General features: G+C 72.7%; 43 protein-coding genes and 2 pseudogenes (1 of these 45 only partly in view). 14 read left to right on the top strand and 31 right to left on the bottom strand.

All coding sequences use genetic code 11. From position 1 onward, the window contains the following. Positions 1-472: 472 nt before the first annotated feature. On the top strand, positions 473-922 hold the full coding sequence (locus ACZ4WQ_RS35830) for a PTS sugar transporter subunit IIA (protein WP_311726764.1): 450 nt from the start codon (positions 473-475) through the stop codon (positions 920-922). Between the two features lie 98 nt (positions 923-1020). Then, positions 1021-2691, top strand: a complete 1671-nt coding sequence (gene ptsP, locus ACZ4WQ_RS35825) for a phosphoenolpyruvate--protein phosphotransferase (RefSeq protein ID WP_385344433.1) — start codon at positions 1021-1023, stop codon at positions 2689-2691. Positions 2692-2771: 80 nt separating this feature from the next. On the opposite strand, the gene ACZ4WQ_RS35820 is transcribed toward ptsP, so the two are convergent. Further along, positions 2772-3674 (bottom strand): hypothetical protein, encoded by a 903-nt coding sequence (locus ACZ4WQ_RS35820; RefSeq protein ID WP_398376464.1) that lies wholly within the window; start codon positions 3672-3674, stop codon positions 2772-2774. Positions 3675-3744: 70 nt separating this feature from the next. Then, on the bottom strand, positions 3745-5784 hold the full coding sequence (locus tag ACZ4WQ_RS35815; protein ID WP_398376462.1) for an acetoacetate--CoA ligase: 2040 nt from the start codon (positions 5782-5784) through the stop codon (positions 3745-3747). A gap of 192 nt (positions 5785-5976) precedes the next feature. Here ACZ4WQ_RS35815 and ACZ4WQ_RS35810 point away from each other — a divergent pair, with 192 nt between their 5' ends. Together ACZ4WQ_RS35810 and ACZ4WQ_RS35805 are read left to right on the top strand one after the other, a co-directional pair. Continuing rightward, complete coding sequence (locus tag ACZ4WQ_RS35810; RefSeq protein ID WP_398376461.1) at positions 5977-8433, top strand: glycoside hydrolase family 31 protein; 2457 nt, start codon at positions 5977-5979, stop codon at positions 8431-8433. A 96-nt stretch (positions 8434-8529) separates the two neighbouring features. Beyond that, positions 8530-9333 (top strand): M15 family metallopeptidase, encoded by an 804-nt coding sequence (locus ACZ4WQ_RS35805; protein ID WP_311726769.1) that lies wholly within the window; start codon positions 8530-8532, stop codon positions 9331-9333. 39 nt (positions 9334-9372) lie between these two features. On the opposite strand, the gene ACZ4WQ_RS35800 is transcribed toward ACZ4WQ_RS35805, so the two are convergent. The 4 genes and pseudogenes from ACZ4WQ_RS35800 to ACZ4WQ_RS35785 all read right to left on the bottom strand — a co-directional run bounded on the left by ACZ4WQ_RS35800 (position 9373) and on the right by ACZ4WQ_RS35785 (position 13066). After that, positions 9373-10185, bottom strand: coding sequence for an ABC transporter permease (locus ACZ4WQ_RS35800; protein WP_398376458.1), 813 nt, complete (start codon positions 10183-10185; stop codon positions 9373-9375). 38 nt (positions 10186-10223) lie between these two features. Next, positions 10224-10406 (bottom strand): annotated as a pseudogene (locus tag ACZ4WQ_RS35795) (ABC transporter permease); the annotation flags it as partial. Between the two features lie 658 nt (positions 10407-11064). Further along, positions 11065-11784 (bottom strand): annotated as a pseudogene (locus ACZ4WQ_RS35790) (extracellular solute-binding protein); the annotation flags it as partial. Between the two features lie 253 nt (positions 11785-12037). Beyond that, complete coding sequence (locus ACZ4WQ_RS35785; protein ID WP_398376456.1) at positions 12038-13066, bottom strand: ABC transporter ATP-binding protein; 1029 nt, start codon at positions 13064-13066, stop codon at positions 12038-12040. Between the two features lie 116 nt (positions 13067-13182). Here ACZ4WQ_RS35785 and ACZ4WQ_RS35780 point away from each other — a divergent pair, with 116 nt between their 5' ends. After that, positions 13183-13650 (top strand): Zn-ribbon domain-containing OB-fold protein, encoded by a 468-nt coding sequence (locus ACZ4WQ_RS35780; protein WP_361185138.1) that lies wholly within the window; start codon positions 13183-13185, stop codon positions 13648-13650. Beyond that, positions 13647-14849, top strand: a complete 1203-nt coding sequence (locus tag ACZ4WQ_RS35775) for a lipid-transfer protein (RefSeq protein ID WP_398376453.1) — start codon at positions 13647-13649, stop codon at positions 14847-14849. The genes ACZ4WQ_RS35780 and ACZ4WQ_RS35775 overlap by 4 nt, the downstream gene beginning before the upstream one ends. Positions 14850-14919: 70 nt before the next feature. Here ACZ4WQ_RS35775 and ACZ4WQ_RS35770 read toward each other — a convergent pair whose 3' ends face one another. The 5 genes from ACZ4WQ_RS35770 to ACZ4WQ_RS35750 form a co-directional block, all read right to left on the bottom strand. Next, positions 14920-15201 (bottom strand): metal-sensitive transcriptional regulator, encoded by a 282-nt coding sequence (locus ACZ4WQ_RS35770; protein ID WP_311726974.1) that lies wholly within the window; start codon positions 15199-15201, stop codon positions 14920-14922. Between the two features lie 154 nt (positions 15202-15355). Beyond that, positions 15356-15949 (bottom strand): GTP-binding protein, encoded by a 594-nt coding sequence (locus tag ACZ4WQ_RS35765; RefSeq protein ID WP_311726774.1) that lies wholly within the window; start codon positions 15947-15949, stop codon positions 15356-15358. Further along, on the bottom strand, positions 15930-16325 hold the full coding sequence (locus ACZ4WQ_RS35760) for a DUF742 domain-containing protein (protein WP_311726775.1): 396 nt from the start codon (positions 16323-16325) through the stop codon (positions 15930-15932). The genes ACZ4WQ_RS35765 and ACZ4WQ_RS35760 overlap by 20 nt, the downstream gene beginning before the upstream one ends. Positions 16326-16340: 15 nt before the next feature. Then, complete coding sequence (locus tag ACZ4WQ_RS35755) at positions 16341-16766, bottom strand: roadblock/LC7 domain-containing protein (protein ID WP_311726776.1); 426 nt, start codon at positions 16764-16766, stop codon at positions 16341-16343. After that, a complete protein-coding gene (locus ACZ4WQ_RS35750) occupies positions 16763-19678 on the bottom strand; it encodes a sensor histidine kinase (protein ID WP_398376450.1) in 2916 nt (971 codons plus the stop codon). Before ACZ4WQ_RS35750 ends, ACZ4WQ_RS35755 begins: the two co-directional genes overlap by 4 nt. A gap of 303 nt (positions 19679-19981) precedes the next feature. Between ACZ4WQ_RS35750 and ACZ4WQ_RS35745 the strand changes: the two genes are divergently transcribed. Next, positions 19982-20473, top strand: a complete 492-nt coding sequence (locus ACZ4WQ_RS35745; RefSeq protein WP_385344454.1) for a hypothetical protein — start codon at positions 19982-19984, stop codon at positions 20471-20473. Positions 20474-20660: 187 nt separating this feature from the next. On the opposite strand, the gene ACZ4WQ_RS35740 is transcribed toward ACZ4WQ_RS35745, so the two are convergent. The 7 genes from ACZ4WQ_RS35740 to ACZ4WQ_RS35710 all read right to left on the bottom strand — a co-directional run bounded on the left by ACZ4WQ_RS35740 (position 20661) and on the right by ACZ4WQ_RS35710 (position 32257). Next, positions 20661-26270: a hypothetical protein gene (locus ACZ4WQ_RS35740; RefSeq protein ID WP_398376449.1), complete on the bottom strand. Its 5610-nt coding sequence runs from the start codon at positions 26268-26270 to the stop codon at positions 20661-20663. A 77-nt stretch (positions 26271-26347) separates the two neighbouring features. After that, the gene (locus ACZ4WQ_RS35735) at positions 26348-27286 is read right to left on the bottom strand and encodes a hypothetical protein (RefSeq protein WP_311726780.1); all 939 of its coding nucleotides are present in this window, start codon (positions 27284-27286) and stop codon (positions 26348-26350) included. Between the two features lie 124 nt (positions 27287-27410). Further along, positions 27411-28943: a hypothetical protein gene (locus ACZ4WQ_RS35730; protein WP_398376447.1), complete on the bottom strand. Its 1533-nt coding sequence runs from the start codon at positions 28941-28943 to the stop codon at positions 27411-27413. Between the two features lie 113 nt (positions 28944-29056). Beyond that, complete coding sequence (pcp, locus tag ACZ4WQ_RS35725) at positions 29057-29701, bottom strand: pyroglutamyl-peptidase I (RefSeq protein WP_311726782.1); 645 nt, start codon at positions 29699-29701, stop codon at positions 29057-29059. 12 nt (positions 29702-29713) lie between these two features. Continuing rightward, entirely contained in the window at positions 29714-30682 is a 969-nt protein-coding gene (locus ACZ4WQ_RS35720) for a DUF979 domain-containing protein (RefSeq protein ID WP_385344462.1), read from the bottom strand. After that, a complete protein-coding gene (locus ACZ4WQ_RS35715; RefSeq protein WP_311726784.1) occupies positions 30679-31401 on the bottom strand; it encodes a DUF969 domain-containing protein in 723 nt (240 codons plus the stop codon). The genes ACZ4WQ_RS35720 and ACZ4WQ_RS35715 overlap by 4 nt, the downstream gene beginning before the upstream one ends. A gap of 124 nt (positions 31402-31525) precedes the next feature. Continuing rightward, positions 31526-32257 carry a GntR family transcriptional regulator gene (locus ACZ4WQ_RS35710; RefSeq protein ID WP_398376444.1) on the bottom strand — a complete coding sequence of 244 codons (732 nt, stop codon included), beginning with the start codon at positions 32255-32257 and terminating at the stop codon, positions 31526-31528. Positions 32258-32373: 116 nt separating this feature from the next. Here ACZ4WQ_RS35710 and ACZ4WQ_RS35705 point away from each other — a divergent pair, with 116 nt between their 5' ends. The 3 genes from ACZ4WQ_RS35705 to ACZ4WQ_RS35695 are packed head-to-tail and all read left to right on the top strand — an operon-like array spanning position 32374 to position 34669. Further along, positions 32374-33141 (top strand): LamB/YcsF family protein, encoded by a 768-nt coding sequence (locus ACZ4WQ_RS35705; RefSeq protein ID WP_311726785.1) that lies wholly within the window; start codon positions 32374-32376, stop codon positions 33139-33141. Then, positions 33138-33803, top strand: a complete 666-nt coding sequence (pxpB, locus tag ACZ4WQ_RS35700) for a 5-oxoprolinase subunit PxpB (RefSeq protein ID WP_385344474.1) — start codon at positions 33138-33140, stop codon at positions 33801-33803. The genes ACZ4WQ_RS35705 and pxpB overlap by 4 nt, the downstream gene beginning before the upstream one ends. Next, the gene (locus ACZ4WQ_RS35695) at positions 33800-34669 is read left to right on the top strand and encodes a biotin-dependent carboxyltransferase family protein (RefSeq protein WP_398376439.1); all 870 of its coding nucleotides are present in this window, start codon (positions 33800-33802) and stop codon (positions 34667-34669) included. The genes pxpB and ACZ4WQ_RS35695 overlap by 4 nt, the downstream gene beginning before the upstream one ends. 42 nt (positions 34670-34711) lie before the next feature. On the opposite strand, the gene ACZ4WQ_RS35690 is transcribed toward ACZ4WQ_RS35695, so the two are convergent. The 7 genes from ACZ4WQ_RS35690 to ACZ4WQ_RS35660 all read right to left on the bottom strand — a co-directional run bounded on the left by ACZ4WQ_RS35690 (position 34712) and on the right by ACZ4WQ_RS35660 (position 44585). After that, positions 34712-35938, bottom strand: a complete 1227-nt coding sequence (locus ACZ4WQ_RS35690) for an SGNH/GDSL hydrolase family protein (protein WP_398376435.1) — start codon at positions 35936-35938, stop codon at positions 34712-34714. Beyond that, positions 35935-38271, bottom strand: a complete 2337-nt coding sequence (locus ACZ4WQ_RS35685; RefSeq protein ID WP_398376434.1) for a glycosyl hydrolase family 95 catalytic domain-containing protein — start codon at positions 38269-38271, stop codon at positions 35935-35937. The genes ACZ4WQ_RS35690 and ACZ4WQ_RS35685 overlap by 4 nt, the downstream gene beginning before the upstream one ends. An 89-nt stretch (positions 38272-38360) precedes the next feature. Beyond that, the gene (locus ACZ4WQ_RS35680; RefSeq protein WP_398376432.1) at positions 38361-40157 is read right to left on the bottom strand and encodes an alpha-galactosidase D; all 1797 of its coding nucleotides are present in this window, start codon (positions 40155-40157) and stop codon (positions 38361-38363) included. Positions 40158-40210: 53 nt separating this feature from the next. Further along, positions 40211-41134 carry a carbohydrate ABC transporter permease gene (locus ACZ4WQ_RS35675; protein ID WP_311726791.1) on the bottom strand — a complete coding sequence of 308 codons (924 nt, stop codon included), beginning with the start codon at positions 41132-41134 and terminating at the stop codon, positions 40211-40213. After that, complete coding sequence (locus tag ACZ4WQ_RS35670; RefSeq protein ID WP_311726792.1) at positions 41131-42054, bottom strand: carbohydrate ABC transporter permease; 924 nt, start codon at positions 42052-42054, stop codon at positions 41131-41133. Before ACZ4WQ_RS35670 ends, ACZ4WQ_RS35675 begins: the two co-directional genes overlap by 4 nt. Before the next feature lie 23 nt (positions 42055-42077). Beyond that, the gene (locus ACZ4WQ_RS35665; RefSeq protein ID WP_398376428.1) at positions 42078-43391 is read right to left on the bottom strand and encodes an ABC transporter substrate-binding protein; all 1314 of its coding nucleotides are present in this window, start codon (positions 43389-43391) and stop codon (positions 42078-42080) included. Between the two features lie 18 nt (positions 43392-43409). Continuing rightward, on the bottom strand, positions 43410-44585 hold the full coding sequence (locus ACZ4WQ_RS35660; protein ID WP_311726794.1) for an ROK family transcriptional regulator: 1176 nt from the start codon (positions 44583-44585) through the stop codon (positions 43410-43412). Positions 44586-44764: 179 nt separating this feature from the next. On the opposite strand from ACZ4WQ_RS35660, the gene ACZ4WQ_RS35655 reads away from it, so the two are divergent. Continuing rightward, positions 44765-46906, top strand: coding sequence for an alpha-galactosidase (locus tag ACZ4WQ_RS35655; RefSeq protein WP_398376426.1), 2142 nt, complete (start codon positions 44765-44767; stop codon positions 46904-46906). On the opposite strand, the gene ACZ4WQ_RS35650 is transcribed toward ACZ4WQ_RS35655, so the two are convergent. Further along, positions 46903-47598, bottom strand: coding sequence for a TetR/AcrR family transcriptional regulator (locus ACZ4WQ_RS35650; RefSeq protein WP_398376422.1), 696 nt, complete (start codon positions 47596-47598; stop codon positions 46903-46905). The genes ACZ4WQ_RS35655 and ACZ4WQ_RS35650 overlap by 4 nt on opposite strands. A gap of 130 nt (positions 47599-47728) precedes the next feature. On the opposite strand from ACZ4WQ_RS35650, the gene ACZ4WQ_RS35645 reads away from it, so the two are divergent. Continuing rightward, positions 47729-48247 (top strand): nitroreductase family deazaflavin-dependent oxidoreductase, encoded by a 519-nt coding sequence (locus tag ACZ4WQ_RS35645; protein WP_398376420.1) that lies wholly within the window; start codon positions 47729-47731, stop codon positions 48245-48247. Positions 48248-48274: 27 nt separating this feature from the next. Here the strand turns inward: ACZ4WQ_RS35645 and ACZ4WQ_RS35640 are convergent, their stop codons facing one another. Beyond that, positions 48275-49504, bottom strand: coding sequence for a geranylgeranyl reductase family protein (locus ACZ4WQ_RS35640; protein ID WP_311726798.1), 1230 nt, complete (start codon positions 49502-49504; stop codon positions 48275-48277). A 179-nt stretch (positions 49505-49683) separates the two neighbouring features. On the opposite strand from ACZ4WQ_RS35640, the gene ACZ4WQ_RS35635 reads away from it, so the two are divergent. Beyond that, the gene (locus ACZ4WQ_RS35635) at positions 49684-51102 is read left to right on the top strand and encodes a dipeptidase (RefSeq protein WP_398376418.1); all 1419 of its coding nucleotides are present in this window, start codon (positions 49684-49686) and stop codon (positions 51100-51102) included. 280 nt (positions 51103-51382) lie between these two features. Here ACZ4WQ_RS35635 and ACZ4WQ_RS35630 read toward each other — a convergent pair whose 3' ends face one another. From ACZ4WQ_RS35630 to ACZ4WQ_RS35615, 4 genes are all read right to left on the bottom strand, one after another. Further along, the gene (locus tag ACZ4WQ_RS35630; RefSeq protein ID WP_398376416.1) at positions 51383-52417 is read right to left on the bottom strand and encodes an NUDIX hydrolase; all 1035 of its coding nucleotides are present in this window, start codon (positions 52415-52417) and stop codon (positions 51383-51385) included. Positions 52418-52587: 170 nt separating this feature from the next. Next, positions 52588-53526, bottom strand: a complete 939-nt coding sequence (locus tag ACZ4WQ_RS35625; RefSeq protein WP_385344505.1) for a carbohydrate ABC transporter permease — start codon at positions 53524-53526, stop codon at positions 52588-52590. Beyond that, positions 53523-54437: a carbohydrate ABC transporter permease gene (locus ACZ4WQ_RS35620; protein WP_311726801.1), complete on the bottom strand. Its 915-nt coding sequence runs from the start codon at positions 54435-54437 to the stop codon at positions 53523-53525. Before ACZ4WQ_RS35620 ends, ACZ4WQ_RS35625 begins: the two co-directional genes overlap by 4 nt. Positions 54438-54448: 11 nt before the next feature. Next, entirely contained in the window at positions 54449-55735 is a 1287-nt protein-coding gene (locus ACZ4WQ_RS35615) for an ABC transporter substrate-binding protein (RefSeq protein WP_398376413.1), read from the bottom strand. Between the two features lie 210 nt (positions 55736-55945). On the opposite strand from ACZ4WQ_RS35615, the gene ACZ4WQ_RS35610 reads away from it, so the two are divergent. After that, a protein-coding gene (locus ACZ4WQ_RS35610; RefSeq protein WP_398376411.1) for an NPCBM/NEW2 domain-containing protein crosses the window boundary here: on the top strand, positions 55946-56685 show its beginning. Its footprint extends 1306 nt past the window's final position; only the first 740 of its 2046 coding nucleotides appear in the window; its start codon is at positions 55946-55948; its stop codon lies beyond the right edge, outside the window.

Genomic DNA, 56685 nt, shown 5'->3' with positions numbered 1-56685 from the left:
CGATCAACCGGAACCGGCCGACCGTACGGGGTATCAACATATCTGGCGTTGACTTTTGGCACGCTGTTGAGTTCTCAAGGAACGGACGCTTCCTTCGAAACCGTTTCACCGGTTTCTCCGGGCGCTTCCCTTCGGTGTTTCACACGCTATCAGACCGATTTCGTTTCTCCGAATCCGTGCTTTTCGCAGACATGCGAAAGCTGATCCGAAGATCTGTCGTCAGGTGACTGATGGCGCTGCCTCGACCTGGATGTGCCCGCAGTGGACTGCGGCGCTTCATCCGGGGCAGGGATACGACAGTACAACCCTCGCGCAGCCGTGGCAAATCGATTCGGTCCCCCAGGGGTGCCCTTCGGCCTGCACAGCTTGTGCGGAATCCGCAGTTCCTATGACTTACGCTTCTGGGCAGTGCGCTGCCTGGGACGGGCAGTGACAGTGCGTAACGAATTCTCCACCCCTGGGAGGCTTCCCAATGACCACCGTGACCTCCCCGCTCGCCGGGCGTGTGATCGGACTCGAGGCCGTGCCCGATCCGGTGTTCTCCGGGGCGATGGTCGGCCCCGGCACCGCGATCGATCCCGTGCTCGAGCCTTCCGTGGCGGTGGCGCCGATCGACGGCGTTGTCGTGTCACTCCATGCCCATGCGTTCGTCGTCGTCGACGGGGAGGGGCACGGTGTGCTCATCCACCTCGGCATCGACACCGTTCAGCTGGGCGGCGAGGGATTCGAGTTGCTCATCAACAAGGGCGACACCGTGCGGCGCGGCGACGCCGTGGTGCGGTGGGACCCCGCGGCCGTGGTGGCCGCCGGGAAGTCGCCGGTCTGCCCGGTCGTGGCGCTTGAGGCCACCGCGGAGTCCCTGGCCGACGTCAGTGCGGACGTCGATGTGAAGTCCGGCGACGTTCTGTTCAGCTGGACATGAGCTCAGTGCCGGTCGGAGCCGGTCTGATCGGCCATTACGGCGAGTAGACAACCACCACGGCGGGTGATCCCCGCCGTATCGAACCGGAGACGTGTGCAATGGAGACAACGCTGCGAGGCGTCGGCGTGAGCCACGGAGTGGCGATCGGCGAGGTGCGGCACATGGGGACCGCGGTCCTGGAGCCGCCGGCGAAGCAGATTCCGTCGGACGAGGCGCCGCGCGAGCAAGGGCGCGCTCGCCAGGCGGTGGAGGCCGTGGCCGCCGATCTGCTGGCGCGCGGCAATCTGGCGGGCGGCGAGGCGCAGGCCGTGCTCGAGGCACAGGCCATGATGGCGCAGGACCCGGAGCTGATGGCCGATGTCGAGCGGCGCATCGCCGTGGGCAGCACGGCCGAGCGCGCGGTGTACGACGCCTTCGCCGCGTACCGGGCGCTGCTGGCCGGGGCCGGTGAGTACCTCGCCGGGCGGGTGGCCGACCTGGACGATGTGCGGAACCGGATCGTGGCCCGGCTGCTGGGGGTGCCCATGCCGGGTGTGCCCGACAGCGACGAGCCGTATGTGCTGATCGCGCGGGACCTGGCCCCCGCCGACACCGCGCTGCTCGACCCCACCCTGGTCCTCGGGTTCGTGACCGAGGAGGGCGGGCCGACGAGTCACAGCGCGATCCTCGCGCGCGCCCTTGGTGTGCCGGCGGTGGTGGCGCTGCCCGGCGCCGGTGAGCTCGCCGAGGGGATCCTGATCGCTGTGGACGGCAGCACGGGAGAGATCTTCGTGGCCCCGAGCGAGGAGAAGCAGGCCGAGTTGGCCCTGGCCGCGGAGGAGCGGAAGGCCGCGCTGGCCGCGTCCTCCGGGCCGGGTGCGACGTCGGACGGGCACAAAGTGCCGCTGCTCGCGAACATCGGCGGCCCGGCGGATGTGCCGGCGGCCGTGGAGGCCGGTGCCGAGGGCGTAGGGCTGTTCCGCACCGAGTTCCTCTTCCTCGACGACAGCACCAAGGCGCCGTCGGAGGAGAAGCAGTTCGAGGCGTACCGCCAGGTGCTGGAGGCCTTCCCCGAGGGCCGGGTGGTGGTGCGGGTCCTGGACGCGGGCGCGGACAAGCCGCTGGAGTTCCTCACCCCGGCCGACGAGCCGAACCCGGCGCTGGGTGTGCGCGGGCTGCGGACGCTGCTCGACCACCCGGATGTGCTGCGGACCCAGCTGACGGCGCTGGCCAAGGCCGCGGCGGGGCTGCCGGTCTACCTGGAGGTCATGGCCCCGATGGTGGCCGACCGGACCGACGCCAAGGCGTTTGCCGACGCGTGCCGGGAGGCGGGGCTGCGGGCCAAGTTCGGCGCCATGGTGGAGATCCCGTCCGCCGCGCTGCGGGCGCGCTCGATCCTCCAGGAGGTGGAGTTCCTGTCGCTGGGCACCAATGACCTGGCGCAGTACACCTTCGCCGCGGACCGTCAGGTCGGCGCGGTGTCCCGGCTTCAGGACCCGTGGCAGCCGGCGCTGCTCGATCTGGTGGCCCTTTCCGCCGAGGCCGCGCAGGCCGAGGGCAAGAGCTGTGGCGTGTGCGGGGAGGCCGCGTCGGATCCGCTGCTCGCGTGCGTGCTGACCGGCCTGGGCGTCACCAGCCTCTCCATGGGCGCCGCGGCGATTCCCTACGTGCGTGCCACGCTGGCCAAGCACACGCTCGCCCAGTGCGAGCGGGCAGCCGCCGCGGCCCGCGCGGCGGACACCGCCGAGGATGCCCGCGTCGCCGCGCAGGCGGTGCTGTCCGGCGAGTGAGCCGGTGATGTGAGGTGTGGTCCGGGAGGCGTCCCGTCGCGGTGGGTGCGGCGGGGCGCCTCCCGTCTACGTCGGTCTCCTTACGAGCCGTCCGGGCCGTCGGGGTCGTCCGGGCCCGGTAGCGGGATGCCCGGCCGGTACTCGACGCCGTGCTCGGGCGGGACGGGCTCGCCGGTCTCCGCGTCGGTGCAGTACGCGCTGAAGACCTCGGCCTCGCTCAGCGGCCGCAGCCAGCCCTGGTGCAGCGACCAGCCGCGGACCGTGTCCGGGGCGCCGGGCGTGGTGGTGCGCAGCACGACGCCGCCTGGGCTGTTGGTGGCGATCCCGCAGGCCAGCACGGTGCTGAAGATCAGGGCCTCGGTGCCCTCCACGACCTCCGTGGCTTCCGCGTGGACCACTGCCACGAGCGGGGCGCCGTTCGCCGGGACGCTGCACACCACATGGTGGCAGCCGGGCCCGGCCGCCGCGAGCAGTCGCCGCAGCGCGGCTTGGGCGCGGCGGAACGCGGCGTGGCCCGGGTCGTCGCCGCACCCGCAGCCTCCCGCGCGGGACAGCAGGGCCGTGGCGTACTCCCAGGTGGCCTGCTGCTCGGCGGCGCCGACGAGCCGCTGGACGAGTTGGTCGAGCGGCTGGCCCTCGTATGTCACGGTCGGGCCCGCGGCGGCCACGTCGGCCGTGTAGCGGGTGCGGGCGACGGAGGTGTCGGGGTCCATGCCGGAGTCCGCGCAGAACTCCTCGTACTCGGCCGGGTCGAAGAGGGCGATGGATGTGTGCACGCCCTGTGCCGCGAGCATCCGCAGCAGCCCCTCCGTCTGCCGCAGATACGCGGCGTGGTCGTCGAAGGCGAACGACGCGTAGCGCCGCATGGCCGCGAAGTCCTCCTCGCCGGCCAGCAGCGCCACGGTGCTGGGCGCTTCTCTGCGCAGCGCGCGCCGCGCGGCGCGGTCCCTCCGGTCCGTGCCGCCGTGTGTGGTGTGCGCCATGACTCCCCCTCTGCGCGGTCGATCAGTGCTCACTCACCGTAACCGGGGGCACTGACAACGCGCTGTGCCGCTACGCGGCGGGCGGGGTCGGCGGGGCGGACTTGTCGCGGGCCAGGCGCTCGTAGAAGCGCAGCAGCTCCACGTTGTCGACCGAGCCCGGGTTGACCGCCTTGTCCAGGGTGGTGCCCTGGAGCAGCCGCTTGACCGGCACCTCGATCCGCTTGCCGGTGAGGGTGTGCGGCACGCCGGGCACTTCGATGATCTCGTCGGGCACATGGCGCGGGGAGAGCTGTTCGCGGATGGTGCGCTTGATGCGGTCGCGCAGCGCCTCGTCGAGGGCGGCGCCCGGAGCCAGGTGGACGAACAGCGGCATCCAGTAGCCGCCGTCGGGCTGTTCGACGCCGATGACGAGGGATTCGCGGATCTCGGGGAGGCGCTCCACGGCTTCGTAGATGTCGGCGGAGCCCATCCGTACGCCCTGCCGGTTGAGCGTGGAGTCGGAGCGGCCGTGGATGACGACCGTGCCGCGCTCGGTGAGGGTGATCCAGTCGCCGTGCCGCCAGACCCCGGGGAACATGTCGAAGTAGCTGTCGCGGTAGCGGCTGCCGTCCGGGTCGTTCCAGAAGCGGACGGGCATGGACGGCATGGGGCGGGTGATGACCAGTTCGCCGACCTCGTCGAGCACCGGTTCGCCGCTCGGGTTCCACGCCTGTAGGTCCGTGCCGAGCCCGGGGGCCTGGAGTTCGCCGATGTGGACCGGGAGGGTGGGGACGGCCCCCGCGAAGCAGCTGCACACGTCCGTGCCGCCGCTGACCGAGGCGATCCACATGTCGCCCGAGTCGGCGGCGAACTCGTCGTGGATCCAGCGGAAGCCGTCGGGCGGCAGCGGGGAGCCGGTCGTGGCCACGCAGGCGACGCGCGAGAGCTCGAAGTCGCGGGCCGGGTGGACCCCGGCCTTGCGGCAGGCCATGACATAGGCCGCCGAGGTGCCGTAGAGCGTGGTCCCGGTGCGCTCGGCGACGCGCCACTGGGCGGCGGTGTCGGGGTAGCCGGGGCTGCCGTCGTAGAGGACCACGGTGGTGCCGACGAGCAGGCCCGACACCAGGAAGTTCCACATCATCCAGCCGGTGGAGGTGTACCAGAAGAACCGGTCCCCGGGGCCCAGGTCGCAGTGCAGGCCCAGCTGTTTGAGGTGCTCGATCAGGATGCCGCCCTGGGACTGGACGATCGCCTTGGGCAGTCCGGTGGTGCCCGAGGAGTAGAGCACCCACAGCGGGTGGTCGAAGGGCACCTGCTCGAAGACCGGTTCCGCCGGCTCGCGCACCACGGTGTCCCATTCGATCGCGCCCTCGGGGGCCGGGGTGCCCAGCAGCGGGATGTGGACGACGGCGCGCAGGGTCGGCAGTTCGCGGCGCAGCTCGGCGACGGTCTCGGTGCGGTCGTGTTCCTTGCCGCCGTAGCGGTAGCCGTCCACGGTGAACAGGACCACCGGCTCGACCTGCTGGAAGCGGTCCAGCACGCTGCGCGCGCCGAAGTCGGGGGCGCAGGAGGTCCATACGGCGCCGACGGCGGCGGTGGCCAGGAGCGCGACGGCCGCCTGCGGGATGTTCGGGAGGTAGCCGCTGATCCGGTCCCCGGGGCGTACGCCCAGGCGGCGCAGCTCGGCGGCGGCCGCGCCGACCTGGCCGCGCAGCTCGGCCCAGCTGACGGGCCGCGGCTCTTGGCTCTCGTCGACGTGGAGCAGGGCGGGTTCGGTGGCGCGGGCGGGGTCCTCGGCGGCGCGCAGCGCGTGTTCGGCGTAGTTGAGGGTGGCTCCGGGGAACCACTGGGCGCCGGGCATGGCGGCGTCGGCGAGCACGGTGTCGTACGGGGTGGCGAAGCGCACCTCGAACCACTCGGCGACCGCCTGCCAGAAGCGCTCCAGCTCCGTCACGGACCAGCGGTGCAGCGCGGCGTAGCTCGCCGCCGGGTCGGCGGGGTCGGGCGCGGGGGCGCCGTGGCGCTCGGCCGCCCAGGTGTGGAAGCGGGTGAGCTGGGCCCGGGCGATCCGCTCAGGCCCCGGCTGCCAGAGGGGGCGCGGCAGGTGGTCTGGGTGCGCTGCGGTGGTCATCTGTCGGCTCCCGGCTCCTCGCGGTGCGCGGATACGCGCGGTGTGTGTCCCGTGCAGGACGATGCCATGTGATCGACTTGTGCACCAGGGCCGCCACTCCATATCGGGGGCGGTGGGGATGTGTCGGGACCACGGGTGAACGGCAGTTGAACGCCGCGCGCACGGGGCTCCGTCAATGGCAGGGTGATCAACATGGATGCGCGTGACCTGGTGCGGTCGGTGAAGGTGGTCGGTACGGCGCAGGGGCTCAGGTCGCTGCGCTCGGCGTGGCGGCGTCGGCGTTCCGACGCGGTCGGGCTGCCGCCGCGGGGGCCTGAGCGCGCGCGGGTGCCGGGCGAGGTCCTGGGGGCGGATCCGCAGCCGGGCGGCGGGGTGGTGCGGTTCGCGCGGTCCTCGCTGCTGGTGCGGGTGACCGCGGGCGGCGCGGTGTTCTGCGGGTGGGACGGCGCCGAGCCGGCGCCTTCGTACGCGCTGGACGGGCCCTGCCCGGACGCGGACGAGCGGGTGCGTCTCGAGCCGGACACGGACGGCGGCTGGCGGGTGGTCTCCGAGCGGGTGACGGTGACGGTCTCGCGGACCGGGGCGGTGGAGATGCGGACGCCGGGCGGGGTGGTGCTGCGGCGGGATCTGCCGCCGCGCTGGTGGGAGCCGGCCGGGGCCGATCCGGAGGGGCGGGGCGTGGATGCCGGCGGGCCGGGCGCGGTCGGCGACGAGCCGCTTACGGACGGGGAGAGGCCGGGAGCGGGGCGGGCCGTGGCGCGGTGGGAGCACCGGTCGCAGGTCGCTGCGGACGCGCGGTTCTTCGGGCTGGGCGGGCGGGCGTCCGGGCCGCGGCTGCGGGACGGCTCGTACCGGCTGTGGAACACCGATCCGGGCGGCAGCTTCGGGCCGGGGGACGACCCGCTGTATCTGACCATGCCGGTGCAGCTGGTGGTGGCGGACGCGGGCACCCATCTGGTGTTCCATGACAACTCGTGGGACGGCACGGTCACGCTGCGGGAGGGCGAGGAGGGCGAGGGTTCCGGGCACGACCGGCCGGGCGGCTGCCGGATCCGGATGGAGGGCGGCCCGCTGCGCTACTGGGTGATCGTGGGCACGCCGGCGCGGGCGCTTCAGGGCTGGGCGGCGCTCACGGGCGCTCCCGCGGTGCCGCCGAGCTGGGCGCTGGGCCACCACCACGCGCGCTGGGGGTTCGGCGGCCAGGAGGAGGTGCGGCGGGTGGTGGCGGGCTACCGGGAGCGGGAGCTGCCGCTGTCGGCGCTGCATCTGGACATCGACCACCTCGCCGGGCACCGGGTGTTCACGGTGGACGCCGGCCGCTACCCCGATCTGCCGGGGCTGGCGGCGGAGTTGCGGGAGGGCGGGACGCGCCTGGTGTCGATCGTCGATCCGGCGGTCAAGGCGGAGCCGGGCACCGCGGCGTACGACAGCGGCTCGGCCGAGGAGGTGTTCGTACGCGATGCGCGCGGGCGCGAGGTGCGCGGGGTGGTGTGGCCGGGCGAGGCGGTGTTCCCGGACTTCACCGATCCGCGGGTGCGCAAGTGGTGGGGCGGGCTGTACGCGGAGCGGCTGGCGCAGGGGTTCTCCGGGGTGTGGCACGACATGAACGAGCCGGTGTCGTTCGCGGCCTTCGGCGATCCGACGCTGCCGCGCTCGGCGCGGCACGCCCTGGAGGGCCGGGGCGGCGACCACCGCGAGGCGCACAACGTCTACGGTCTGGCGATGGCGCGGGCCGGCTACGAGGGGCTGCTGGAGCTGCGGCCCGAGGAGCGCCCGTTTCTGTTCTCCCGGTCGGGGTGGGCGGGGCTCCAGCGGTACGGGGGCAGCTGGTCCGGGGATGTGGCGACCGGGTGGCCGGGGCTGCGCGCCTCACTGTCCCTGGTGCTGGGTCTTGGCCTGTCGGGGGTGCCGTACTCCGGCCCGGACGTCGGCGGGTTCACCGGCAGCCCGTCCCCCGAGCTGTATCTGCGCTGGTTCCAGCTGGCGTCGTATCTGCCGCTGTTCCGCACGCATTCGGCGATCTGGGCGGGACGGCGGGAGCCGTGGGAGTTCGGGGAGTCGGTCCTCACGCACGCGGCGGCCGCGCTGCACGAGCGGCAGCGGCTGCTGCCGTACTTCGTCACGCTGGCGCACGAGGCCCGGCGCACGGGGGCGCCGTACGCGCGTCCGGTGTGGTGGCGGTGGCCCAAGGACCGGGCGCTGCGCGACTGCGAGGACGCCTTTCTGCTGGGGGACGCGCTGCTGGTGGCGCCGGTGCTGGAGGAGGGCGCCGAGCGGCGGGCGGTGCGGCTGCCGCGCGGCCGCTGGTACGACACGGCGACCGGCCGGGCGTACGAGGGCCCGGGGCAGGTGGTGCTGGACGCCCCGCTGTCGCGTGTGCCGGTGCTGGCGCGGGCGGGCGCGGTGGTGCCGGTGGCGGGCGCGGACGGCGGGGTGGAGTTGGAGGCGTGGACTCCGGTGCGGGGCCGTCCGGGCCGCGGGACGCTGGTCGTGGACCCGGGCGACGGGTGGGACAGGCCGGAGGTGGTGCGGTTCGTCTCGCGGCTGCGGGACGGCGAGGTGGCGGTCGAGCGGGAGGGCGCGGCGGAGCCCGGGTACCCGGTGCGGGTGCGCGGCGAGGCTCCGAAGGAGCGGCCGCGCCGGCAGTGAGCGGGGCCGGATGGGCCACTTGGAGGCCCGCGGATGGGCGTGTCGGTTCCGGTGGGGCTTGTTCCGGACCCGGCCGCCCTGATATCTGAGGTGGGCATGCCGAGATTCACTGTCGCGCTGCGCGCGCTCGCCCTGCCCTTCGCCGCCCTGCTGGCCCTCTCCGCCCCCGCCCCGGCGCAGGCCCGGGCCGAACCCAAAGCGCCGAAGGAGTTCGTGGCGCTGAGCGCTGTGGACCCGACGATCCTCCAGGAGATCCGCTACGACACCCCGCACAACTTCACCGGCCACCGCGTGGACGGCTACCTCGAGCCGCTGTGCATCCTCACCCGCCCGGCCGCCGAGGCCCTGCACCGGGCGCAGGGCTCGCTGCTGCGCCAGGGCTACACGCTCAAGGTGTACGACTGCTATCGGCCGCAGCGCGCGGTCAACGACTTCGTGGAGTGGGCGAAGGACCTCGACGACCAGTCGATGAAGGGGGAGTTCTACCCGGATGTCGACAAGACGCGGCTGTTCGAGGACGGTTACATAGCCGAGAAGTCGGGGCACAGCCGGGGCAGCACCCTGGACCTGACGATCGTCAAGCTGCCCGCCGTGCCCACCCGTCCGTATGAGCCGGGCGAGAAGCTGGTGCCGTGTTACGCGCCGAAGGGCGAGCGGTTCCCGGACAACTCCGTGGACATGGGCACCGGTTACGACTGCTTCGACACGCTCTCGCACACGCTGGACCCGCGGATCCAGGGCGCGCAGCGGGCGAACCGGCTGCTGCTGAAGGACACGCTGGAGGCCCTGGGCTTTGTGAATCTGGCCGAGGAGTGGTGGCACTACACCTACAAGCCGGAGCTGTTCCCGGACACCTACTTCGACTTTCCCGTCTCGCACCGGTCGTTGCGCGGCCACTGAGGCGGGGGCTCCCCCGCGCCCGGCGGGCGGCGGCGCGGCTCACAGCCGGCCGCCCGCCGGGTCGGCGGAGAGCCGCTGCGCGATGTGGACGGGGAGCACGGAGAGGGCGACCAGCAGGGCGGCCACGACATTGACGACGGGCGCCTGGTGGGGCCGGGCCAGGTTCTCGTAGATCCAGATGGGCAGGGTGCTGGTCCCGGGCCCGGCGGTGAAGGTCGTCACCACGATCTCGTCGAAGGACAGCGCGAAGGCCAGCAGCCCGCCCGCGAAGAGCGCCGAGCGTACGGCCGGGAACGTGACGTGGCGGAAGGTCTGCCAGGGGCGTGCGCCGAGGTCGGCCGAGGCCTCGGCCATCGAGGGCGCCAGCCGGCGCAGCCGCGCCCCGACGTTGTTGAAGACCACGACGACGCAGAAGGTGGCGTGCCCGACGACCACCGTGAACAGGCCGAAGCCGACGCCGAAGGGGTCGAGGAAGGTGCGGAAGGCCGCGTTGAGGGCGATGCCGCTGACGATGCCGGGCAGCGCGAGGGGCAGCACCAGCAGGAAGGACACGGTGCGCCGCCCGAAGAAGCGGTGGCGGTGGACGGCGAAGGCGGCCATGGTGCCGAGCACCAGCGCGATGGCGGTCGCGGCGAGACCGGCCCGTACGGAGGTGAGCAGCGCTTCCCGCGCTCCGTCGCTGTGCAGCGCGGCGCGCCACCACCGGCCGGTCAGGCCGCTGGGCGGCCAGCCGAAGGACCGGTCGGAGTTGACGGAGTTGAGCAGGACGAGCAGCAGGGGCGCGTAGACGACGGCGAGCCCGGCGGCGGTGACACAGCCGAGGGCGATGCGGGCGGTGCGCGACAGCCGCACGGGCGGCACCTCCTTGAACAGGACGGGCGGGCGGGGTCTCAGAGGGAGTCGAGGGCTCCCGCCCGGCGTACGGCGGCCAGATAGCAGACGATCAGGACGACGGGCACCGCGGAGAGCGCGGCTGCCATGGGCAGGTCGAGGGTGATCTGCGAGGCGATGACGTTTCCCAGCAGCTGGGTCTTGCCGCCGACGATCTGCACGGTGATGTAGTCGCCGAAGGTGTGTAGCAGTCGTGCGAATGGCCTGAGGATCCTGGGTGTTTCTGGGCAGGCGAGCCGCACTTTCTGGATCGCCCGTTCGATAAATTCACGCGATCGGGTGAGATGTCCGGTGGGGCTGTTGCCGGTGAGAGCGACGGCGCTACGGTGCAGTCTTGGCCGCGAATCTTCATACCGCGTCGGCCTGCCAACAGAACAGGGAGCGGACTCCACAGCTCCCATGAACCAAACGCCCCGCGCCCGGGAAGCGACGCGGGGTCCCTGCCCCGACCGGGTCCACATCGGCTCGGAAAGCGTCCGGCAGGGCGACCTCCACCGCGCCAGACCCGCCGCGTCCAGCGGCGTCGACAGCAGCAGGAACCGAACACGATCGGCACCGACCGCACCAGGCGGCCACAACCGGCTCACACCCGCGGGACTCCAACCCCCGTCGGCATATCAACACGAGCCAACCACCCGACGTCGCCCCGGATCACCCAGGACAACTCAGGGAACCCAAGCCGATCAGAGACGCTGAGCGAGAAGGTGAAGATCGCCGATCGAGCCGAGGTAGGCCAGGGTCAGCCACAGCAGTGGCAGGCCGAGCAGGGCCTCTCGGGGGCCGGGGCGGGGGGGTGAGGATGGGTCGGGTGCCGGGCGGGCTGCGGGGGCTCCCATCCCAGCCCTTGATCTCGGTCCAGGCCCTGGTCCACTGGGCGTAGTCGGTGCAGGTGGTGTTTTTGCGTCCGTCGAGGCACTGCTTGATGGGCGTGGTCCAGAAGTGGACCTGCCGGTGGTAGCTCTCGTCGTCGGCGTGGTAGACGGCGCAGTGGCGGGGGTCCTTGGTCCGGGCGCATGCCTTGGCGTTGGGCGGGGCCTCGCCGAAGTACTCGGCGACCTGGGCGTTGACCTTCGGGGAGACGATCCAGTCGAGCCATTTGTAGGCGCAGTTGGGGTTCTCGGCCTTGGCGGAGACCATCCAGGTGTCGGACCAGCCGGTGGCGCCTTCCTTGGGCAGTACGGCCTTGACCGGCGCCTTCTCGGCCTAGGTGAGGTTGGCGATGACCTGCCAGGTGGTGCCGATGACGCTGTCGCCGCCCTAGAAGGCGGTGATCTCCTTCTGGTAGTCGCTCCAGTACTCCCCGATCGCCCGGTGCTGCTTCTTGAGCAGGGCGACGGCGGCGTCGAGCTGGCCGCGGTCCAGGGCGTAGGGGTCCTTGATGCCCAGCGACGGCTGGGTCTTCATCAGGTAGAGGGCGGCGTCGGCGATGTAGATGGGCGAGTCGTACGCGGTGACGTGGCCGCGGTAGGCGTCGGCGTCGTCGAAGACGGCGCGCCAGGAGTCGGGGGCGGGTTTGACCTTGTCGGTGCGGTACATGAGGAGGTTGGCGCCCCGGCCGTGCGCACGCGATGATGTTGACCTTGCCCTCGCCCTTGCCGAGCTTCTCCGGGGCCTTCGCCTTCTCGTCGTCGCCGTTCGAGCCACATGCCGTGGCGGCCAGCAGGGCGCACGCCACGGCCGCGGACCTCCCCACGAATGTCTTCCGCATCCTGGTCCTCCCCTACGACATGGCTGTCCGGGATCCCGCCAGTATCAGGGGCGGGATTCCGCCTCGCCAGGGCGCCTCATGCAATGTCCAGGTCAACCTCCCGGCTCAGCCGGGCAGCGGAAAGGCGTCGTCGTCGTCCCACAGCAGCCGGACATCGGCCTCGGGGCGGACGGCGCACGGGAGTTGAGCCAGGTTCTGCCGGATCACGGTCAGCCGGTCGCCGTGTGGAAGCACAACGGTGAAGCGGGTGTGCGCCCCGGCGTGCACGATGTCGGCGATGCGCCCGGTCACGCTCCGCTCCCCGTCGGCGGACGGCTCGGCGAGGCCGGCGAGGCGGATGCGCTCGGGCCGGATGCTGTAGGCGCCCGGGCGGCCCACCACACGGACGGCCGCGGCGCCGCGCAGCAGGTTGGTGCTGCCCATAAAGCCCGCGACAAAGGCGGTGGCGGGGCGCTCGTACACCTCCACAGGCGGGCCGATCTGTTCGATCCGGCCGTCAGAGACCACCGCGACGCGGTCGCTCATGGTCAGTGCCTCCTCCTGGTCATGGGTGACGAGGAGGAAGGTGATGCCGGTGGTGCGCTGGAGTTCCTTCAGCTCGGTCTGCATCTGCCGGCGCAGGCCGAGGTCGAGCGCGCCGAGGGGCTCGTCCAGCAGCAGCACGGCCGGCCGGTCGACCAGCGCGCGGGCCAGGGCGACGCGCTGCCGCTGGCCGCCGGAGAGCTCTGCGGGGCGGCGCGGCCCGAAGCCGTCCAACCGGACCGTGGTCAGGGCCTCGCGGGCGCGGGCGAGCCGCTCGGCCTTGCGCACGCCGCGCACCATCAGGGCGTACGCGACGTTCCGCTCGACATTCATGTGCGGGAACAGCGCGTAGTCCTGGAAGACGGTGCGCACGTCGCGGCGGTGGGGCGGCAGCGCGGTGACATCGCGGCCGGACAGCTCGACGCGGCCCGCGGTGGGCCGCTCGATCCCCGCGACCAGGCGCAGCAGGGTGGTCTTGCCGGAGCCGGAGGGGCCGAGGAGCGAGAAGAACTCGCCCTCGGGGAGGGAGAGATCGACGCCGTCGACCGCTCGTACGGAGCCGAAGTCCTTGCTCACGGCCGCCAGCCGGACCGCCGCTTCCGTCGTGGCCACGCGTGCTCCCTTCGCTGGGGTGGTACCCCTGATACCGGGGTTACGTGCCCCGCGGCCGCTGTGCCACACTTCTGACGTATCGTCAGTTCTGGTTGTCCCGCTGTCTGGGAGGCGTCGTGCCGCGCACCCGTACACCGGTGGTCCCCGGGTGGTTCACCGCCGAGGGCGAGGAGTTCCGGCTGCTGGGGACGCGGTGCCGGGTCTGCCGCTCGGTGTTCTTCCCCCGGGAGGACTCCTTCTGCCGCAACCCCGGCTGCGCGGGCACCGAGCTGGACGAGGTGCCGCTGTCCCGGCGCGGCCGCGTCTGGTCGTACACCGACGGCCGCTACCGGCCGCCCGCGCCGTATGTCAGCGACCCCGGCGTGGAGTGGCGCCCGTACACCCTGATCGCGGTGGAGCTGGCGGCCGAGCGGATCGTGGTGCTCGGGCAGGGCGCGCCCGGGGTGACCGTGGCCGACCTGGCCGTGGGGATGGAGGTCGAGGCCGTGCCCGGGGTGCTGAACGAGGACGCCGAGCACATCTGGACCACGTGGAACTGGCAACCCGTCAAGCGCGGCGCGCCCCGCGCCGAGGAGCGGTCATGACCGGGGCGGGCGGCGAGGTGGCGGTGCTGGGCGCCGGGATGCACCCCTGGGGGAAGTGGGGCCGCGGCTTCGTCGAGTACGGCACGGTGGCCGCGCGCGCCGCGCTCGCCGACGCCGGTCTCGACTGGCCCGCCGTCGACTCCGTGGTCGGCGCCAACACCGTGCGGAGCGGCTACCCCGGGCAGGTGGCGGGCGCGACCTTCGCGCGGGCACTGGGCTGGCAGGGGGCGCGGGTGACCAGTGTGTACGCGGCCTGCGCCTCCGGCGCGCAGGCCATTCAGACCGCCCGCACCCAGATCCTGGCCGGGCTGGCGGACACCGTGCTCGTCGTCGGCGCGGACGCGGCGCCCAAGGGCTTCTTCGCGCCCGTGGGCGGCGACCGGCCCGATGACCCCGACTGGCTGCGCTTCCGGCTGCTGGGCGCCACCAACCCCGCGTACTTCGCCCTCTGGGCCCGCCGCCGGATGGCCCGGTACGGCGACACGCCCGACGACTTCGCGCGGGTCAAGGTGAAGAACGCGGCCGCGGGGGCCGCCAACCCGAACGCCCGCTACCGCGCGGCGGTCAGCGCCGAGGACGTCGCGGCCTCCCCGGTCGTCGCCGACCCGCTGCGCCTGCTGGACATCTGCGCGACGTCCGACGGGGCGGCCGCGCTGGTGCTGAGCAGCCTGGACTTCGCCCGGCGGCGGGGCGTCCGGCGGCCGGTGCGGATCCGCGCCGTCTCCACCGTCACCCCGCGCTATCCGCGCACCGAGCTGGACCTGCCGGACATCGCGACCGACTCGGCGGCGGCCGCCCCGGACCCGGAGCCCGGCTCCTTCCGCTCCGCCCTCGCGCGGGCGGCATACGAGGAGGCGGGGCTCGGGCCCGAGGACCTGTCGCTCGCGGAGGTGTACGACCTGTCCACCGCGCTGGAGCTGGAGTGGTACGAGGACCTGGGGCTGTGCGGGGCCGGGGAGGGCGCGAAGCTGCTGAGCGAGGGCGTCACGGCGCTCGGCGGGCGGCTGCCCGTCAACCCGAGCGGCGGCCTCGCGTCCTTCGGCGAGGCGGTCCCGGCCCAGGCCATCGCCCAGGTGTGCGAACTGACCTGGCAGCTGCGGGGCCTGGCCGGGGAGCGGCAGGTGGCGGAGGCGCGGACCGGGATCACCGCGAACCAGGGGCTGTTCGGGCACGGGTCGTCGGTGATCGCGGTCCGCTGAGCGGCGCGGTGCGGGTCGGTGCCGGGTCGTCGCGGGGCGGCAATCGTGGGCCGCCGACCCGGGCCGCGCGTCAGGCCAGCGACAGGAACAGCTTCTCCAGCCGCACCCGGTTGCGCTCCCTGGTCTGCGGCCGGGCGCCGTTCTCGTCGGCGAGACAGTGCTGAAGACCGCTGGCGATGATCGCGAAACCCGCCCGGTCCAGCGCCCTGGACGCGGCCGCCAGCTGAGTGATCACCTCTTCGCAGTCCCGGCCGTCCTCGATCATCCTGACGACCCCGGCGATCTGCCCCTGGGCCCGGCGCAGCCGGTTCAGCACCGCGGTCAGCTCCTCGGCCGCCAGCTCCAGCTCCAGTTCCGGCTCCGGTTGCGGCTCCACAGCCACTCCTTCCAGATACCCGGCGGGCGACCTGCCCGGCCGGAGACGTCCCGAGACACACCACGGCCCGCACCCCGGACGGCGGGGTACGGGCCGTATCGCCGACGCCGACCTGGCGGCGCGCGCCGGCCTAGCGCCTGGCCGCGGAGGCCATCATCGCGTGCTCGACGACCGAGATGAGCACTTCCTTGGCGGATTCCCGCTGCCGTGCGTCGCACAGGACGACCGGCGTGCCCGGGTCGAGGTCGAGCGCGTCGCGCACCGCCTCCTCCGGGTAGCGCTGGGCGCCCTCGAAGCAGTTGACGGCGACCGTGAAGGCGATGCCGCGCCGCTCGAAGTAGTCGACCGCGGCGAAGCAGTCCTCCAGCCGCCGGGTGTCGGCGAGGACGACGGCACCGAGCGCGCCCGTCGCCAGCTCGTCCCACAGGAACCAGAAGCGGTCCTGTCCCGGGGTGCCGAACAGATAGAGCACCAGGTCCTCGCGGAGCGTGATGCGCCCGAAGTCCATGGCCACGGTGGTGGTCGTCTTGGCCTCCACCCCCGCGATGTCGTCGACCGGACGGCCCGCCTCGGTGAGCAGCTCCTCGGTGCGCAGCGGTTTGATCTCGCTCACCGCGCCCACCAGAGTCGTCTTGCCCGCGCCGAACCCGCCCGCCACCAGAATTTTCAGCGTGACCGGGTCGATGACGTGTGAGCGGCCCGGGTCAGAGTGCCCGTAGACCATTGATCACCTCGCGCAGAATCCTCTCGTCCGGCAGTTCCGCCGGAGGTACGGGCCGGGACACTCGGACGAGTGCGGCGTGCAACAGGTCACCGATGAGCACTCGGACGACGCCGACCGGCAGGTCGAGTTCGGCCGCCAGCTCGGCGACGGACTGAGGGGAGTCCCGGCTCATCTCGACGATGTCGATGTGCTCCGGGGACAACGTCTGGTCGGCGACGGGCACCTGGCTCACGCTGTCGGCGACGACCACCGCGATGAGGTCGAGCTTTCCCTCGGCCGCACTGCGGGTGCGGCCCCGTGTCATCGCGTACGGCCGGACCACCGGTCCCGCCGCGTCGTCGATCCAGTGGGCAGTGCCTTCACCCTCTGCGGTCATCTCCCCCCTCCCCCGTCACCCGCCGGATCGCGGCGCGCTGCCCAGATGCACGCCCACCCGCTTGACCAGCAGCGTCATTTCGTACGCCACCTGTCCGACATCCGAGTCCGCGTCGGCGAGCACGGCCAGACAGCTGCCGTCGCCGGCGGCGGTGACGAACAGGAAGGCGTCGTCGAGCTCCACGATGGTCTGGCGGACCCGCCCGACGTCGAAGTGGCGGCCGACCCCCTTGGCGAGGGAGTGGAAGCCCGAGGCCACGGCCGCCAGGTGCTCGCCGTCCTCGCGGGACAGGTCGCGGGAGCCGCCGGTGGGCAGGCCGTCCCCGGAGAGCACCAGCGCCTTGCGGATGCTGCCGACGCGCCCGACCAGTTCATCGAGCAGCCAGTTCAGCTCGCCCGATGCCCTCGGCGAGGCGTTCCGTGCTGCGTGCGGTGCGGTCATCGACCGTCCCCCTCATATGTTGTTCCAGGTGCTCTGTCCGCCCCACCACTGCCGCCGGACGTCTGGCGTCGGCCGCGCTGCCATCCCCGTTGGAGCGAGGCCATGGTGGCCCGCGCCTGCTCGGCGTCGCGTTCGGGGTCGGTCTCGGCAGGGTAGCGGTCCGCCTCGGTCTGCGGAGCGGGGTCGTTCTTCAACTGGGGTGCCAGGCTGGCCTGCCGCACCCGCTTGGGGAGGCCGGACGCCGACCGCTGGGCCGGCACGCCGCGCGCCGGGCGGGCGGGCTCCCCGTTCCAGGCCGTCGGAGCCTGCTGTTCGGGGGTGGGGGCGGGGGCACCTGGTCGGCCCGCGTTCCAGGGGGAACCGCCCTGGCCGCCGGCCGCGGACCCGTCCCGGCCGCCGGACGGAGCCCCGCCCTGACGGCCCGACGGGGATCCGCCCTGGCCGCCGCCACCGGACGGGCCCTGGCCCTCCGGGCGGTCCTGCCGCTGAGCCCAGGACGGCTGCCCGGCGCCCTGCGGCGGCCGCGCGTGCCGACCGCCGCCCGAGGCGCCCTGCACCGGGCGGCCGTGGTCCGAGACCAGCACCGGCGGCACCCGGCGGGGCAGCGGCGCCGGAGCGCCCTCGTCCCGCATGGCCGGGGCGCCGTCCCGCGCCTGCTGATGCTGCACCTCGGCGACCGGCTGATGCGGTTGGTGCGGTTGATGCGGTACGGGACCGGTGGGCCGGGCGCCCGCGGGCGGCGACTGCGACAGACCGCGGGCGCGGAAGATCGCGCCCACCTCGTCGTCGTCCTCGATGTCGCCCCCGTTCGCGACCGGCGCGAGCGGCACTGCGGACGGCTCGAGTTCGACCGGTCCGTCGACCACCGACACCTTGCGGCCCGCCCGGTCGGAGAAGGCGACCGGCGCCGCGTCGACGGCCTGAAGCCTGCTGTCCGGGCCCATCCTGACGTCGGAGACGCCGCGCTCCCGGCCGCGCTCGTAGGAGTCCTCGGCCTCCTGGCCCTGCTCGCCGCTGTCGGTGAGCAGGGTCGAGGGGATGAGCACGATCGCGGTGGTGCCGCCGTACGGGGAGGGCTGGAGCGAGACCCGGACGCCCTGCCGCTGGGCCAGCCGGCTGACCACGAACAGGCCGAGCCGGTCGGTGTCGGACAGCTCGAAGTCCGGGGTCTCGGCGAGCCGCTGGTTGGCCTCCAGCAGGGCATCGGACGTCATGCCCAGGCCCCGGTCGTGGATCTCCAGCGTGAACCCCTTGGCCACCCGCTCGCCGTGCACCTGAACGGAGGTGTGCGGGGGCGAGAAGACGGTGGCGTTCTCCAGGAGCTCGGCGATGAGGTGGGTGAGGTCGCCGACCGCCGGGCCGTTGACCGCGAGCCGCGGCATGCGCCGGACCTCGATCCGCTCGTAGTCCTCGACCTCGGCGACCGCGGCGCGGACGACGTCCATCAGCTGGATCGGCTTGCGCCACTGCCGGGAGGGGGCCGCGCCGGAGAGGATGACCAGGCCCTCGGCGTGCCGCCGCATACGGGTGGTCATATGGTCAAGGCGGAACAGGTCGGCGAGCTCGTCCGTGTCCTCGGTGCGCCGCTCCATGGTGTCCAGCAGCGTCAGCTGGCGGTGCAGCAGCACCTGGCTGCGGCGCGCCAGGTTGACGAAGACGTCGGAGACGCCCTGGCGCAGCTCGGCCTGTTTGACCGCGGCCTCGACGGCGGCCCGCTGGAGGGTGTTGAGGGCCAGGCCGACCTGGCCCATCTCGTCCGGGCTGTAGTCGCGGCGGGGCGCCTCGGTGTCCACATCGATCTGCTCGCCCGCGCCCAGACGGCGCATCACGTGGGGCAGCCGCACGCTGGACGCCTCCTGGGCGTCCTTGCGCAGCTGGGACAGGTCGCGGATCAGGCTGCGGCCGATCCGGAACGAGACGAAGATCGAGACGATCAGGGCCAGCAGGCCCAGGATGCCGGCGGCGAAGGCCCGCAGCATGACGTCGTCGGCCACCGGGTCGATGCGCTGCTGGAGGCGGTCGGTGGCCTCCTTGCCCAGCCGGTCGTAGTCGTTGAGCACCGGCTGGGCTGCGACCTCCCAGTGCTCCTCGTCCAGGGCCTTGAGCGCGTCGGACGGCTTGGTCGAGGCCATCAGCTTGCCCTCGGCCAGGCGGAGGGCGGCGGGCGCGGACTTGGTGCGCCGGTAATCCGCGAAGATCTTCTGCTCCGAGGCGGGCAGGATCGGCAGGCTGGTCTCGTACAGCAGGTTCCGCTCGGCGATCAGATCGGAGATCGCGTGCAGGTCCTCGGGCGTCATCCTGCGCGCCGTCAGCGCCGAGACGTACAGCGCGTCCTCGCGGGAGAGCGCCTCGCGGGCACGGATCATGGCGACCAGGGCGCGGCCCTGCTTGTCCAGGTCCGTGTCGGGCACGGCGTGCAGCGAACTGCGGAAGTTGTAGCAGAGGTCGACGAGTTTGTTGTAATACTCATATGTCGCCGCGCGGTTGATGCCGCGGTCCTCGACCTTTCGGCGCAGGGCGTCCAGGCCCTCGGTCGCCTTGAGGATGGCGGAGAGCTGGTCCTCCGACTCGTCGTTCATCATGTCGCGCACGCCGCCGTCCGTGGCGGCCTCGCGCAGGGTGCCCATGACCTCGTCGGTCTTGCGCTGGAGCGCGTGGAGGACGGGCAGCGCGTCGGCCTGGCGCGGATCGGCGAGCAGAATGAGGGTCTGGCGGCGCTCCTTCTGGATGGCGTGTACCGCATCCTCGGCCGGCTGACCGGCCTTGTCGATGATGTCGGAGGCGTCCAGCAGTCGAATCGCCTCACGAACGGTGATCACTGTAGCGAAGGCCCAGATTGCCGTCAGCGAGACAAGTGGCACCAGCAACAGCGCCACGATCTTCCGGCGGATCGATTTCCCGCGAAAGCGCATGGCCTCCCCAACGTCAACCCCGTTATACGGGGGCGGTGTTCGAGTTCCGACAACAAGCGGCGCGAGCCTACTACTGCCTGTTCTGCAACTCGAAGGCATGTCCGCTAGATGCCGGGGCAGGCCCACCCGGACCCCATCACGAGTTGTCCGGTGATGCCTGACTTACCCCCCGCTTTCCGGCCCTCCACTATCGGCTTCGACGGACGAGAATGAGTCAACCCTTGGCTGGTTTTCCCCTCTCTGGGGGAACCTCCCAGCGCTGTTATTCGTGCACTGAGGGGGCACAATAAGGGGGGACCTAAGGTGGAAACGACCCATGTCCCGCTTTTTGAATCCCGCAGGACCTGGGCAGCCGCTGAAAGGTGTAGGGGCTTCATGGACGCCATGGACAAGGATCGGGACATCCCGGAGCGCGCGGTGCGGCCGCTGTGGACCGAGGAACCGGCCCGAAGGCGCCGGCTGCCCGATCCGGTCCGTACGGCGGCGGTGCGGGCGGTCATCATCGTCGCGGTGACGTTGACGCAGGCGATGGTGGCGGTGCTGAGCACGCTGGCCGACTCATGGCTGGCGTTCCCCGCGGTGCTGACCACCGTGGCCAGCACGGTTCTGGCCACGTGGGGCGTGCTGGACGTATGGGTGACGCGGCAGGTGTGGAACCAGCGCTACGGGGTGGTGTCGCGGCCCAGCAGCACGGCGCGGGAGCTGCGCCGGCAGCGCCGCCGGGCCCGGAAGGCGGAGCGGGTCGGCTCGCCGCGGGCCGCGGAGCGCCGGTCGGCGCGCGGCGCGGCGGCCTGACGGGGCCTCATGGGGCCTCATGAGGCCTCAATGGGTTTGGCGCCCGCCCCCGCTGGGCGGGCGCCGAACCATGTGCTGCCTTCTACCACGGCGCGGCCCGCTGCGACGCCGACCGCCACGACGCGGCTCGCCGCGGCGCAGCTTGCCGCGGCGCAGCTTGCCGCGGCGCCGTCTGCCGCGGCAGGGGCTATCCCCGGCCGGGCTGCCCCGCCGGGGCGTCCGCCGGAGCCGGGGCCGAGGCCGGGGCGTCCGGGCGGCGGTACATCCGGGTCGCCGTGATCTGCCCGTGCACCTGGCCGTCCTCCGCGTCACGCTGCGGCAGCCCAGGACGCAGATGCTCCTCGACGCTGATGTACTTCAGCCCCGCGCGCAGATCCGCGTCATTGCGCAACCGGATGACCAGCGGAAACTCGGCGAGCGCCGTCGTGTCGAACAGGCCCGTGGTGTAGAGCAGCTGGACGCCCAGCGCGTCCGCGACCGCCCGCTGGAGCTCCAGCAGATACGTCGCGTTGGCGCGCCCGATGGGGTTGTCGAGGAACAGCGTGCCCGCGTGGCGGTGCCGGTCCCGGCCCCGGTCGTTGCTGCGCAGCGCCGCCATCGTGCAGTACAGGGCGATGGCGGCGGTCAGCAGCTGGCCGCCGGAGAAGACGTCGCCCATCTGGCGGACCGGCACCCGCTCGGCGCGCAGCACCGCGTCCGGCTTGAGGATCTCGACGGCCACACCGCGCGGCTGGAGCGCGGCGTCCACGCCGCGCAGCAGCAGCGACATGCCGTCGCGGCGCAGGTCGGAGTTCTTCCGCACGGCGGAGCGGGTCGCCTCGTCGATGACCTCGCCGAGCCGCTCGGCGAGCATCGCCTGGTCCGGATCCTCGAAGCGGATCCGCAGGAACTCCTGGCCCGACCACTCCCCGAGCCCTTCGGGGAGCCGGGAGAGCCGCTGGGCCGAGCGCAGGGTCGCCAGGGACGACTCGACCAGGCCGCGCAGCCGGTCCACGATGCTGTCCCGGTTGCGCTCCAGCTGGGCCAGCTCGTCGGTCAGGACGCGCAGCCGGGGCGCGAACGCCTCGGCCCACGCCGCGGCGTGCTCCGGCAGCGCGGCCGCGGGCAGCTCGCGGATCTGCTGCCGGGCGGGGGTGCGCACCTGCTCGTAGCGGGTCGCGTTGGCATGCCGTACGAGCACGTCGCTCGCCTCCCGGACGGCGGCCTCGGCCGCCGACAGGTCACCCGCGCAGCCGCGCAGCGAGCGGCGGGTCTCGGCGGCCGCCTGCCGGGCCTCCGCGAGGCTCCCGGCGTACGCGTCGGGCTGCGCGTCCGCCCCGTCGACGGCCGCCTCCTGGTGGTCGCGGAGCAGGTCCCGCAGCAGCGCGGCGGTCTCCTCGAAGCCGCCCGCCGCGTCCTCGGCGGCGCGGTGGGCGCGCAGCAGCTCGCTGTGGGTGGTGCGGGCGGTCTCCAACGCGTCCGTACGGGTGCTGAGTTCGGCGTTGGCCGTCCGCAGCAGTTCCTTGGCCTGCTCGGCGTCCTGCGGGACCATCCCCTCCGGCAGCTCGGTGTGCGCGTCGCCGTCCGCGGGCGCCAGCCGCTCCGCCTCGCCGCGCAACCGGCCCAGCTGCTCGCTCGCCGCCGACGCGCGCGACTCCATCGTGTGCACCAGCGACTCGGCGCGGGCCGCGGCCGCCTGGCGGGACGGGGCGTCCGCGCCGTCGGTGCTCTCCAGCAGCTGCGCGGCCCGGGTGCGGACCTTGTTGGTGAGCCGGTCCAGCGAGGCCAGCGCGGCGCTCTCGTCGCTCTCCGCACGGGCCTGCTCGGCGCGCAGGTCGGCGCCGACCCCGACCTTCTCGTACACCTGCGAGGCCGCGCGGTACGCCTCGCGGAGCGCGGGCAGCGAGGTGGTCGGCGGGGTGCCGTCCGCCACGTCGTCGGGCGCGCCCGCGATCTCGGCGCGCTCGGCGCGCAGCGCGCGGGCGGTGCGGTGCGCGTCGTCGGCCGCGCGCTGGGCCGCGCGCCGGTCCTCGTCGGCCGCGCGCGCCCGGTCCACGCACGCGGCGGCCCGCTCCTCGTACTCCGCGGCCTCGTCGGCCAGTTCACGCAGCCTGGTCTGCCACGCGGCCCGCTCCCGCAGCCGGAACGCGAGCCCCGCCAGCGCGTCGGCCGCCCGGCGGGCCCGCTGCGCCGCCTCCTGCCGCTCGTCGCGCACCCGGGCCGTCTCGCCGGCCGCCTCGTCCGCCTCCACCCGCGCCGTACGGGCCTCCGCCAGCTCCTGCTGCGCCTCCTCGGCCGCCTCACGCCCGCGCTCGGCCGCCTCCGCCAGCTCCGCGAGCCGCCCCGGCGGGCAGCCCGTACGCCACGACGACAGCCGCGCCGCCAGCGCCCGGTCCCCGGCCAGCCGGGCCGCCAGCCCCCGGATGTCCTCGTCCCGCGCGGTGGCCCGCGCCCGCAGCTCGCGCCGCTCGTCGTCGGCGGCCCGCTCGTCGTGCATCGCCGGGTTCGGCGGCACCAGGAACACCCCGCCGTCCTGCGCCCCCGGCGGCGGCGTCGGCGCGAGCAGCGCGGCCGCCGTCCCGACGGCCACGGCGGAGCGCGGCAGCAGCGACGCCGTGGCGAGCGCCTCGCGGGCGCGGACGTGTGAGTCGGGGTCGGTGATGACCACCCCGTCGACCAGCTCCGGCCGAGCGGCCAGCACCGCGGCGTGATCGGTGGGGTCCACGGCCTGCGCCAGATACCGCCAGCCGGGCAGCGCGGGGATGCCGTGCTCGCCCAGGTACTCCACCGTCGCCAGCACATCCGGGCTGGGCGGCAGCAGCCCGCCGTCACCGAGCGCGGCCAGGATCCGCGAGTCGTCGGCCGCGGCCGTACGCAGGTCGAACAGCTGCCGCTCGGCGGACGCGACGCTCTCGTCGAGCAACTCCCGCAGCGCGTCGGCGCTCCGATCGAGCTCCTCGGCGCTCAGCGGCCCCTCCCCCCGGACCCGCCCGGCGGCGCCACCCGCCGCCTGCCCCCGGCCCGCGCGCCCGGCTGAGCCACTGGCGCCGCTCGTCGCGCCCTCACCCCGCCGGGCCGAAGCCCCTGCCGGGTTCCCTTCCCCGCGAGCCGTAGCGCCCCTGGCTCCGCCCGCCGCGCCGCCGGCCGGGCGTACGGCGCCGCCGGTCGGGACGTCGGTCGCGGGCACGACCACGTCCGTCGCGCCATCGGCCCGGCGCGCCGCGTCGCCGGTCGCGTCCGCACCTTGGCCGGGGGTGACGCCCTCATCGCCGGTCGGGCCGGCTTCCCCGGGAGCCGTGTCACCCTTGGCTCCGCGCACCGCCCTGCCTGACGCACCTTCGGCCGGGCGCACGGCATCGCCGGTCGGGCCGCCAGGCCCGGACACCGCCACGCCGGTTGCCCCATCGGCGCCGCGCGCCGCGCCGCCGGTCGGGCTCTCCTCCCCACGAGCCGTGGCGCCCGTCGCGGCCTCGGCTCCGCCGTCCCCGTCGGCGGGCGCATCCCCGGCCTGATGGGCCGTAACGCCGGGCGCGCCCTCGGCCGGAGGAGTCCCCGCGTCCGCCGCGGGCCCGCCGACGGCGGCACCCGGCCCGCCCAGGCCGGGCTCACCGTCGGCCGGGCCGTGACCGGCCGCCGCGGCGTCATCCTGACGGGCCGTAGCGGCCGTTGCGCTCTCGGCGCTGCCAGACGTGGCGGGCCGGTCGTCGCTGAGTTCGGGGGACCAGCAGTCCTCGTCCGGGGCGGCCGGGTCGGCGGTGCCCGCGCTCTCTTCGGGGGCGTTCTCCGGCTCGTTCACATGGGCGGAGACGCCGCCGGGCGGGCGGGCTTCGGCCGGTAGGGAGCGGGGGTGGCGCCCGGGGGCGGGCTGCTCCAGTTCGTCGACGCGCATCGTCACCGGCCCGGGCGAGCCGGCCTCGGCCGCCAGCGGCCGCCCGGCGCGGGGGGCCGGGACGGACGGGGTGGCCGGGGTGGCACCGGGGAGGCCGAGGAGTTCGACGAGGCGCTGTTCGGAGCCGAGGGACTCGGCCGCCCGGCGCTCCGCGTCGTAAGCCGCCTCCGCCGCGCGGGACGCGTCGGCCGCGCGGGCGGCGGCCAGCTCCGTGCGGGACTGCTCGGCGGCGGCCGCCTGGGCGGTGTCCGCGGTGCGGCGGGCCGCCTCGCGGGCGACGTCCCAGGCGGCGACGGCGGTCTTCTCCGCGTCGCTGGCGGCGAGGGCGGCGCGGGCCGGATCGGCGTCGGGGGCGGAGTCGTCCAGCCAGCCGGCGCGGACCGCCTCGGCGGTCTCCTGCTCGACCTCGGCGAGCCGCTGCCGCAGGTGCTCGGTCTCGCTGCGGGCGCGCTGGGCAGCCGTGGCGGCGGCGGTGGCGTCGCGGTGGGCGGCCTCGCCCGTCTCCTGGAGGGCGGCGGAGCGCTCCTCCTCCTCGTTGGCCAGCCGCTCGCCGTCCTCGGCCGCCGCGTGCAGGGCGCGTACGAGGTCGGCGGCGGCCTTGGCGCGGGCGGCGAGCGCGGGGGCGGCGTCCCGCTCGGCCTCGCGGATCGCGGCGGCGACGCGCGCCGAGCGGTCGGCGGCGGCGCGGTGGCGCAGCACCGTCTCGGCGGCCTGCCACGCGGAGTGCAGGGTGCGGGCGTCGTTGACCTCGCGGCGCTGCGCGGCCGCGCCCTTCTCCGCTGCGGCCAGCGCCAACGAGGCGTGCCGGTAGGCGATTTCCGCGGCGACCAGGGAGCTGCGCCCGCGCGCCTCCTCCGCTTCGGTGACGGCGTGGGCCGCGGTGGCGACCTGCTGGGCGAGTTCGGCGGTGCGCTCGCGCTCCTCGGCGCCGCGCCCGGACAGCCGCCGGGCGAGCGTGCGGGTGCGGCGCTCGGCGCCCGCGTGCACCCCGCGGGCCTGCTCGCGCCGCTCCCCCGCGTCCGCGATGCGCGACAGCAGATCCAGCGAACCGGCCGTGAAGTCGCGCTCGGCGGTCAGCTCCGCGCGGCGGCCCAGCTTGTGGGCGAAGCCGTGCACGAGGTCGGCGAGCCCGTCCGTGTCACGGGTGTCGGTGACGGCGCGCAGCAGTAGATCGGTGAAGTCGGAGTCGTTCTTGACGGCGAACAGGCCGGCGGCCTCGCCCTCGTCGGCGTTCATCTCCCGCTGGTAGCGGAAGAGTTCGGGGTCGAGCCCGAGCTCGCCGAGGTGCTCGTTCCAGCGCTCGTGGATCTCCACCCAGACCACGTCGAGGTGCGGATAGGCCTTGTCCGCCTCGGTGATCGCGTCGCGGAAGCCCTTCATGGTGCGGCGGCGGCCGCGGGCGGTGGAGGCGCCCTCGACGATGGGCCGCACCGCCGCGGACTCCGCGACGGGCAGGGAGTCGAGGCTCAGCCCCGGCCCGGGGCGGAAGGAGTACCACGCCTCGGCGAACTTCCGCGGGTCGTTGGACACCTGGCGGCCGCGCCACTCGCTGACCTTGCCGACGACGACGGTCTCGCCGGTGACGGTGTGCTGCCACTCAAGCGCGACATGCCCGCAGTCGTCGGCGAGCAGGAACTTGCGCAGCACGCCGGAGCTGGCGCCGCCCAGGGTGTTGCGGTGGCCGGGGAGCATCACCGAGAAGATCAGCTTGAGCAGGACGGACTTGCCGCCGCCGTTCTCCAGGAAGAGCACGCCGGCGGGCGCGGGGCGGCGCGGCGGGCCGACGGGCTCCTCCTCGAAGAACTCCGCCTGGGTGGGGGCGGGGCTGGGCACCGGCTCGCCGACTCCGCGCAGGTCCAGGACGGTGTCGGCATAGCGCGCACCGGCCGGCCCGATGGAGTAGAGGCGGACCCGGGACAGCTCGTACATGGCGGCGGACTCTCGTTGTCGTGACGGTGGTCGGTAGGTGCGGGTCGTCGGGTGGGGGCGGGGGTGCCCAGGTCGGGTCAGGTGGCGTGGAAGGGCAGGCCCGCGTCGGCGACCAGGTCCAGGTCGTCGCCTTCGTCCGGCGGCAGCAGGGTCGCGCTGCCGTCGCTCATGGGCACCACGCCCAGTTCGAGCAGCTCGGCCATGGCGGCGCTGCCCGCCATGTCGCGGACCTGGAGCTGGTAGCGGGCGGTGGTGCGGTACGCGCCTCCTGCGTCGTCCCCGGTGCGCTGGAGAAAACCGGAGTCGACGAGGAAGGCGACGGCCTTGCCGACGATGCCGGTCGTCGAACCGGCCAGCCGCCGCGCGTCCTTGGTGGCGCCGGTGGCGCTGCGCCGCGCGTACACCCGCCAGGCCGCCTCCAGGCCGGGGGCGTCGGTGGTCGGGTCGGTGTTCTCCCCCTGCTCCTCGGCCCGCTCCTCCAGGCGGCGGCAGGCCTGTCGTACGAAGGCGTCGATGCCGTTGACCGTGACGCGCCCGATGTAGCCGTCGTCGGCGAGGTCCTCTGGGCGGGGGAAGGCCATGGCGGCGACGGCGAGATGGGCGAGGCCGTGCAGGAAGCGGTCGGCGGAGTCGGTCGAGGCGCGGCGGGCGTAGTCGCCCATGCGGACGGCGAAGACGGAGTCCTCGGCGGCGGCCAGGGCCATCCCGGCCCGGGTGGAGACCTCGAGCACGATCAGTCCGAGGCCGGCGGCCACCGCGTCGGCCAGCCGCGCGAACGCCGGGTCGTCGCGGTGGCGGCGCAGCAGCTCGGCGTACTCGACGTCACGGGCGGGCAGCAGCTTGGGCTGGAGCCCGAAGGCGACCAGGCGCGCCGCGTCGGCCGCGTCGGCGGGGGTGAGGGGCGCGCCCGCCGACGCGCCCGCACCACCACCTGACGCGCTTGCTGCCCCCGGCGCGCCCGGGGCCGACGGCATCAGGTCAGGTTGGGCGGCGTCCGCGGGATCGTACTCGGTCACGGGTGAAGCTCCTTGGGGGCGGCGGTCCAGCGGGCTGCGGCGGGCCGGCGGGCGTCAGCGGTCCGGCGGGCCGCGGCGGTCTCGCGGGCCGGGGCCGGGCCGCCGTATCGGCACAACACGCGCATTACGCCACCTCCGCGCGGTCCGCCGCCATCCCGGCCGCGTCCAGCATTGCCATGCCCACGATCAGATCCGCGCCGCCGAACTCCGGGTCGTCCAGATCGGTGCCGTCGTCGACGGCGAACAGCAGCCGCTCCTCGCCCTGGCGGTAGGCGGTGCCGACGGGCGGGCTCGCGGCGTGCACGGCCAACAGGGCGATCAGATACGGGAGTTCGCGGTCGCGGCGGCGGGCCTCGGCCAGGAGGCCGGAGAGCCTGCGGGGGGCGTCGGCCGGGAGGTCGAGCAGCTGCATGGCGGTCGCCAGCTGCTCCTCGCTGAAGCGGCTGTCGTCGGGGGTGGCGATCAGGTCCGGCTCGGGCATCTCCGCACCCAGGTGCTCACGCTCGACGGGCGGGGTCAGCAGCATGTCCACCAGGTCGCCGACGCGCACGGACGTCGGGGTGCGCAGCCCCGTGCCGCGGGCGAAGAAGGCGTCGGTGACGCGGAGGGCGCGGTCCACGGGGAGCGGCAGCACGGGCGCGAGGAGCTGCCCGTACAGGTCGAGCCCGGCGCGCGCGGCCGGTGTGGCGAAGGCCTGGCGGTCCTGCTCGGCGCGGAACAGCGGCCCGGCCTCCAGCAGCCGGGACTGAAGCTGGGTGTGGCGGCGGATGCAGTCCTTCACTATGTCGACGAGCTCGGCGGCGCGGCGCTTGTTCTCGGCGCTCTCCGCCTCGTCGCGGGCCTTGCGGATATTGGTCAGGATCGCGTTCTCATGGCGGTAGCGGTCGGCGACGTGGTCCAGGGCCTCGCTGATCAGGTCGGGGACCGTGCTCAGCCAGTCGACGGCGCGGACGTTGCGCCGGGTGGCGTCCAGGGTGCGGCGCAGCGTCTCGGAGTACTGCACGGTGCGGTAGCGGGCCTGCTCGGCGGCGAGTTGGGCGTCGGCGAGGCGGCCGCGGCTGACCAGCACCTCCAGCTTCACCTCGGCGGCGATCTGGGCGCTGGTCACGTCCGTGTCGAGCGCGCCGACCAGGACGTTGACCGCCTCGTCGGTGGTGCGCAGATAGACGCTGCCGCCGGGGCCCGGCACCTCTTCGACCAGTTTGAAGTCGTAGTCGCGGCGCACATAGACGCCGTCGGGGCCGAACGTGCCGTACACCGCGCGGAAGCCGCGGTCCACACTGCCGACGTTGATCAGGTTTTCCAGCACCCAGCGGGCGACGCGCTCGTGCTCGGTGGCGGGCCGCTCCGGGGCCTGGGCGGCGACGCGAGGGAGCAGCCTGGCCACTATCTCGTCGTGGTCGGCGCCGGTGTCGAAGTCCATGTTGAGCGTGACCAGGTCGATGGCGGCGAGGGCGACCTCCGCCATCGCGTACACCGAGTACTCACCCGCCAGGCTGCCCTTGCGCGCGTCGAGGTCGTGGAGCGGCGCGGTGCAGGCGAGCGCGCGGAGCCGCCGGGCCAGGCCTTCGTCGGCGGCCGGGCCCGGGGCCGGGCGCGCGGCCCCGGCGTACCCGTTGAGCTGGGGCGCGGCCGCCCCAGGCGGTGGAGAAGTCACGTCGCACAGATTAGGCGCTCCTACCGACAACGGACGAAACGGCGCGGAGCGGCCGAGCGCGTCGACCGAACCGTCAGTCTAAGGCCTGTGCCGGCCCGGCTCGGGCGGGCCGTTCAATGGGTGGCTCCCTCGGGGACGCGGAGGTCTTCGCGGGTGGTCACGGCCGTGGTGACGATGGCCCGCAGGGCGTGCGCCACCGTGTCGGCGGGCAGCGAGGGCTCGGCCCGGTCCACGACCTGTTCGGGGGCGTACGGGACATGGACGAATCCGCCGCGCAGGGCGGGCCTGCGGGTGGCGATCAGATGGGCGAGCCCGTAGAAGACGTGGTTGCAGACGAAGGTTCCGGCCGTCTGGGACACGGAGGCGGGAATTCCGGCCGCCCGCACCGCCGCGACGCAGGCCTTGACGGGCAGGGCGGCGAAGTAGGCGGCGGGGCCGCCCGGGACCACCGGCTCGTCGACGGGCTGCCGGCCGGCGTTGTCGGGGATCCGGGCGTCGTCGACGTTGACCGCGACGCGCTCGACGCTGATGCCGGTGCGGCCCCCGGCCTGCCCGACGCACAGCACCAGGTCGGGGTCGGCCGCCTCCACCGCGGCGGCCAGCTCCTCGAGCGCCGTGCCGAAGACGCAGCTCAGCCGGGCGGCGGTGACCTGGATGCCGGGCGGGGGCCCGGCGGCGACCAGCGAGACGGCCTGCCAGGACGGGTTGACGTCCTCGCCGCCGAAGGGCTCGAAGCCGGTGAGGAGCACGCGGGTCACAGGGAGGCCCCCTCAGAAGGCGAAGAGCGAGATGATGACGATGTTGCAGGCCAGCAGCGCCCCGGCGGTGGGGATCTGGGCCTTGATGGGCCCGTACTGGTCCTTCAGTTCGAGCAGCGCGGCGGGGACGATGTTGTAGTTGGCGGCCATGGGCGTCACAAGGGTTCCGCAGAAGCCGGCCAGCATCCCGACGGCGAGGACGACCGCCGGTTCGCCGTGCATCTGCTGGATGAGCACGGGCCAGCCGACGGCGGCGGTCATCACGGGGAACGCGGCGAAGGCGTTGCCCATGATCGTGGTGAACACGGCCATGCCGACGCAGTAGACGGCCACGGCCACATACTTCTGACCGTCCGGCAGCAGTTGTTCGGTGATCTTGCCGACCTGGGTGCCGACCCCGGCCACCTGGAAGATCGAGCCGAGCACGGCCAGCAGCTGGGGCAGCAGCAGTGCCCAGCCCATGGACTCCAGCAGACCGCGCCCGGCGTGCAGCGACACGGCGGGGTTGCGCTCGCGGACCACGAACATGGCGACCGCGAGCCCGGCGACGGCGCCGAATCCGAGGCCGAGGACGGTCTCGCTGCCCGGCTCGAGCACCGGCTCGCCGCCCACGTGCCAGTGCTTGAGGGCGGAGGCGCAGACGACCGCGACGAGCGGAATGGTGAGGGCGGGGACGAACAGCCTGCCGCGCAGCCGCGCGGCCAGGGCGGTGCGCTGCTCGGCGGTGGTGGTGCGCGGGGTGCCGCGCCCGGTGCGGCCGAAGCCGGCCAGGCAGGCCATGGCCAGCACGGCGACCCCCAGCGGCTCGGCCGGGGCCTGCCCGCGCACCACCCAGGTGCTGTAGAGGAAGCAGGCGCCCAGCAGGCCCCAGAAGGCCGCGGAGCCGAGGCGCTTGGGGTTGCTGCGGTCGACCGCCATCTGTGCGGCCATGGCGAGGAAGACGGCGCCGACCAGCCAGTAGAACCACTCGACCTTGATCACTTCGCGTCCTCCGAGGTGCGGTCGCCGGGCGCGGCGGAGCGGGCGGCCGCGGCCGTCAGTTCGCGGTCCAGGGTGCGGTCCAGGCGCAGCAGCCGGGCGCCGTGGATGAGGAAGGCGCACACGGCGGTCGGGATGGCCCACAGGGCCAGCTGAAGCGGCTCGAGGTGGGTGTCGTAGGTGGTGTTGACGAAGCCGGTGATGAGCAGGATCGAGCCGATGGCGAGGAAGCAGTCCTCGCCGAAGAACAGTCCGACGGTGTCGGCGCTCGCGGCATACGAGCGGACGCGCTCGCGCATCCGCTCCGGCAGCGGGCCGTGGCGGCGCTCGGCGGCCCCCTCGGCCATCGGCGCGACCATGGGCCGCACGCTCTGCGCGGGCCCGCCGACGCTGGTGAGGCCGAAGGCCGCGGTGACCTGACGGAGCCCCAGGTAGAGGGCGAGGAAGCGGCCGGCGGTGAGTTTGCCGAGCCGGCCGATGAGGGTGCGGGCCTGTTCCTGGAGGCCGTTGCGCTCCAGGAGGCCGATGACCGGGAGGGTGATGACGAAGATCGTCACCGAGCGGCTGGAGGCGAAGCCGTTGCCGAAGGCCGCGAGAACCTCCCGGGGCGAGAGTTCGCCCAGCAGCCCGGTGACGATGCCGGAGACTCCCACCACCAGTAACGGATTGCGGCGGGTGGCGAATCCGAGGACCACCACCAGGACTCCGAGGAGAACGATCATTGGTCCCGCCTTCCGTGAGCAGGACCTCACGGAAGCCGTGAGGAAGAGTGCATCGGAGGCTAGGGGATCGTTGAACGATCCGACAAGACGTCGATATGCGCCTGTTCCCCGGCGCCCGGATCGTTTACGGCTCGGAAACCCGCTGGGCGTAGGCCTCGGCCAACTGGAGCCGGGAGTCGTTGAGATAGGCGGCGAGCAGCCGCTCGGCCTCGGGGGCGTCCCCGGACTGGAGCACCTCCAGGATGTGCCGGTTGCGGATCAGATACGGCGCGTGGAAGCGGCGCGGGTCGTCCATGACATGGAAGACGAGGCGGAGTTCGGCCAGTACGCCGCGCATCAGCTCATCCGCGCGGGGGCTGCCCGCGAGGGCCACGATCCCCTGGTGGAAGCGGATGTTGGCGGTGGAGAGGTCCCGCCAGGCCCGCTCCCGCGCGGCGTGCTCCCCCGCCACGACGGCCGACTCGACCGCCTCCAGCGGGTACGGCGGCGCTCCGAGGCCGCGTACCGCGCCGCACTCCACCATCGTGCGCACCCGGAAGATGTCGGTCAGGTCGTCCACCGTCACCACGCGCACGAACACGCCGCGGTTGAGTTCGTGCACCAGCAGCCGCTCGTGGGTGAGCAGCCGGTACGCCTCTCTGAGGGTGTTGCGCGAGACACCGAGCGACGCTTTGACGCTGTCCTCGGACAGCCGGGTGCCGGGCGGGAAGAACCCTTCGGCGATGCGGTCGCGCAGGACGTCCGCGACGCGCTCGACGGTGCTCGTCCGCCCCAGCAGCGCCCGGTCGCCCTCCAGCCCGGCCGGCCCGGCCGGCGCGGAGGTCTCCACAATCAGCCGTTCCGCCCCGTTTTTCACCCTTGCTCCCCTTCACTGCTCCTGAATCCCGTATGGCGAGAAGTCAATCCCAGAACCCGCACCGGAACAACATTCTTCTTGTCGGATCGTTCAACGATCCCCTACCTTGTCATGCCATGGCGGACCTCACCATCGATCTCAACGCCGACCTCGGCGAGGGCTTCGGCCGCTGGCAGCTCACCGACGACGACGCCCTGCTGTCCGTCGTCACCAGCGCCAACGTGGCCTGTGGCTACCACGCCGGCGACCCCTCGACCATGCGCCGGGTGTGCGAGCTGGCCGCCGAGCGCGGTGTGCGCATCGGCGCCCAGGTCTCCTACCGGGACCTGGCCGGCTTCGGCCGGCGCACCATGGATGTGCCGCCGCGCGAGCTGACCGACGAGATCGCCTACCAGATCGGAGCGCTGCGGGTGTTCGCCCGGTCCGCGGGGGCGGACGTGGTCTACGTCAAACCGCACGGCGCGCTGTACAACCGCTGCGTATACGACGCGGCGCAGGCCGCCGCCGTCGTCGAGGGCGCGCTGCTGGCCGCCGACGCCCCGCTGCCCGTCCTGGGGCTGCCCGGCTCCCGGCTGCACGAGGCGGCCGGCGCGGCCGGACTGCCGGTGGTGAGCGAGGGCTTCGCCGACCGCGCCTACACCGCGGCCGGGACGCTGGTCCCGCGCGGCGAGCCCGGAGCCGTGATCGCCGACCCGGGCACCGTGGTCAAGCGCTCCCTCAACTTCGCCCGCGACAGGTCGGTGACCTCGATCGACGGCGAGCCGGTCGAGGTGGACGTGCGGTCCCTGTGCGTACACGGCGACACCCCCGGGGCCGCCGACATCGCCCGCCGGGTCCGGGCCGAACTGGAGGCCGCGGGCGTGCGCGTGGAGCCGTTCGCATGACCGGCCCCGGCGGACGGGTCCGGGTGCGCGGGCTGCCGGTGGGGGACCACGCGCTGCTCCTGGAAGTGGACACCGGCGAGGCCGCCCTGGCCCTGCACGCCGAGCTGCTGCGCCGCGCCGAGGCCCGGACGCTGCCCGCGGTGCGGGAGATCGTGCCCGCCGCGCGCACGGTGCTGCTGGACGGAGTGGCCGACCCGCGCCGCCTCGCGGCCGAGGTGGCGCGGTGGGACATCCCGCCGTCGGCCGACGGCCACGGCGCCACCGTCGAGATCCCGGTGCGCTACGACGGCCCGGACCTGGCCGATGTCGCCGAGCTGTGGGGGGTCGCCCCGCAGGAGGTCGCGCGCATCCACTCGGGCACCGAATTCCACGTCGCCTTCTGCGGCTTCGCCCCCGGTTTCGGCTATCTGACCGGCCTGCCGGAGCGCTGCCGGGTGCCGCGCCGCGCCACCCCGAGGACCAGGGTCCCGGCTGGTTCGGTCGCCCTCGCGGGCCCGTACACCGGCGTCTATCCGCGCTCCTCCCCCGGCGGCTGGCAGCTGATCGGCATCACGGACGCGGTGCTGTGGGACACCGCGCGCGACCCGGCCGCGCTGCTGTCCCCCGGCACGCGCGTGCGCTTCATACCGCAACGGCCCCTACGAGAAGAGACCTCCGCATGACGGACAGCGCCTTCGTCGTGGTGCGGGCCGGCGCGCTGACCACCGTCCAGGACCTCGGCCGGGCCGGCCACGCCCACCTCGGAGTGGTGCGCTCCGGGGCGCTCGACGAGCCCGCCCTGCGGCTCGCCAACCGCCTGGTGGGCAACCCCGAGGGGGCCGCGGCCCTGGAGACCACGCTCACCGGCTGTGCCGTGCGGCTCCGCCGCGCGGCGACGGTGGCGGTCGTGGGCGCGCCCTGCCCGGTCACCGTGGACGGCCGCCCGGCCGCGTGGGGCGCGCCCGTGCGCGTACGGGCGGGCGCGCTGGTGGAGGTCGCGGCGGCCACCCATGGCGTGCGCGGCTATCTGGCGTTCGACGGCGGCGTGGCGGCCGAGCCGGTGCTCGGCAGCCGTTCCACGGATGTGCTCTCCGGTCTCGGTCCGCCCCCGCTCGCCGACGGCGCGGTGCTGCGGCTGGGCGCGCCGTACGGCCCGGCGCCCGCCGTGGGCGCCGCGTTCTGCCCGGCGCCGCCGCGCGAGCTGGTGCTGCCGGTCGTACTCGGCCCGCGCGACGACTGGTTCACGCCCCGGGCGCTGCGCACCCTGGCCACCGGCGCGTTCCGGGTGTCGGCCGCGAGCAACCGGATCGGGCTGCGGACCGAGGGCCCCGCGCTGGAGCGCGCGAGGGACGGCGAGCTGCCCAGCGAGGGCATGGCTCTGGGCTCGCTCCAGGTCCCGCCGGACGGCCTCCCGGTGCTGTTCCTGGCCGACCATCCGACGACCGGCGGCTACCCGGTCGTCGGCGTCGTCCCCGAGCCCCATCTGGCCGCGGCCGCCCAGGCCGTCCCGGGCACGGCGGTGCGCTTCGTACCGCGGAGGCCCCGGTAGACGCCCGGTAGCGGAGACCGGAGGCCGGGCCGGTGTCCTGGGTCAGAGCTTCGCCGACGCCGAAGACGCGGAGCAGTCGAGGCTGTTCAGGTCCACCGCGTCGGCCATGGCCTGCATGCCCTTGTCGTTCGGGTGCAGATGGTCGCCGCCGTCGAAGAACGGCAGGATGCGCTCGTGGTCGTACGGACTGCGCAGGGCCCGGTCGAAGTCGGTGACCGCGTCGAACACACCGCTGTCCCGGATGAACGCGTTGACCTCCTGACGCACGGCCTCGGCCTCCGGATCCCACTCCGACCAGCCCTTGAACGGCCCGACCGTAGCGCCCACCACGCGCTTCCCGGCCGCGTGCGCCCGCCGGACGACCTCCCGGTAGCCGGCGATCATGTCCTGGGCGGTCACGCCGGTGTGCGCCTTGATGTCGTTGACGCCCTCGAAGAGGAACACCGTGCACACGCCGGGGTGGGACAGCACGTCCCGGTCGAGCCGGTGCAGTGCACTCTGCCCGGCGCCGTCGGCCAGCACCTTGTTGCCGGAGATCCCCTCGTTGGCCACGCCCTTGACCGTCGTGGTGGTGGATTGCCGGAGCCGGCGCGCGAGGTAGTCGGGCCAGCGGCGGTTGAGGTCCGTGCTGGACTGCCAGCCGTCGGTGATCGAGTCGCCGAGGGCCGCCACGGCTCCCGTTCCCGGGGACGCCCGGACCGTCACGGCGTCCAGGTAGAACCAGGAGCCGATGGTGCCGCCCCAGTTCGCCGGGGAGTCCTCGGCGGTGTGATCGCCCTGGGAGACATACGAGGTCTGCATGCTCATGCCGTGTCCGGTCGCCGGGCCGGCCGCGTCCGGGCTGTGCACGCTGACCACCAGGTTGGTCCCGGCGGCCACCCGGCCCGGCAGCGGGTCGCTGGTGACGGTCGCACCGGCCGGGACGGTGACGGACCGCGCGCCGCCGAAGACCAGCTGCCGGTTGCTGCCGCGCACCAGGCCGGCCCCAGCCTCCTGGACGCCCGCGTAGACGCTGTCGAACGTCACCGGCCGGTCCCCGAAGGCGTTGGAGAGCCTGACGCGCAGGTCACTCCCGCCGACGCTGGTGTGGACGACGAGCCGGTACGCGCGGTCCGGCACACCCTCCCCCAAGCGGTCGGCACTGGCTCCCCAGGTCACGACCTCGCTCCCGGCCGGCGCGGCCCGGGCCGTCGCCGGGACGGCCTGAACGGCCAGGGCGGCGAACGCCAGGGCCACCAGCACGCACCCCCGGCCCCGTCCGGCCCTCATCGGGTGAACCCCTTCAGCGTGACCGACTCGCCCGGCGCCAGCGTCACCGGCCGCGACGCCCCGCCGAACACCACCGTGGTGGTACGGCCGCCGACGCTGCGGACGCGCACCTCGGTCGGTGTGCCCTCCCGCCAGCGCAGGTCCACCACGAACCCGCCGCGCACCGGCACGCCGGCAACCGAGCCGGACGCGGCCCAGGCGCCGGGCAGCGCCGGCAGCAGCTCGATGTGTCCGGGGCGCGAGTACAGCAGCATCTCGATCATCGCGGCGGGTGTGCCGAAGTTGGCGTCGATCTGGAAGATGCCGCGTCCCCGCTCGACCTCGTAGATGTCGAACAGGTTGAACGCCGTGCCGTTGCTTCCGTCGGACGACGGAAGCAGGTTGTCGGCGACGAGCTGGTAGGCCTTGTCCGCGTTCTTCAGGCGCGCCCAGCACAGCGCCCGCCAGGCGTTCGCCCAGCCGAAGCTCTTCGTCCCGCGCGCGGTGAGCAGCGCGCGGGCGCCGTCGACGATCTCCTTCGGGGTGGAGCCGTCGGGGCGGATGCGGTCGCCGGGGAAGAGACCGACGAGCGGCGAGAGATGGCGGTGGGTGGTCTCGCCGAGGTTGTCGGGCGACATCCACTCCTCCAGCCAGCCCGTCGTCGGGCTCACCCGCGGCAGGTACAGCCGGTCCCGCAGACCGGTCACGGTCCGTGCGTAGCCGGCGTCCTTGCCGAGTACGGCGGCCGCCTCGGCGTAGTTGCCGAACAGGGCCCACACCAGCTCCTGGGCGTAGGTGATGCCCTTGGCGTCCAGCGGGCCGTGCTCGGGCGACCAGTCGCTGTCGGCGATCAGCACCTCGCCCGAGCCGTCCGGCGCGGCGATGGTGAGCAGCCGGGCCTCCCAGAAGGCGCAGGCGCCCTTGAGCAGCGGGTAGATCTTCGCCAGGTATCCCCGCGACCCGCTGTACTCGTAGTGCTCGTACAGGCTGTTGCTCAGCCAGGCGTTGCCCGCGGGATGCCACCACCAGCCGCCCCCGCCGTAGGGGTTGGTGGAGATGGCGACCGTCCAGCCGGCGACCTTCCCGGTGGAGTTGCGGTACCGGTTGCGCGGGTCGTTGAACAGGAGGCGGGTCAGGTCGGTCCACGAGGGCAGCTGGGCGAGGCAGTAGTCCGCGAAGGCGTCGAAGCACTGCGACAGGCCCGCCCGGTCGGCCATCCAGTAGTTCATCTGGATGTTGATGTCGGTGTGGTAGTCGCCCATCCAGTCCGGGTCGTTGCCGTCCAGCCACAGGCCCTGCAAGGCCAGCGGGAGGCTGCCGCGCGAGCCGGAGATCATCAGGTAGCGGCCGTACTGGAGGTACTGCGCCTCCAGCTCCGGGTCGGGGGCGCCGTCGCGGGCCCGTGCCGTGAGCCTCCCCCAGGTGTCCAGGGAGCGTTGCGCGTCGGTCGACGTGCCGAGCGAGAGGCTCAGCTGCTCGTACAGCGGTCGGTAGTCGGCGACGTGGGTGCGCAGCAGGGTGCCGGCCGGGTGCCGGGCCGCGGCGGCGACCTTGGTGCGGGCCAGCGCCTCGGGGTCGAGGGCGGGGTCGCGGTACCCGCTGTCGGCGTCGGGCGCGTAGTTCGTGCCGCCGCTGAGGACGACGGTGAGGTCCGTGCAGCCGGAGAACTCGATGCGCCGTCCCTTCACCCGGACCCGGCCGCCGCTGCCGTACGCCGTGACCGCCGCCCCGTAGCGCAGGCCGTTGGGCAGCGTGGCGCCGAAGGACTCGGCGCCGGCCGGCTCCTCGCCGTGCGTGCCCTCCAGGGTGACGGTGCCGGTGTGGCGGCCGCCGCCGCTCTGGGTGAAGTGCAGGACGATCGCGTCGTCGGGGCGGCTGGCGAAGACCTGCCGGCGGTACGTCACGCCGGAGCGGACGTAGCTGGTGGTGACCAGGCCCTGGGCGAGATCGAGGGTGCGGCGGTAGCCGTTCACGTCGGACAGGTCGTGGTCGGGGAGGTCCACCGTGAGCCGGGCCAGCAGGGTGAGCGAACCGAAGTCGGCGCGGCCGTACGGGAACTGGCCGTCGCCGTCGAGCGTGTCGTTGAGGCCGCCGGTCCACATCGTGGCGTCGGTGACGAGGAGCAGTTCACGGCCGGGGTCGTTGCTCGCGAGGGCGCCGAAGCGGCCGTTGCCGACCGGCAGCCCCTGCTCGATCAGGGAGTGCTCGTCGCCGGGGGCCCGCCACCAGAGCTGGTCGTGCGCACCGCTCGGTGCGGGCGCGGTCGCGGGGCGCCGGGGTTCGGCGGAGGCGGTGAACGCGGGCAGACCGCCGAGGGCGGCGGTGAGACCGGCCGTCGCGGCGAGAGAGAGCATGGACCGTCTGTTGGGATCGGTCGGGTGAGGGGTCATGGCGGCTCCAGAAGTCTGAGCGGGGCCCGGCCGCCCGGCCGGGCCCCGGGGGGTCAGGAGGACTTCGGTACGTCGATCCGGTCGATGTCCGGCGCGTAGCCGGAACCGCTGTCGAAGGTCAGGGTGTTGGCACCGGCCTTGAGGCTCACCGGGACGTGGACGGTGTTGACCGTGGACCAGTCGCCGGTGGAGGGGAACTTGTGGCTGGTGGAGCCGTTGCCGTTGGCGGAGACCAGGGCGGAGCGGGCGTCACCGCTGATGTAGGAGACCTTGATCTGGTAGGTGCCGGCCTTGGCGACGACGACGTCGTTGAAGGTCAGCCGACCGCCCTGGTAGAGGTTGCCAACCTTCTTGCCGCCGGAGCAGGCGGAGCAGTCGGCGACGGAGGCGTTGCCGGCGTGGGTGTTGGCGGGGTCCTCGGCCTCGACGCCGGACCAGGTGACGGCCTGGCCGCGCGGGGTGACCTTGAACAGGCGGGAGCCATGGGCGGGCAGGGCCTGGGTGATCCGGTCCCGGTAGGTGCCGAGGTTCTCGTGGTTCCACAGGTCGCGCACCGCGGCCTTGCCGGTGAAGCCGAGCGTGGAGAAGTCGGCGGTCACCGCGGCGGGCGCGTCGGCGAGGTTGAACAGGGCGACGGTGAAGGTGCCGTCGGGGTTCTTCGCGGCCCACACCTGCTGCCGGTCGGAGGGGGTGACGGGCACGGCGGGCGGGGCGTCGCTCTGGTCGACGGCGATGACCTCGGTGTTGGTCAGCAGGGACAGGCCGTAGGAGTCCAGCCGGGTGAGGTCGTCACCCGTGTACAGCGGGGACTTGGAGATGGCCCAGAGGGTGGCATAGGTCTGCCGCTCGGCCTTGGTCAGGCCGTCCATCGCACCGTTGCCGACGTTGAGGGAGTCGAGGTCGTTCCAGCCGCCGGGGCCGGCGTGCCGGGCCCAGGCCGGGGCGTCGTCGAACCGGTCGTCGACGGAGTTCTCCCAGCTGACCAGGGTGTTGCAGTAGCACTCGACGTCGGTGTCGATGCGCCAGCCGTTGGTGTACTTCTTCCAGTCGGCGACGTGCCCGTAGTCCAGGGACCAGGAGATCTCCAGGTGGATCGGCCGGCCGGTGGCCGCGATGGCCTGCTGCCAGGCGGCGACGTCGGCGACGTTGTCGTAGTTCTCGCCGCTCTTGAAGGAACCGGGGCCGACACCGTCGAGCTTGAGGAAGTCGTAGCCCCAGTCGGCGAACAGCTGCGCCTGGGAGTCGATGTACTTCTGGGCGCAGGGCTTGGCGAAGTCGAGCTTGTAGGCGCTGTCCCAGCCGTTGGTGGTGCGCAGGTCGGCGTAGACGAGGTCGGCGGTGGTGCAGCCGGGCGCGTTCCAGATGGGCGCGGCGCCTCTGTCGTACGCCTCCTTCTCCAGGCCGACCGGCAGGTAGATGCCCGCCTTGAGCCCCTTGGCGTGGATGTGGTCGGCGACGGCCTTCATCCCGCGGGGGAAGCGGACCGGGTCGGCCTGCTGGCGGGCGTACCGGTCGAAGTGCGGCGTCCAGGCCTTGTCACGCCACCAGCCGGCGTCGATGTTGACGTATTCGTAGCCGTACTTCTTCAGCTTCGCGGCGAGCGCGTCGGTCTGCTTCAGGACGTTGGCCTCGGTGAGGTAGCTGTAGTCGCCGTCGGGGTTGAGCCCGGGGTACTTGGACGACTGCATGCTCCAGCTCGTCCAGCCCATGTAGGGCTTGGCGGCGGGCGTCGGCGCGGCGGTGTCCGCCTGGGCCGGCGGTACGGCGGCCAGGGCCCCCGCGGCCATGGCGAGGACCGCCAGGAACCTCGGGGCGCGCGTGCGCAGCACGGAGTACGAGGGTGACCGCATGGGTCGTACCTCCTGGGGATGGGGATGCGACAGGGGGTGGTGCGCGGGGCGGCTCAGCCCTTGCCCGAGCCGATGGTGAGGCCGCTGATGAACTGGCGCTGGAGCGCGAAGTAGACCAGCAGGGTGGGGATCGCGGTCAGCAGGGCGCCGGCCGCGATCAGGTTCGGGTTGGTGAAGTACTGGCCCTGGAGGTTGGCCAGCGCCGAGGTGATGGGCCGCTTGTCGCCGGTCTCGATGAGGGTGAGCGGCCAGAAGAAGTCGTTGTAGATCCAGATCGACTCCAGCGTCGCCAGCGCGGCGAAGGCCGGGCGGCACAGCGGCAGGATGACCTGGAAGAACTGGCGCCACACCTGCGCGCCGTCGACGACGGCGGCCTCGGAGATCTCCTTGGGGATCGTCTTCATGTAGTTGCTGAGGACGAACGTGCAGAAGCCGCACTGGTAGGCGATGTGGATGGCGATGACGCCCCAGGCCGAGTTGTACAGCAGCAGGGAGTCGCTCATCCACGGGGGCAGCGGGATCAGCAGGTACAGCCGGTACAGCGGGGTGATGAGCACCTGGGCGGGCAGCAGGTTGCCCGCGGTGAACAGCATCAGCAGCGCCAGGTTGAAGCGGAAGCCGAAACGGGAGACGAAGAAGGCGACGGCCGCGGAGAACAGCAGGGTGCCCAGCACCGAAGGGACGGTGATGAGGAGCGAGTTGAGGAGGAAGTGCGGCATGCCGGACTGGGTCCAGGCGTCGGCGTAGTTCTCCAGGCTGACGCCGTGCGGCCAGGAGAAGTAGCCGTGGCGGGCGGTGTCGCCGTACGACCTGAAGGACGTGTAGACGGCCCAGAGCAGCGGGATCAGCCACAGCAGCGAGACACCCGCGAGCAGCAGGTGGCGGCCGGTGTCGCGGCGGGGGCGCGTCGGCCCCGCCGGTCCGGGGCGGCGGGCCGCCGGCGCCCGGGTGGAGCGTCGCTCCGCGGTGGTGGTCACCGGTCCTCCTTGCGGAAGGTCTGGACGAGGAACGTGCCGATCGCGGCCAGGGAGACCAGCAGGAGGACGACCGCGAGCGCGGACCCGTAACCGACCTGGCCCGACTCGCCGATGATGTTGTCCGTGATCAGCAGGGACAGCAGTTCCATGCCCGGTTTGCTGCCGACGCCGCCGCCGAGGACGTAGACGATGTCGAAGGCGCGCAGCGACTCGATCACCGTCACGACCAGGATGATGATGTTGACCGGTTTCAGCGCCGGGAAGATGACGCGCAGGAAGGTCTGGCGGCCGTTGGCCCCGTCCAGCGCCGCGGCCTCCTTCAGCGCCGGGTCGAAGCTCTTCAGGCCGGCCAGGTAGAGGATCATGATGTAGCCGGTGTGCCGCCAGCCGGAGGCGACCAGGACGGCCCACAGGTTCAGGTCGGGGTCGCCGAGCCAGTCGATGTGGTGACCGGCGCCGGCCGCCCCGAGGGCGCTGTTCAGCAGTCCGGTGTCGGGGTTGTAGATGATCTCCCAGATGAACCCCACGACGGCCAGGGACAGCACCATCGGCAGGAAGATCGCGGTCTGGTAGATCCTGGTGAAGCGGATCTTCTTGTCGAGCTGGTAGGCGAGGAAGATGCCGAACGGGGTCGGCAGCAGCGCGGTGAACAGCAGCCAGATCACGTTGTGCCGCACGGCCGGCCAGAACGGCGGGTAGTTGGTGAAGATCTGGTGGTAGTTGTCGAACCCGGTCCAGCGGATGTCACCGAGGTCGATGCCGTCCCAGCTGGTGAAGGACAGCGCCACCGAGGCGAGCGCGGGGAGCCAGACGAAGACCAGCAGGGCGAGGACCGGGATGCCGATGACCGCGGTCAGAAACAGGCGGTCACCGGTGCTCAGGCGGCCGGGCCGGTGCGGGGCGGAGGGCGGAGAGGACACAGTGGGGGCCTTTCCGGTCCTGGTCAGACCGTGAAGAAACGCGCGCGCTGCGACTCGATCTTCTTCAGCGTGTCGGCGCCGTCGTCGGGGTGGCCGAGCCACTGGATCAGTCCGGGCAGCAGGACGGTGGAGACGAACCCGGGGTCGCTGTCGCGGTCGGCGAACTGGCTGATGTGCCGGGCCGAGCCGATGAGCTGGGCGGACTTCTTCTGGAGCGCGTTGTACGAGGACGTGTCCGCCTTCTCGTTGACCGCGAGGTTGCTCGGGTCGACGTCCATGTACTGCTGCTCGGCCCGGGCACTGCCCAGGAACTCCAGGAACTTCCGCGCGCCGTCCGCGTTCTTGGGCCGGCGGCTGAGCATGAACCCGTCGGTGGGCGCCTCGACGGCGTCCTGGCCGTGCGCGGCGTCGATCTCGGGGAAGGGGAAGAAGTCGATGTCGCCGCGTATCTTCTGGTCGGTGATCTGCTGGCCGACGAACAGACCGATGACGGCCATGCCGGACTTCTTGTCGAGCAGGGACTGTGCCGCGTCCTGCCAGGACCGGCCGCCGGCACTGCTCTGGTAGTAGGGGGTCAGCTCGCGCCAGAGGTCGAGGATGCGGGCGGTGCGCTTGTCGGTCCAGGAGACCTGGCCGCGCATCAGCTGCATGTGGAAGTCGTAGCCGTTGGCGCGCAGGTTCAGGTAGTCGAAGGCGCCGAGGACGGACCAGCTGTCGCCGCCGCCGTAGCCGGAGGCGATCGGGGACAGGCCGTCCCGCTTCATCCGCTTGGCCAGGGCGATGAACTCGTCCCACGTGCGCGGGACCTGGTATCCGCGCTCCTCGAAGAGGCTGCGGCGGTAGAACACGGCCCACGGGTAGTTGTACAGCGGCACGAAGTAGTACTTGCCGTCCTCGCCGCGGCACAGCTGCTTGGTCGCCTCGCTGAAGCCGCCGCCGATCGTCTCCCAGACGTCGTCGATCGGGCTGCACAGCTTTTTCTTGGCGAAGTGCTGCATGCGGTAGCCGGCGAACCAGGTGAAGACGTCGTCCGGGGTGCCCTGGAGGTAGCTGGTGATGCTCTTCTGGAAGGTGTCGTGGTCGACGGAGTTCGTCTTCACCTTCAGGCCGGAGTCCTTGGTGAAAGCCGAGGTCAGCGCCGCATAGGCGGACTTGGGCGTGGCGTCGGCGCCGTTGGAGCCGAAGGTGACCGTCTTGGGGTCGGCCCCGGCCCCTCCACCGCAGGCGGTGAGGACCGGTGCCGCCAGGGCGGCCGCCCCGACGCCGAGCATGCTGCCGACGACTCTGCGGCGGCCGGGACCACGCGCAGCCAGGGGAGTGCGGCTCTGCTGCGTCATTGTTGCTCCTCGTGCGTGTCAGTTCGGGTCTGCTGTGATGAAGGACTGGATCGCGGTGGCGGCAGCGCCGCGTGCCCACTCCTCGAAGGGCAGCGGGCGGGTGCGGACGTCGCACCGGGCGGCGGAGCCGAAGGCCGCCGCGGTGAAGGCTTCGCGGATCTGCTCGGCGAACAGGTCGTAGGCGGCCAGCCCCTCGCCGGAGATGATCACGCGTTCGGGGCCGAGCAGGTTGGCCACCGTGGCGATGCCCCGGCCGATCGCCTCTCCCGCCTTCGCGTAGACGGCGCGGGCGCCGGCGTCACCCCGGTGGGCCAGTTCGATGGCTTCGGCGATGTCGGCGACCTTGAGGCCGGTCACCTCACAGACCTGGGCGACGATCGCCGAGTCCGCCGCGATCGCCTCCACACAGCCGCGGTTGCCGCAGCGGCAGGGCGGGCCGGCCGGGTCCACCGTGACGTGGCCGATCTCGCCCGCGACGCCGTGGGCGCCGGCGACGACACGGCCGTGCACCACCAGACCGCAGCCGATGCCGGCGCCGACGGTGACGACGGCGAAGTCGGACAGCCCCACGCCCTCGCCGAACCACTGCTCGGCCACGGTGAGGGCGCGTACGTCGTTGTCCACGGTGGTCGGCAGCCCACAGGTCATTTCGGCGAGTTCGGCCAGCCGCAGGTCGCGCCACTCCAGGAACGGCGAGTAGCGCACGGTCCCCTCGGCCCGGTCCACGTCGCCGGAGACGGCGATGCCGAGCCCCAGGACCCGCACCCCGAAACCGTCGGCCTCGGTCAGCAGCTCCTGCACCAGCTCCGCCGCCACGGCCAGCACCTGCCCCGGCTCCCGGCCGCGCAGCGGGACGCGGCGGGCGACGCGGATGCGGCAGCACAGGTCGGCGAGCACCCCGATGATCTCGTCGCCGGTCACCTTCAGACCGATGAACAGGGCCCGCCCGCCGTCGACCCGCACGAGGTTCGCCGGGCGGCCGAGCGCCGGGCGCGCCTCGTCGTTGGCGTCCTCCAGCAGATAGCCGGCCTCCAGCAGCGGGCGGACGGCCTTGGTCACGGCGGCCGGGGAGAGCCCGGCCCGCCGGGCCACCTCCAGCCGGGTGAGGGGGCCATGGGACAGGACCGTGGTGAAGGTCTGGGAGGCGGCCGGCGTGTTGACCGGGAACGCCTCGACACGGGAGGTCGACGACATGGCCGGGAACCTATGACCCATAATTTCTGCTGTCAATAAAAGAAACAGAACTCCTTCGGCGACCGACACTTGGCAGGTGGCGCCTTCGAAAGTCTGGTGATCACGAGTGGGTTGACACCCTATTGAAGGAAGCGCTTGGCTCTGCTGAGCATTTGCTGACCCTCTGATCGTGAGGTTCCATGCCGCTCATCCACCGCTCCCCGGACACCGGCGTCTGGCTGCTGACCACCCCGCGCACGTCCTACGCACTGCGGATCGACGACAGCGGCGCGCCCTGCCACCTCGCCTGGGGACCCCGGCTGACCACGACGGAGGCGGACACGCTGGCCGTGCCCACCGGGGACCCGCCGAGCAGCTTCGAGGGCCGGCCCCCGGTGGGCGAGGAGCTGCCGGTCGACGGCGGCACCCGCTACGGCCCACCGTCGCTCCAGGTACGCCACCCCGACGGCACCCGCGGTTTCGAATGGCAGCCCACGGGACACCACGTCCTGACCGACGTGCCCGGCAGCGCCGAACTCGTGCTGGAGTTCCGCGACCGGCACGGTCCGCTGCGGGTCGCGCTGCACTACCGGGTCCGCGACGACACCGACGTGATCGAACGCTGGACCGTGCTGCACAACACCGGGCACGAACCCCTGGAGCTGCTGCGGGCCGACTCCGCCGCCTGGACCTTGCCGCCCCTGCCCGGCTACCGGCTGAGCCACGTCACCGGCCAGTGGTCGGCCGAGACCCAACTGCGCCGCGAGCCGCTGCCGTTCGGCGAGACCGTGCTGACCAGCCGGCGCGGCATCACCAGCCACCACACCAACCCCTGGATCATGCTCGACGGCGGGACGGCCACCGAGGACCACGGCCCGGTGTGGAGCGCCGTCCTCGCCTGGAGCGGCAGCTGGCGCGTCACCGCGCAGCGCACCCCGGACGGCCGTACCGGCCTCACGGGCGGCGTCGGTCACGACGGGACGTGCGTGCCGCTCGCGCCGGGGGAGGAGTTCACCACCCCCGTCTTCGCCGGCCTCTACGGCGAGGGCGGCTTCGGAGCGACGAGCCGCGCCTGGCACGCCTACATCCGGACCCATGTCCTGCCGCACCCCGCCGAACCGGCCCCCGTGCTGTACAACTCCTGGGAGGCCACCGGCTTCGACGTCGACGAGGCCGGCCAGAAGGCGCTGGCCGAGCGCGCCGCGCGGATCGGTGTCGAGCTGTACGTCGTGGACGACGGCTGGTTCGGCGCCCGCCGCAGCGACCGGGCGGGCCTCGGCGACTGGTCCCCGGCGCCCGACCGGTTCCCGGCCGGCCTCGGCCCGCTCGCACAGGCGGTGCACGACCTCGGCATGCGGTTCGGCGTCTGGGTCGAGCCGGAGATGGTCAACCCCGACAGCGACCTGTACCGCGCGCACCCGGACTGGGTGCTGCATGTGCCGGGCCGCGAGCGCACCGAGCTGCGCAACCAGCTCGTGCTCAACTTCGCCCGCGACGACGTCGCCGACTGGGCGCACGACTGGCTGACCCGGCTCGTCGCCGACCACGGCGTCGACTTCCTCAAGTGGGACATGAATCGCGCCTTCGGCGAGGCGGGCTGGCCCGGCCGCCGCGACGGCAACGACCGGCTGTGGACCCGGTACGTCACCAACCTCTACGGCGTCCTCGACCGGCTCCGCGCCGCCCACCCGCACCTGCGCATCGAGACCTGTAGCGGTGGCGGGGGACGCGTCGACCTGGGCATCCTCGCCCGCACCGACCAGGCGTGGGTGTCCGACAACACCGACGCGGTGGACCGCCTGGTCATCCAGCACGGGTTCAGCCAGGTCTACCCGGCGCGGGTGATGTCCGCGTGGGTGACCGACGTGCCCAACCAGCTCACCGGCCACTCGGTGCCGCTGCGCTTCCGCTTCCACGTCGCCATGGCCGGCCTGCTCGGCATCGGCGGCGACCTGACCCGCTGGTCGGAGGAGGAACTCGCCGAGTCGGCCGAGCTGGTGGCGGCCTACAAGAAGGTCCGCCACCTCGTCCAGCGGGGCCGCCAGTACCGGCTCACCGAGCCGCTCGGCGAAGGGCCCACGGCCGTGCAGTACCTCGCCGACGACGCTTCGGAGCTGCTGCTGCTCGGCTACCGGCGCAGCCCGCGGTACGGCACCCCTCGCCTCCCCGTCCTCCTCCGCGACCTGGTGCCCGGCGCCCGCTACCGCGACACCGTGACCGGCACGGTCCACCACGCGACCGTGCTGACGCGGTACGGCCTCGACCTCCATCTGCCGTCGGGCGGCTGGGCGAGCACGGCACTGCATCTGGTGCGGGTGCCGGACGAGGCGACTGGCCTCTAGGGCAGGCCTACGGCCTGGCCGAGGGCGGCGGCGGACCGTGTGAAGAACTCGTCGCGCGCCTCGACGATGCCGTTGAACTGGCCGAAGAGCTCAAAGCTGACCAGGCCGAACAACTGCGCCCAGGCCGCGATGAACCCCGCGAGTGCCGTGTCGGGCAGGTCGGTTCCCAGAGTCCGGGCCAGGGCCCGGGCGTCGGCCCGCACCGCCTCGGGCACCTCGGCCTCCCCGGGGACGCGCAGAGCACCCGCGGCGTGGGCCTCGCCCACGATGGCGAGCAGGGCCAGGCCCACGCGGGAGGCGGGCACGACCGTGGTCTGGGGCGCGGAGTAGCCGGGCACCGGGGAGCCGTAGATGAGGGCGTACTCGTGCGGATGGGCCAGCGCCCACTCCCGTACGGCCCGGCACACCGCGCCCCACCGCTCGATGGGCTCCTGGGCGTCCGCCTTCGCGAGGGCCTGCTCGGCGGCCGCGCCGAGGGTGTCGTACGCGTCCACGATGAGGGCGGTCAGCAGGTCGTCGCGGCTCGGGAAGTAGCGGTAGAGGGCGGACGAGACCATGCCGAGCTCGCGGGCGACGGCGCGCAGCGACAGCTTGGCCGCGCCCTCCCGGGCCAGCTGGCGGCGCGCCTCTTCCTTGATGGCGGCGGTGACTTCGGTACGGGCCCGTTCCCTGGCCCCTCGGATCGCGCTCATGGGAGCCAGTGTCTCACCGGATGGAGCACCGGCCAATAACGAGAGCAGTGCTCTTGCAGCAGCGCACCGGTTCGTGCACACTGATCTCAAGCGAGAGCAGTGCTCTCACGCGAGAACACGGGAGGACACCATGCCGGAGCACCACATCAAGCCCAGCCGGTTCGACGGCGCCATGAACGCCACCATCGCCTGGCTCGCCCGGCGCGGAGTGAGCTTCTTCGGCACCGCCGAGCTGTCCGTCGTCGGCCGGAAGTCCGGCGAGTGGCGGCGTGTGCCGGTCAATCCGCTGTCGCTCGACGGCGAGCGCTACCTGGTCTCACCGCGCGGCGCCTCCCAGTGGGTGCGCAACATACGTGCGGCGGGCGGCGGCCGGCTGCGGCTCGGGCGCCGCACTCACGCCTTCACCGCCACCGAGCTGCCGGAGGGCGCGGAGAAGACCGAGGCGCTGCGCGCCTACCTCGACCGCTGGGGCTGGGAGGTGAAGAGCTTCTTCGACGGGGTGACCGCGAAGTCCTCGGACGACGAGCTGGCGCGGATCTCCCCGCTGCACCCGGTCTTCCGCGTCACCGTCACGGACGGCGCCAACACGGACGGCGCCGCCACAGACAGCGCCGTCACCGCCGCCGGGGCCCCGGCCGCCGGGGCATGAGCCTCCGGCGGCGGGTCCGCCGCGGCGCTATCCGCGGTCGAACGCGGTCAGCGCCCGCCGCGCCGCCGGATGGCTGCGAACGATCTCGGCCAGCGTGGTCGTCCCGCGGGTGATCTTCGTGAACGCCCGCCAGGCCGGCCGGAAGCCGGTGAGCGCCGCGTGGAACATCCCGGGGCGGCGCGCGAACACCGTGTACAGCCGCCGCCCGACCCCCATCTCCACGCCGAGGCCCGCCTTGATCGCGAAGGCGTAGTTCAGCGCCTGACGGCGGGCGTCGACCGCGTCGTGCGCCTCGGCGATCCGCACCGCCCACTCCCCCGCGAGCCGCCCCGAGCGCAGCGCGAAGGAGATGCCCTCGCGGGTCCACGGCTCCAGCAGCCCCGCCGCGTCCCCGCACACCAGCACCCGGCCGCGGGAGAGCGGCGAGTCGTCGGAGCGGCAGCGGGTCAGATGCCCCGAGGAGACGCTCGGCTCGAACCCGGCGAGCCCGAGCCGGGCGATGAAGTCCTCGAGATAGCGCTTCGTCCCGGCGCCCTCACCACGGGCCGAGATCACCCCCACCGTCAGGGTGTCGCCCTTGGGGAAGACCCAGCCGTAACTGCCCGGCAGCGGCCCCCAGTCGATGAGCACCCGGCCCGACCAGTCCTCGGCCACGGTCGGCGGCACCGGGATCTCCGCCTCGAGACCGAGGTCGACCTGGTCGAGCTTGACCCCGACATGGGCGCCTATCCGGCTGGCGCTGCCGTCCGCGCCGACCACGGCCCGGGCCAGCACGGTCTCGCCGTCCGCGAGCACCACGGCCACGGTGCGCCGGTCGGGCACGGACGGGCCGTGCTGCTCGACCCGCGCCACCGCGGTGCCGGTGCGCACCCGGGCGCCCGCGTCCTTGGCGGCCTCGACCAGACCGGCGTCGAACTCGGGCCGGTTGATCAGGCCGAACAGGGCCTGCTTGGAGCGGCGGGTGCGGGTCAGCCTGCCGTTCAGCGAAAACGTCACGGCATGCACGCGCTCGCGCAGCGGCAGCTCGAAGCCGGGCGGCAGCGCATCGCGCGTGGGTCCGATGATGCCCCCGCCGCAGGTCTTGTAGCGCGGCAGCTCGGCCTTCTCCAGCAACAGCACCCGACGGCCCGCGCAAGCGGCGGCATAGGCGGCGGAGGCACCCGCCGGACCCGCCCCCACCACGACGACGTCCCAAACCGACTCGTCCGCTGGCTCTGCCGGGGAGGCCCCGTTCCGGGCCGCGTTGTCGCTGCTCACGTGTGCTTCCGCTCCCACTCGACCGACCTGATCGCCCTGCGCCGCCACTGCCGCGGGCCACCGTCGCATCCTACGGCTCACCTGGGAGTGACCCCGCTGTGGGATGATCGGCAGCACATCATCAAGCCGTACAGTCGTACATTCGTGCCATCGCGCGCATCCCACAGGAGCGTCCTCACATGGAGCAGGCACCTCACGCCCGGTCCGAAGGCCCGGCGGCCACCGCCCCGGCCGACCGCCGGGCCCTCGCCGCCACCGTCGCCGCGCTACAACCCCGCGCCAGGACAGAACTGGCCGAGCTCGTGGCCTTCAAGTCGGTCGCGGACCCCGCGCAGTTCCCCAGGAGCGAGTGCGAGGCCGCCGCGGCGTGGGTCGCCGACGCGCTGCGCGCCGAGGGCTTCACGGATGTGGCGCTGCTGGACACGCCCGACGGCACCCAGTCCGTCTACGGTCTGCTGCCCGGCCCGGCCGGGGCCCCGACGGTGCTCCTCTACGCGCACTACGACGTCCAGCCGCCGCTGGACGAGGCCGCGTGGATCTCGCCACCCTTCGAACTGACCGAGCGCGACGGGCGCTGGTACGGGCGCGGCGCCGCCGACTGCAAAGGTGGCTTGATCATGCACCTCACCGCGCTGCGCGCGCTCAAGCAGCACGGCGGGGTCCCGGTGAACGTGAAGGTCATCGTGGAGGGCTCGGAGGAACAGGGCACCGGCGGCCTGGAGCGGTACGCGGAGGCGCACCCCGAGCTGCTGGCCGCCGACGCGATCGTCATCGGCGACACCGGCAACTTCCGCGTCGGGCTGCCGACGGTCACCGCCACGCTGCGCGGCATGACGCTGCTGCGGATCCAGGTGGACACCCTGGAGGGCAATCTGCACTCCGGCCAGTTCGGCGGCGCCGCCCCCGACGCGCTCGCCGCGCTGATCCGCATCCTGAACTCGCTGCGGGCCGAGGACGGCACCACGACCGTGGCCGGCCTGGCGGCGGACGAGACCTGGGACGGACTCCAGTACCCGGAAGAGGACTTCCGCAGGGACGCCAAGGTGCTGGACGGGGTCGAGCTGATCGGCACCGGCACGGTCGCCGACCGCATCTGGGCCCGCCCCGCGGTCACCGTCCTGGGCATCGACTCCCCTCCGGTCGTCGGCGCCACCCCGTCGGTGCAGGCGAGCGCGCGGGCGGCGGTGAGCCTGCGGGTGCCGCCCGGCGTGGACGCGGGCCGGGCGACCGAGCTGCTGACCGCCCATCTGGAGGCCGCCGCGCCTTGGGGCGCGCGGGTCTCCGTCGAGCAGGTCGGCCAGGGCCAGCCGTTCCGCGCGGACACCTCGAGCCCGGCGTACGCGGCGATGCGGCGCGCTCTGGGCGAGGCGTACGACGGGCAGGAGATGGCGATCGCGGGCGCGGGCGGCTCGATTCCGCTGTGCAACACGCTCGCCGCGCTGTACCCGGAGGCGGAGATCCTGCTGATCGGGCTGAGCGAGCCGGACGCGCAGATCCACGCCGTCAACGAGAGCGTCTCGCCGGAGGAGTTGGAGCGGCTCTCGCTCGCGGAGACGCTGTTCCTGCGGGCGTACGCGGCAGAGGCTGCCGGGGCTTGACGAGACCGCGCCGCGGCACGACGCGGTAGCCCCGGCGCTCCCGTGGCACCCCGAGTCGGGCGTCTCCTGAGCCGACGTCACGGCCCCGCGCGGCGGGGCGCGCCCGCCGGCGCCGACAGACCGGGCCGGGCCAGGCCGGGTCACGCGACTGAGTCGTGCCCGCCCGGCCCGGCGTGCCGACGCCCGCGCCCGGCCCCTGCCGCGGTCGGCCACGGCCCGGCGCCGGGCCGGAACCGGGCACGGTGCCACTGAGCTGGGCGCCGCGCCCGTGCCCGGGCGCTCAGCCCGCCGGGGTGCCCGCCTCCAGATACAGAGGGCGCCCCTGCTCGCGCGCCCGCAGGGCCCACCGCAGTCGGCTGAGCCGTACCGGAGGCAACAGCTCCGCCGCCTCGTCCTCCGTGACGAAGCGCCAGCCGCGCAGTTCGGAGGCCGGGAGCAGTACGTCCCGGGCCGCCTCGGTGGTCAGCCGCCCGCCGTCGAAGAGCAGCCGCAGGCCGCCGTAGCCGGGTGGACAGGGCTGTTCCCAGTCGATGACCAGCAGCCGCAGCGGCTCGGTCGGCCGCAGGCCGAGCTCCTCGACCACTTCCCGGACGCCGGCGTGGGTGGGCGGCTCGCCGGACTCCACGACCCCGCCGGGGAACTCCCAGCCGGGCTTGTACGTGGGGTCGACGAGCAGCACCCGGTCGTCCTCGTCGAACAGCAGGACCCCGGCCGCCACGGTCTCGGCCCTGGGCTCCGGGGTCTGCACGATGTCGCAGCCGCCGGCGCCCTCGCGGACGGCGTCGGCGATGTGCTCGGCGGTCCGCCAAGGAGTGAGCCCGGTGGTGTCCACGACATACGCGTCGTCGACGAGCCAGGTCAGGGCCGAGCGGTAGGGCGCGAGGTGGTCCAGGCACCAGCGGCGGACGGACTCGATGGCGTCCGCGTCGCCAGGGACGGCCTCGCGCTCCGCTATTCGTTCGCGCAGTATCGTTTCGTCGGTGTGCAGCAGCACATGCCGTACGGGGATGCGACGAGCCGCGAAGCCGCCGAAGATCTCATCGCGGTACTCCTGTCTCAGGACTGTCATCGGCACCACGAGCGGGCCACCGGTCTCGGCGATCAGCGCCGCGCCGGTATCCACGACCAGCCGCCGCCAGGACGGCAGGTCCTGATAGTCGGACACCTCATCGAGGCGCTTGCGCGGCAGCATCATCCGCAGGCCGTCGCCGACCAGCGCCGGATCGTAGAACGTGCTGCCGGGCAAGAAGTCCACCAACTCGCGGGCCACGGTGGTCTTACCCGCGCCGAACGCACCGTTCAGCCAGACGATCACATTTCCCCCTATTCCATCGCCCCCTGTCAGTTGCCCGCATCACCCAGTCGCGAAAACGCGCGGGGGCCGGGGAGCTCCGGATCGCGCCGCCGCCGGGGCGGCGGCGCGGGTTCCGCGGACCGTGGCGCAAGCCCTCAGCGGGCCCTCATTGGGCCCTCATTGGATGACCTTCAGCCCTTGCTCGCGCCGAGCGTGAGACCCGCGATGAAGTGGCGCTGGAGGAGCAGAAAGACCAGCACGGTGGGCAGTGCCACGATGACCGAGCCCGCAGCGAGCAGGTTGTAGTCCGTGAAAAACTGCCCGCGCAGATTGTTGAGCGCGGAAGTGACGGGAAGCTTGTCACCGTCCGAGATGAAGACGAGGCCCCACAGGAAGTCGTTGTACATCCAGGTGAACTGGAGCGTGCCGAGCGCCGCCAGCGCCGGGCGGCACAGCGGCAGGGTGATCCGCCAGTACTGGGTCCACACCCCGGCGCCGTCCACCACCGCCGCCTCCAGAATCTCCAGCGGCAGGGTGCGCATGAAGTTTGCCAGGACGAAGACGCAGAAGCCGACCTGAAAGGCGATCTGGACGGCGATCACCGCCCAGTAGGAGTCGTACAGCGTCATCGAGTCCGACATCCGGTACGGCAGGTCGATCTTGGTGAAGAGCACATACAGCGGGGTGACGATCACCTGCTGCGGCAGCAGGTTCCCGGCCGTGAACACCATCAGCAGGACCAGCCCGCCGCGCATCTTCAGCCGGGAGACGGCGAAGGCGACAAAGGAGGCGAAGAACAGCGTCAGCAGCACCCCGGGCACCGCGATGATGAGCGAGTTGACAAAGTACTTGCTCATCCCCGAGTCGGTGAAGGCCTGCTTGTAGTAGTCGAACGACAGATGGCGGGGCAGCGAGAAATAGCCGTACTCGGAGGTCTCCTCGTAGGGGCGCAGCGAGGCGTAGACGGCCAGCAGCAGCGGGGCCAGGAAGGCGAGCGAGACGGTCATCAGGAAGGCGTGCAGCCCGAGGCGAGCGGGGCGCGTCCGGCGGCGCGCGCCCCGCTCGGGCGTCGCCGGGACGGGGTTCCGCGCGGGTGCGGTCCGGGTGCCCGTGGTCATCCCCTTGCTCATCGTTTTCTCTCCCCTCGCAACTCCTGGACCAGGTAGGTCACGATGAATCCCAGGGACACGGCGAGCAGGACGACGGCGATCGCGGACCCGAAGCCGATGCGGCTGGCCTCGCCGATGATGTTGTCCGTGACGAGCACGGAGAGCAGTTCGAGGCCGTTGCGGCCGTGGTTGATGGCGTAGACGATGTCGAAGGCGCGCAGCGCCTCGATGACCGTGATGACGCCGACGATGACGTTGACCGGCCGCAGCGTGGGCAGCACGACCCGGAAGAAGGTCTGCCGCTCGTTGGCCCCGTCGAGGGCCGCGGCCTCCTTGAGCGAGGAGTCCACGGACTTCAGCCCCGCCAGGTAGAGGATCATCACATACCCGGTGTGCCGCCAGGCGGCGGCCAGCAGCACCACCCAGATGTTGAGGTCGGGGTCGCCGAGCCAGTCCACCGGGTCGTCGCCGTTGCCGAGGATGGCGTTGAGCACCCCTTGGTCGCGGGAGAAGACCAGCTGGGCGATGAAGCCGACGATGGCCAGCGACAGCACCACCGGCATGTAGAGGGTGGACTGGTAGAAGCGGCTGAACCGGACGCCCCGGTCGAGGAGTACGGCCAGCAGCAGCCCGAAGGGGGTCGCGACGAAGCCCAGAACGGCCAGCCACAGCAGGTTGTTGCGGGCCGCCGGCCAGAAGGGCGGATAGTCGGTGAACAGAGTGCGGTAGTTGTCGACGCCGACCCAGCGGAGGTCGCCGATCCCGTCCCAGCTGGTGAAGGACAGTCCGATGGAGGCGAGGGTCGGGCCCCAGACGAGGGTGAGGTCGAGCAGTACGGGTATGCCCAGCAGCACGCCGATGACGGCGAGGTCGCGGGTGGTGAACTTCCGCGGGCCCCGCCGCCTGGCACGCCGCGCGCTGGTGAACGGCACGGCGGGGTCTCCTAGTCGCTGGTGAAGATGGTCTTCTTCTGGGACTCGATGCTCTTCGTCAGGGAGTCGATGTCGTCCGGGTTGTTGATGAACTGCTGGATGGCCCGGATCATCACCTGGGACGCGAAGTCGGGGCGGGTGTCGCGGTCCATGAACTGCGAGATCTGCTTGGCGCCGGCCACCATCTGCACGGCCTTCTTCTGGAGCGCGTTGTACGAGGAAGTGGACGCGCCGTCGTTGACCGCGATGTTGTTGGGGTCCCGCTTGAGATAGATCTCCTCGGCGGCGGGGGTGGCGAGGTACTTCAGCAGCTCCTTGCCCTCCTTCTGCCGCTTGGACTTCTTGGACAGCAGGAAGCCGTCGATCGGCGCCTCGACCGCGTCCTGGCCGTAGGCGGAGTCGATCTCGGGGAAGGCGAAGAAGTCGAGGTCGTCCCGGTCGGCCTCGGGGAACTGCTGGCCGGGGTGCGGAAGGCCGAAGACGGCCATGCCCGACTTCTTCTGCGCCAGGCTCTGCGCGGCCTCCTGCCAGGTGCGCCCGTTGGCCCCCTTCTGGTGGTACGGCATCAGACCGCGCCACAGGTCGAAGACGTGCTTCACCCTGGGATCGGTCCAGGATTCCTTGCCGCCCATCAGGGAGATGTGGAAGTCGTAGCCGTTGGCCCGCATATTGAGGTAGTCGAAGGTGCCCATGGCGGGCCAGCCGTCCTTGTCGCCGAAGGCGATCGCGTCCAGGCCGTCCTTGTCCATCCGCTTGGCGAGCGCGCGGTACTCGTCGAAGGTCTTGGGGACCTCGTAGCCATGCTGCTGGAAAACGCTCTTCCGGTAGAAGACCGCCCAGGGGTAGTAGTAGTACGGCACGAAGTACTGCTTGCCGTCCTTGCCGGTGGACTGCTGCTTGAGCGCGTCGGAGAACCCGTCGAAGCCCTTCCAGAGGTCGCTGATCTCGCCGAGCAGCCCCTGCTGGGCGAAGAACTGCATGCGATAGCCCGCGAACCACATGAAGACATCGTCCGGGGTGCCCTTCAGATACCGGTTGATGTTCTCCTGGAAGGACTCGTGGTTGACGGTGTTGACCTTGACCTTCTTGTCCGACTTCTTCTCGTAGGCCTTGAACACCTCGTCGAACGCCTTGCGCGGCACGGCGTCCGAGGCGTTGGAACCGATCTTCACCTCGTTGCCGGGGCCGCCGCCGCAGGCGGTGAGCAGTGTCGGGAGGGTGATCGCGCCGGCTCCGACCATGGTGCCCCGGAGCAGAGAGCGACGGGAGATCCGATGTTCTGACGATGACTGTGCCATGTGCCCCTCCAAGGAGGTTCAATCAAACACAACCGAACGCGAGTGAGTGGATCTCACCCGTCGGGCGGGGCTCAGTCAAGAGTTATGACGAGATATCGAACAACCGTTATCGGTTCTCTTCCAACAGACTCCAACACGGTCTACCGTAAACGACCGCGAGTTACGTGATTTGACGCAGCGTCACCCCGTCGAGAACGGAGGAACCGCATCATGCGCCATCTCTTTTCCCCTGTCATCCGCCGAAGAATCATCGGAGGAGTGGCCGCCGCACTGCTCGGAGCCACCGGGGCGGCCGGGCTGACCGTCCCGGCCGCCGCCCAGCCCGCCGGGGCCGTGGCGGACACGCCGACGGCCGGGTCCGCGCCGGGCGACCCGCTCGCCCTCACACCCCCGATGGGCTTCAACAACTGGAACTCCACCCACTGCCGGGCCGAGTTCAACGAGACGATGGTCAAGGACATCGCCGACATCTTCGTCACCAAGGGGCTGAAGGAGGCCGGATACCAGTACGTCAATCTCGACGACTGCTGGGCGCTGCCCCAGCGCGACGCGGACGGCAAGCTGGTCCCGGACCCCGTGCGCTTCCCGAACGGCATCAGGGCCGTCGCCGACTATGTGCACTCCAAGGGGCTGAAGTTCGGGATCTACACCAGCGCCGGCACCAAGACCTGCAACAGCGCGGGGTTCCCGGGCGCGCTGGGCCATGAGCGGTCGGACGCCCAGCAGTTCGCCGACTGGGGCGTGGACTACCTCAAGTACGACAACTGCAATAACCAAGGCGTGGACGCGAAACAGCGCTATCTCGCCATGCGCGACGCGCTCCGCGCGACCGGCCGTCCCATCGTCTACAGCATCTGCGAATGGGGCCAGAACAAGCCATGGGAGTGGGCCGGCGACATGGGCCAGCTCTGGCGCACCACCGGCGACATCAGCGACAGCTGGGGCAGCAT

It is taken from the genome of Streptomyces sp. NPDC028305, from assembly GCF_055569495.1.
Note: the sequence above shows the minus strand (reverse complement) of the source record. Positions and strands in the feature narration are given on the sequence as shown.

Bases quoted from the DNA above. Each gene is read 5' to 3' on its own strand.
- ACZ4WQ_RS35820 (WP_398376464.1), bottom strand. From the start codon at position 3,674: ATGGCGCACACCACACACGGCGGCACGGACCGGAGGGACCGCGCCGCG.
- pxpB (WP_385344474.1), top strand. From the start codon at position 33,138: ATGACCGGCCCCGGCGGACGGGTCCGGGTGCGCGGGCTGCCGGTGGGG.
- ACZ4WQ_RS35775 (WP_398376453.1), top strand. From the start codon at position 13,647: ATGACCGGGGCGGGCGGCGAGGTGGCGGTGCTGGGCGCCGGGATGCAC.
- ACZ4WQ_RS35695 (WP_398376439.1), top strand. From the start codon at position 33,800: ATGACGGACAGCGCCTTCGTCGTGGTGCGGGCCGGCGCGCTGACCACC.
- ACZ4WQ_RS35665 (WP_398376428.1), bottom strand. From the start codon at position 43,391: ATGACGCAGCAGAGCCGCACTCCCCTGGCTGCGCGTGGTCCCGGCCGC.
- ACZ4WQ_RS35760 (WP_311726775.1), bottom strand. From the start codon at position 16,325: ATGACCGCAGAGGGTGAAGGCACTGCCCACTGGATCGACGACGCGGCG.
- ACZ4WQ_RS35690 (WP_398376435.1), bottom strand. From the start codon at position 35,938: ATGAGGGCCGGACGGGGCCGGGGGTGCGTGCTGGTGGCCCTGGCGTTC.
- ACZ4WQ_RS35830 (WP_311726764.1), top strand. From the start codon at position 473: ATGACCACCGTGACCTCCCCGCTCGCCGGGCGTGTGATCGGACTCGAG.
- ACZ4WQ_RS35625 (WP_385344505.1), bottom strand. From the start codon at position 53,526: ATGAGCAAGGGGATGACCACGGGCACCCGGACCGCACCCGCGCGGAAC.
- ACZ4WQ_RS35680 (WP_398376432.1), bottom strand. From the start codon at position 40,157: ATGCGGTCACCCTCGTACTCCGTGCTGCGCACGCGCGCCCCGAGGTTC.
- ACZ4WQ_RS35645 (WP_398376420.1), top strand. From the start codon at position 47,729: ATGCCGGAGCACCACATCAAGCCCAGCCGGTTCGACGGCGCCATGAAC.
- ACZ4WQ_RS35815 (WP_398376462.1), bottom strand. From the start codon at position 5,784: ATGACCACCGCAGCGCACCCAGACCACCTGCCGCGCCCCCTCTGGCAG.
- ACZ4WQ_RS35685 (WP_398376434.1), bottom strand. From the start codon at position 38,271: ATGCTCTCTCTCGCCGCGACGGCCGGTCTCACCGCCGCCCTCGGCGGT.
- ACZ4WQ_RS35705 (WP_311726785.1), top strand. From the start codon at position 32,374: ATGGCGGACCTCACCATCGATCTCAACGCCGACCTCGGCGAGGGCTTC.
- ACZ4WQ_RS35765 (WP_311726774.1), bottom strand. From the start codon at position 15,949: ATGGTCTACGGGCACTCTGACCCGGGCCGCTCACACGTCATCGACCCG.
- ACZ4WQ_RS35635 (WP_398376418.1), top strand. From the start codon at position 49,684: ATGGAGCAGGCACCTCACGCCCGGTCCGAAGGCCCGGCGGCCACCGCC.
- ACZ4WQ_RS35755 (WP_311726776.1), bottom strand. From the start codon at position 16,766: ATGACCGCACCGCACGCAGCACGGAACGCCTCGCCGAGGGCATCGGGC.
- ACZ4WQ_RS35615 (WP_398376413.1), bottom strand. From the start codon at position 55,735: ATGGCACAGTCATCGTCAGAACATCGGATCTCCCGTCGCTCTCTGCTC.
- ACZ4WQ_RS35655 (WP_398376426.1), top strand. From the start codon at position 44,765: ATGCCGCTCATCCACCGCTCCCCGGACACCGGCGTCTGGCTGCTGACC.
- ACZ4WQ_RS35810 (WP_398376461.1), top strand. From the start codon at position 5,977: ATGGATGCGCGTGACCTGGTGCGGTCGGTGAAGGTGGTCGGTACGGCG.
- ACZ4WQ_RS35660 (WP_311726794.1), bottom strand. From the start codon at position 44,585: ATGTCGTCGACCTCCCGTGTCGAGGCGTTCCCGGTCAACACGCCGGCC.
- ACZ4WQ_RS35715 (WP_311726784.1), bottom strand. From the start codon at position 31,401: ATGATCGTTCTCCTCGGAGTCCTGGTGGTGGTCCTCGGATTCGCCACC.
- ACZ4WQ_RS35750 (WP_398376450.1), bottom strand. From the start codon at position 19,678: ATGCGCTTTCGCGGGAAATCGATCCGCCGGAAGATCGTGGCGCTGTTG.
- ACZ4WQ_RS35805 (WP_311726769.1), top strand. From the start codon at position 8,530: ATGCCGAGATTCACTGTCGCGCTGCGCGCGCTCGCCCTGCCCTTCGCC.
- ptsP (WP_385344433.1), top strand. From the start codon at position 1,021: ATGGAGACAACGCTGCGAGGCGTCGGCGTGAGCCACGGAGTGGCGATC.
- ACZ4WQ_RS35740 (WP_398376449.1), bottom strand. From the start codon at position 26,270: ATGTACGAGCTGTCCCGGGTCCGCCTCTACTCCATCGGGCCGGCCGGT.
- ACZ4WQ_RS35650 (WP_398376422.1), bottom strand. From the start codon at position 47,598: ATGAGCGCGATCCGAGGGGCCAGGGAACGGGCCCGTACCGAAGTCACC.